Consider the following 55,301-nt stretch of genomic DNA (forward strand, 5'->3'; position numbering starts at 1 on the left):
GCCGACCACCCCGAGCGGACAAGTCGCGGCCAAGGCACGAAGCCAGTCAGTCGGAGGGTCACACCCGAGGCGGTCGACCACAGCCCAGCACCATCAGGCTGCGCTGTCGATCCTCACAGTCAGTCGGCGAGGAAGGAGAGCAGGTCGGCGCGGGTGAGGACCCCCACCGGCTTGCCGTCCTCGACGACGAGCACCGCGTCCGAGCCCTCGAGCTCGTGGCGGGCCGTGGACACCGGCTCGCCGGCGCCGACGAGGGGCAGCCCGGGTCCCATGTGCGACTCGACCGAGTCGGCGAGGTGGGCGGCACCGGTGAACAGGGCCTCGAGCAGCTCGCGCTCGGACACCGACCCCGCGACCTCGCCGGACACGACCGGGGGCTCGGCCTTGACGACCGGCATCTGCGAGACGCCGTACTCGCGCAGGATCTCGATGGCGTCGCGCAGCGTCTCGTTCGGGTGCGTGTGCACGAGGGCCGGGATGTCGCCGGCCTTGGCGTGCAGGACGTCGCCGACCGTGCGCTCGCCCTGGGTCTTCATGAAGCCGTACGAGGCCATCCAGTCGTCGTTGAAGATCTTCGAGAGGTAGCCGCGGCCGGAGTCCGGGAGCAGCACGACGACCACGGCGTCGTCCGGCAGGTCCTTGGCCACGCGCAGCGCCGCGACGACCGCCATCCCGCAGGAGCCGCCGACGAGCAGGCCCTCCTCGCGGGCGAGGCGGCGGGTCATCTCGAAGGAGTCGGCGTCGGAGACGGCCTCGACGCGGTCGACCTGGTCGGGGTCGTAGGCGCTGGGCCAGAAGTCCTCACCGACACCCTCGACCAGGTAGGGCCGGCCGGAGCCGCCGCTGTAGACCGAGCCCTCGGGATCGGCCGCGACGACCTGGACGCGGCCGCCCTCGCGGTCGGCCGAGACCTCGCGCAGGTACCGGCCGGCGCCGCTGATGGTGCCGCCCGTGCCGGCCCCGGTGACGAAGTGGGTGATGCGGCCGTCGGTGTCGCGCCAGATCTCCGGGCCCGTCGACTCGTAGTGCGAGAGAGGGCCGTTGGGGTTGGAGTACTGGTCGGGCTTCCAGGCCTTCGGGGTCTCGCGGACCAGCCGGTCGGAGGTCTCGTAGTAGGAGTCCGGGTGGTCCGGGGCGACGGCGGTCGGGCAGACGACGACCTCGGCACCGTACGCGCGCAGCACGTTGCGCTTGTCCTCGGAGACCTTGTCCGGGCAGACGAAGATGCACGAGTAGCCCTTGCGCTGGGCCACGAGCGCGAGCCCGACGCCGGTGTTGCCGGAGGTCGGCTCGACGATGACGCCGCCGGGCTGCAGCTCGCCGGAGGCCTCGGCGGCCTCGACCATCTTCAGCGCGATGCGGTCCTTCACCGACCCGCCCGGGTTGAGGTACTCCACCTTGGCGAGGACGGTGGCCCCGATGCCCTCGGTGACGGAGTTGAGCTTGACGAGGGGGGTGTCCCCCACGAGGTCGGCGATGTGCTCGGCGTACTTCACGCGCGCCATCCTGTCACGCGTGGCGGGCGGTGAAGCGCGCGCCGTCGACGACGACCCGCTCGACCGTGCCGCGGCCGAGCACCGTGCCGTCGGCGGCCGTGGCCTCGACGTCGAGGGCCAGCCGGCGCCCGTCGACCGCCGCGAGAGCGGCGCGCACCGTGACCTCGGACCCGACCGCGCTCGGGGCCAGGTGGTCGAGGACGACCCGCGTCCCGACGCTCGTCGCGCCCTCGTCCAGGGCGCCGGCGAGCGCTGCGACGGTGGCCGCCTCGGCCCAGGCGAGCAGCCGCGGCGTGCCGAGGACCGGCAGGTCGCCGGAGCCGAGCGCCGCGGCCGTGTCGGCGTCGGACACCGTGCGGATGACCTCGGCCGAACGTCCCGGGTGCAGGTCCATCCGGCCAGCGTAAGGCGGTGGCGTGCCGATCCCGGGTCCAGCGTCGGCGGGCGGCGTTACCGTGGACGTCCGACTCGTGGGAGGAGGACCCACCGCCGATGGGACGTGCCCGCCGTGCCCGCAGGATCGCCGCCACCGCCGCGTACGGCGGCGGCGGGCTCGCTGCTGCCGGAGCCGCGCTCGGGGCCCTGGGGTACGGGGTCATCAAGGCCGAGGCCGCCCTCGCGCGGCGGGTCATCGGCACCCCCTTCGACGACTCCCCGGACGACAACGGCCTCTACGGCGCCGGGCGGGGCGAGCCGTGGGAGGTCGTCGTCATCGGGGACTCGTCGGCCGCGGGCATGGGCGCCGACCACCCGCAGGAGACGGTCGGTGCCATCGTCGCGAACGGGGTGGCCGCCCTCACCGGCCGGGCCGTGCGGGTCACCAACCGGGCCGTCGTCGGCGCCGAGTCCAGCGACCTCGAGCGCCAGCTGGCCAACGCCCTCGAGGACGTCATGCGCCCCGACGTCGTCCTCGTGATGATCGGCGCCAACGACGTCACGCACCGGATCGAGCGCACGGCGTCCGTGCGCCACCTCGAGCAGACCGTCCGCCGCATCCGCGCCCTCGGCAGCGAGGTCGTCGTCGGCACCTGCCCCGACCTCGGCACCATCGAGCCCATCCGCCAGCCGCTGCGCTCCCTCATGAAGCGCTGGTCGCGCGACCTCGCCGCGGCCCAGACCGTCGCCGTCGTCGAGGCCGGGGGCCGCACGGTGTCGCTCGGCGACCTGCTCGGGCCGGAGTTCGCCGCGTCACCGCGCGAGATGTTCAGCCGCGACCAGTTCCACCCCTCGGCCGCGGGCTACGCGCGGGCCGCGGCCGCGCTGCTCCCGAGCGTCTGCGCCGCGCTGCGGGTGTGGGGCGCCGACACCCACGACCGCCCGCCGGAGCCCCGGCGCGGCGAGGGCGTGGGCCCGGTCGCCGTCGCCGCCGGCCAGGCCGTGCGGGAGGCGGGCACCGAGGTCGCGCCCACAGAGATCGCCGGGTCCGACCGCGGCCCGCGCGGACGGTGGGCCGTGCTGCTGCGACGTCGCCCGGGACCCGTCGCCCCGGCGCAGGGTCCGTCCACCGACGTCACGACACCGCGCACCGACGACACCGCCCCCAGCGGGTCGCCGGGCTGACGCGCGCACCGGCCGACGCGCAGCCGCGCGCGTCAGGCCTCGGGGACGACCGCGTCGACCTCGACCTCGACCTTCCACCGCTCGTCGAGCAGGCCCGCGACGACGACCATCGTGCTCGCGGGCCGGATGTCGCCGAAGATCTCGCCGTGCACCGCCGACACCGCGTCGACGACGTCGACGTCGGTGATGTAGTGCCGGGTGCGGATGACGTGCTCCGGCCCGCCGCCGAGCTCGGCGAGCGCGCCGAGCGCGATCTCCCAGCAGCGTCGGGTCTGCTCGCCGGGGTCCTTGGGGACCTGCCCGCCGGGTCCGATCGGTGCCGTGCCGGAGACGGCGACGTGCTGGCCGACGCGGACGGCGCGGGCGAACCCGACCGTTCCCTCGTACGGCGACCCTGACGATGCCCGGCTGCGCGTGGTGTCCATGGGCTCATCCTGTCCCTCCCGGCGCGCGCGCACGACCCCTGCGCGGCGTGGTCCCTGCCACCGGCGGCGAGACCGATCCCACAGGCCCCACGAGGTTCCCTCCGCCGCGCGGAGCGCCTAGGCTGGCAGGTCCGTGGTGAGCGCTTGCTTACCACGCGCGTCGCCGCTTCGCGGCACGCGCGTCGACCACCCTCAGGAGGACCCGTGACCGAGGCCGTCATCGTCGCCACCGCCCGCACCCCCATCGGCCGGGCCTTCAAGGGGTCGCTGCGCGAGATGCGGCCCGACGACCTGTCGGTGCAGGTCGTCCGCGGGCTCCTCGAGCAGCTGCCGGGGCTCGACCCGACGACCGTCGACGACCTGTACTGGGGCTGCGCGGACCCCAGCGGCAAGGCCGGCAACAACATGGCCCGCGTCATCGCCGTGCTCGCCGGGCTCGACGGCCTTCCCGCCGCGACCGTCAACCGGTTCTGCGCCAGCTCGACGCAGACGATGCGGATGGCCTTCCACGCCATCAAGGCCGGCGAGGGCGACACCTTCGTCGTCGGCGGCGTCGAGTCGGTGTCGACGAACGCGGCCTTCCGGGGCGCCGGCGAGTCCGACCCCGACGCCCTCAACCCGGTCTTCGCCGGGGCGATGGAGCGCTCGGCCGCGATGGCCGCCTCGAACGAGACCTGGTCCGACCCGCGCGAGGGCGGCTCGCTGCCCGACGTCTACCTCGCGATGGGGCAGACCGCCGAGAACGTCGCGACGCTGCGCGGCGTCTCCCGCGAGCGCCAGGACGAGTGGGGCGTCACGAGCCAGAACCGGGCCGAGAAGGCCATCGCGAACGGGTTCTTCGAGCGCGAGATCCTCCCCGTCACGCTCGCCGACGGCACCGTCGTCACGCGCGACGACGGCCCGCGGGCCGGCGTGACCCTCGAGGCGGTGCAGGGCCTGCAGCCGGTGTTCCGCGAGGGCGGCACCGTGACGGCGGGCAACTGCTGCCCCCTCAACGACGGCGCGTCGGGCGTCGTCGTCATGAGCGACACCCGGGCCCGCGAGCTCGGCCTGACGCCGCTCGCGCGCATCGTCTCGACCGGGGTGTCCGGTCTGTCGCCGGAGATCATGGGCCTCGGTCCGGTCGAGGCCTCCCGGCAGGCGCTGAAGCGGGCCGGGCTGTCGATCGGCGACATCGACCTCTACGAGATCAACGAGGCCTTCGCGGCGCAGGTGCTGCCGAGCGCCGACGACCTCGGGATGGACCCCGAGAAGCTCAACGTCAACGGCGGCGCCATCGCGCTGGGGCACCCGTTCGGGTCCACCGGGACGCGGATCATGACCACGCTGCTCAACGGGCTCGAGGAGCGCGACGGCACCTTCGGCCTCGAGACGATGTGCGTCGGCGGCGGCCAGGGCATGGCGATCGTCGTCGAGCGCCTCTCCTGACCCGCTCTTCACTCGACTTCTTGCGAGTTCGGCCGCCCGACACCCCGTAGCCGCGGCGTGTCACCGGTGGAACTCGCAAGGAGTGATCAAGGCAGGGCGCGGCGCAGGGCGGTCAGCCGCTCGCTGAGGTCCGCCCCGTCGATGGCGTCGGCGGCACACGCGTCCCAGACGACGACGGCCAGCTGGTCGACGAGCACGGCGGAGCCGAGGTCGGGTACCGGCGTCCCCGGCGCGGTGGTGGCGGCGACGGCCTCGACGAGCTCGCGCACGAGCGGCCCCGCGAGGTTCGCCCGGTCGACGGAGAGCTCGGACCACCGGCGGCGGATGCGGTCGAGCTCGACCCGCGCCGCCTCGGGGACCGGGTCGACAGACGACGGCGCCGGGGCGGGAGGTCCCACCCCGGCGCCGGCCGGTCGAGCGTCGGTCACTCGCGCATCCGGGCGAAGAGGCGCAGGAACTCGATGTACAGCCAGACGACCGTGACGATGACGCCGTGCGCCAGCAGCCACGAGTACTTCTGCGGCGCACCGGTGCGGATGGCGTACTCGATGGAGTCGAAGTCCAGCGCGAGGCTGAAGGCGGCGAGGCCGACCGCGAAGAGCGAGATGCCGATCCCGAGGTTGGTCGTGCCGCCGATGCCGAACGGGGAGTCCGTGAACACGGCGACCCCGAAGTTGACGACCGCGAAGATCGCGTAGCCGAAGATCGCCATCGTCATGATCCGGCGGAACTTGGCCGTGACCTTGATGAGGCCGAAGCGGTAGGCGAGGAACATCCCGACGAACGTCGAGACCGTCGCGAGGACCGCGGTGGGGACCACGCCCTCCCAGCCCGGCACGCTGTTGAAGAACTGGGAGACGGCGCCGACGAACAGGCCCTCGACGACCGCGTAGCCGACGATGAGCGGCACGCTGAGCGTCTTCTTGAAGGCGATGACCAGGCCGAGGACGAGGGTGGCGATCATGCCGCCGACCCAGACCATGAGGCCGAGGGACTGGTTGGTGGCGGCGATCCCCCAGCCCACGGCGCCGAAGCCGAGGACGAGCGCGAAGAGGGCGAGGGTCTTCATGACGACGTCGTCCATCGTCACGGCGCGGTCGGTGCCCGGGCGCAGCGCGGACGGCGCGGAGTACATCTCCTGGAGCTGCTCGGCGCTCATCTCGGCCGGCGGGGCCGTGGGGGCGGGGCCGCCGCCGAAGCCGGCGTAGCCACCGCGGGCGTCCTTCTCGAGTCGGTTGAAGGCCGGGTTGTTGGCCATCGATCCTCCGTGCTGTTCGTGGCGGTGGTGGTCACCGTCGTTCGTATCAGCGTAGACGTTCGGGCATCTTCCTGAGTTCCCGCTGAGAGGCCCTGGGGTCGACCGTCGCCGCGCCCCGGCATGCGGGCTACGGCGCAGTACCTGTCGCGATCACGACGAGTACTGCGGCGTAGCTGGGGTCTTCACCGGCGGGGGCTGGCGCCCCCGACGGGAACCGTCGGCCTCACTCCGTTCGGCCTCCTCCCGACTCCCCTCGGGTGCGCTGGCGCGCCCCCGACGGGACACCACCGCTCTCACTCCGTTCGAGCGTCTCCCTGACTCCCGGCGGGGGCTGGCGCCCCCGACGGGAGTCGAACCCGCACCTGTGGCGCTTTTAAGGCGCCTGCCTCTGCCGGTTGGGCCACGGGGGCGCGCCCACGGTAGCGCGCCCCCGCGCCGGTGCCGCTCAGCCCGTGGGGCTCGGCGTCGGGGCCGGCGTCGTGCTCGGTGCGGGCGACGCAGCATCCGTCGAAGCCGGCGTCGCGCCCGGCAACGGGGACAGGGTCAGGGGTGGCGTCCAGCCCGCCCCGGAGCCCGACCACGGGTCGCGGTCCCCGATCGCGAGCGGGAAGACGTCCGTCGCGACGTCCACCGACCCGTCGGGCCTGGTGGGCAGACCCTCGGGACCCGTGTCCAGCATCGTGGGGTTCGTGTACACGCCGCGGCCGTCCTGGGTGAGCACCCGCGCGCCCTCGACCCGGTGGCCCTGCGCGTCGTAGACGTAGAGGTTGCCGACCTCCGCCCCGTCGAGCACCAGCCCGGGTGCCGGATACGCGTCGGACGGGGCCGGGCCGTCGCCGGCTCCTCGCTCCAGGTACCAGAGCGTCGCCGGCAGGAGCAGGACGACCGCGAGTACGTTGCCTGCGACCACGACGGCGCGCAGCCCTCGAGGCGTCGACGCGTGTGCCATCCACCGCCTGAGCACGAACGAGGCAGCAGCGCCGAGCGCGGGCAGCAGCACGCTGTGACCGGTTCCGAGCACCATCGCGACCGCCCACCCGGCCACGAGTCCGCGGAGGACCCACCAGACCGGCTGGAGGTCACGCAGCCACGGCCAGCGGTCCACCGCGCCGGTCCCAGCGCTCCAGAACGCCGCCGACACCTCGGCGAGCCATCCCGGCGACGGCGGCGCCTCCACCGGTGCCGTCCGAAGGGGAAGTCCTGCGGCAGAACGCAGCTCGGCCGCGTACTCCTCGGGCTCCCCGAGCAGGTCCCCGAGCCGGATGTCCCCCTCGGCCGCCCGCTCGGCGAGGTCGGCCTCCATCCCGAAGGTCAGCTCCTCGACGTCGTCGGCCGGCAGGTCGGCGAGCCAGGCGCGCACCGCCCCGATGTAGGCGCGGACGTCCTCGGTGCGCTGCTCGCTCGTCACGGCGCTCACGACGCCACCCCCGCCCCGGTGAGCAGACCGTCCATCGTGGCGACGAATCCGCCCCACGTCTTCGCCTGGGTCTCGAGCACGTGCCGTCCCTCCGGGTTGATGCCGTAGTACTTGCGATGCGGCCCCTCGTCCGAGGGCACGACGTACGACGTCAGCGCTCCCGCCGCGTAGAGCCGGCGCAGCGTGCCGTAGACCGAGGCGTCGCCGACCTCCTCGAGCCCGGCGTCGCGCAGCCGCCGCACGATGTCGTAGCCGTAGCCGTCCTCGCCCGCGACGACCGCGAGCACCGCGAGGTCGAGGACCCCCTTGACCAGCTGGGTGCCGTCCATCGCCACCTCCCTTTCCTGTGGACCGCACAGTACTACGCAGTCCGCAGTACCGCGCAGACGACGACACCGGCGTGTCGTCGTGTGGGTCAGCGCGCCACCGAGAGGGCGATGCCGTCGAGGATGTCGTGCTCGCTCGTGACGACGCGGACTCCGTCGGAGCGCACCGCGACCCGTCCCAGGACCTCGTGCCACACCAGGGCGCCGGCCCCGATGACGTCGACGCGGCCGGGGTGCATGTACGGCAGCGCCGCCCGCTCGGTCCGCGACATCGCGAGCAGCTCGCGGCACGCGGCCCGGTGGGCGTCGAGCGGCACCTCGGCCAGGTGGATGGCGTCGCGGTCGTAGCGCCCGAGGCCGAGGGCGTGCGCGGTGACCGTGGTGATCGAGCCCGCGAGCCCGACGACGGCCCCGAGACCGGACAGGTCGACGAGCTCCTCCGCGGCGTCCAGCGCAGCGGCCACGTCGGCGCGGGCGGCGACGACCTCGTCGTCGGTGGGCGGGTCACCGGCGAGGTGCCGTTCGGTCATCCGGACGCAGCCCACGTCGACCGACCGTCCGACCTCGACGTCGTCGGTGCCGCGGACCAGCTCGGTGGACCCGCCGCCGAGGTCGACGACGAGGTACGGGCCCGGGACGCCGAGCCGGCGCAGGTCGCCCGTGGCCCCGGTGAAGGACAGCCGCGCCTCGACGTCACCGGCGACCACCTCGGGCGCCACGTCGAGGTCGCCGAAGGCCGCGACGACACCGGTGACGAACTCGTCGGCGTTGCGGGCGTCACGGGAGGCCGAGGTCGCGACGAACCGGACGGCCCCGGCGCCGAGCTCGCGGCACCGCGCCGCGTACTCGCGGCTCATGGCCAACGTCCGCTCCATCGCCTCCGGGGCGATGACGCCCGTGCGGTCGATGCCCTGGCCGAGCCGGACGACCTCGGTGCGTCGCTCGACGTCGGTGAGCAGGCCGTCGTCCCCGACGTCGGCCACGAGCAGGCGGATGGAGTTCGTGCCGCAGTCGACAGCCCCGACCCGACGCGTCACGAGCCCTCTCCCGCAAGCGTTTCGGAACAGGGAGCGCGCTCCCACCACGGCTCGAGCAGGGCCAGCGCCTCGTCGCCGAGCGGGTTGACCCCCGGCCCGGCCCCGAGCGAGTGGGCGGCGAGCACGTGCAGGCACTTGACCCGCGTCGGCATCCCGCCGGCGGAGATCCCGGCGACCTCGGGGACGTCACCGAGCTCGGCCCGCCGCGCGAGGTAGTCGTCGTGGGCGCGCTCGTAGGCGGCGCGCAGCTCGGGGTCGGCCTCGAGCCGGTCGGTCATCTCCTTCATGACCCCCTGACTCTCGAGCGTCGAGAGCGCACCGGTGAGGCGGGGGCAGGTGGCGTAGAACGAGGTCGGGAAGGGCGTGCCGTCGGGGAGGCGCGGCTCGGTGCGCACGACGTCGGGTTCGCCGCACGGGCAGCGGTGCGCGACCTCGGCGACGCCGCGCACCGGTCGGCCGAGCTGGCGGGTGACGGCGTCGAGGTCCTCCGGCGCGACGGGCGGGAGGTCGGCGGCAGGGCTCACCGCTGCGCCCCGGGTGCGTCGGCGGTCCGCACCGACTGCCACACCGTCGAGTACCAGGGAAGGGTCGAGACGGGTTCTCCCGCACCGGGACCGACGACCGCGGGGGTGTCGGCCGACTCCGGCTGAGGGTCGAGGACGGTGTACGACCGCTCCCCCGGCCGGACGAACTTCAGCCGCTGGCGGGCCTGCTGCTCGACGTAGGCGGGGTCGTTCCAGCGCTCGCGCTCGGCCCGCAGCTCGGCGACGTCGGCCTCCTGCGCGGCGACCTTGTCACGCAACGCCGCGATCTGACCGCGCTGGTGCACCCACGCCGCCACCGACGACGCGAGGAGGACGACGATGAACACCCCGATGGCCGCGAGCACGACGCCGCGGCGGAGCATCCGGTTCGAGGCCGCGCCCCCGACCCGTCCGCGCCACCCCGACGGCGAGCGGCGGACGACCTTGGCCGTGGTCGTCGACGTCGTCGAGGGGCGCGGGGCCGCGGAGGCCGAGCGGGTGGTGGCGGGCCGGGTCGACCCCCGACCCGACGCCCGCGCCGACGACGCCTTGGCCGAGCCCTTCGCCGACCCCGAGGCCGACGACGGACGTGCCGCGGACCCGCGTCGCGGAGGTCGCGACGCGGGTCCGGTGCTGCGGCTCGAGGCCATCGGCTGCTCCCCCGGGTGCCTGCGGCTCAGGCCCGACCGGCGGTGAAGCGGGGGAACGCGCCGGCGCCGGCGTACTCGGCGGCGTCGTCGAGCTCCTCCTCGATGCGGAGCAGCTGGTTGTACTTGGCGACGCGCTCGGAGCGGGCCGGCGCGCCGGTCTTGATCTGGCCGCAGTTCGTCGCGACGGCGAGGTCGGCGATCGTGACGTCCTCGGTCTCGCCGGAGCGGTGGCTCATCATGCAGCGGTAGCCGTTGCGGTGCGCGAGGTCGACGGCGTCGAGCGTCTCGGTGAGCGAGCCGATCTGGTTGACCTTCACCAGGAGTGCGTTCGCCGTACCGGTCTCGATTCCGCGGGCGAGGCGCTCGGGGTTGGTGACGAAGAGGTCGTCGCCGACGAGCTGCACCTGGGTGCCGAGGCGGTCGGTCATCGCCTTCCAGCCGTCCCAGTCGGACTCGTCGAGCGGGTCCTCGATGGAGACGAGGGGGTAGGAGGCGACGAGGTCGGCGTAGTAGTCGATCATCTCGGCCGAGGTCTTGGCCCCGCCCTCGAAGGCGTAGGAACCGTCCTCGTGGAACTCGGACGCGGCGACGTCGAGGGCCAGTGCGATCTGCTCGCCCGCGGTGTAGCCGGCCCGGCCGATGGCCTCGACGATGAGGTCGAGCGCGGCGCGGTTGGACTCGAGGTTCGGCGCGAAGCCGCCCTCGTCGCCGAGCCCGGTGGCCAGGCCCTTCTCCTTGAGGACGGCCTTGAGCTCGTGGTAGACCTCGGCGCCCCAGCGCAGGGCCTCGCGGAAGGACTCGGCGCCGATCGGCGCGATCATGAACTCCTGGATGTCGACGTTGGAGTCGGCGTGGCTGCCGCCGTTGAGGATGTTCATCATCGGCACGGGCAGGACGTGGGCGTTCGGGCCGCCGACGTAGCGGAAGAGCGGCAGGTCGGCCGAGTCGGCCGCGGCGCGGGCGACGGCGAGGCTGACGCCGAGGATGGCGTTGGCGCCGACCTTCTCCTTGTTGGCGCTGCCGTCGATGGCGAGCATCTCGGCGTCGACGAGGCGCTGCTCGCTGGCCTCGAAGCCGAGGAGCTTGGGGCCGAGCTCGTCGATGACCGCGTCGACGGCCTTCTCGACGCCCTTGCCGAGGTAGCGGCTCTTGTCGCCGTCCCGGCGCTCGACGGCCTCGAACGCGCCGGTGGACGCGCCGCTGGGGACCGCCGCGCGGGCGACCGTGCCGTCGTCGAGGGCGACCTCGACCTCGACCGTGGGGTTGCCGCGCGAGTCGAGGATCTCGCGCGCGCCTACTGCCTCGATGCTGGCCACATCGGCTCCTGTGGAGTGGGTGGGAAAGGGTTCGTCCCCGAGCGTAGCCCCGGGGGGCGGGCCCGCCCGCGACCGACCCGCTCCCCGGACGCCCCGACTCGGGACCGGGGCTCGCGAGCCGCCTTCCGCCGGTCGAGCCGCCTGCAGGGGGCTCGTCCGGCGCGACCCGGCTCGTCGGGGCCGCGACCTGTGGAGAACCCGACGGCGATGCCCCGCTCTCGCGTCACAGTGGGCCGATGACCGACCTCGACCGGCTGCTCTCCGAGCACGGGCTCCTCACGACCGCCGAGGCGCGGAGCCGGGGACTCGGCGAGCACGAGCTGCGCCGGGCGGTCGGGAACGGCCTGCTGCGGCGGGTACGCCGCGGTGTGTTCGCCGCTCCGTCCGCCTGGGACCCCGCCCCGCCGTGGGAGCGCTTCCGGCTCACCGTCGTCGGCGTCCTCCTCGGGCACCCCGGGTGGGCCGCGTCGCACCACGCCGCCCTCGCGGTCCACGGGCTGCCACTCGTCGGGGTCGACCTCGGCCGGGTCGACGTCGTGGCCGACGTCGGGACGAGCAAGCGCCGGGACGGCGTCCACGTGCACCGAAGGACGGTCCCGTCGGTCGAGGTCGGCGGGCTCCGGGTGGTGCCGGTGGCCGAGGCCTGCGTCGCCACGGCCGCGGCCGGAGGGCTGGAGCCCGGCCTCGTCGCGATGGACGCCGCCCTGCACTCCGGACGCTGCGACCGCGCGGACCTGGGTCGAGCGGTCGCGGCGCACGGCGCACGGACGGGGGCCGAGCGCGCTCGTCGGGCGGTGGAGCTGGCCGACCCGGCCGCCGAGAGCCCCGGAGAGACGCGCACCCGGATGGTCGTCGCGTCCCTCGGCGTCCCGGTCCGCAGCCAGGTCGAGGTCCACGACGCGCTGGGTTTCGTCGGGCGGGTCGACCTCCTCGTCGGCGGTCGGGTGGTCGTCGAGTTCGACGGGCTGACGAAGTACGCCGGCGCGGACGGTCCCCACGCCCTGGCGCGCGAGAAGCGCCGCGAGGAGCGGCTGCGCGACGCCGGCTACCGGGTCGTCCGCGTCACCTGGGCCGACCTCGAGCGGCCCGCGCAGCTCCTCGCGCGCGTGCGCGCAGCGCTCGCCGCGGCGGCCGCCTGACCCGGACGAGCCGCCTTCCGCCGGTCGAGCCGCCTGCAGGGGGCTCGTCCGGCGCGACCCGGCTCGTCGCCGGGCTGCGGCTCAGGCGAGGGCGGCGAGGGCGACGGCGATCGCCGACCCGACCCGCGCGTTGTTCCGCACCAGCGCGAGGTTGGTCTCGAGCGAGCGCCCGTCGGACAGCTCGACGATCCGGCCGAGGAGGTAGGGCGTGATGTCCTTGCCGACGACCCCGAGCCGGTCGGCGTCGGCGAGCGCCGCCGCGATGACGCCGTCGATGTCCTCGCGCGCCATCTCGTGCTCGGCCGGCACGGGGTTGGCGATCGAGATGCCGCTGCCGAGGCCGAGGTCGAGCTGGGCGCGGACGAGGCGCGCGGCCTCCTCGGGCGTGTCGACGCGCATCGGCACCGACAGACCGGAGGAGCGCGAGAAGAACGAGGGGAACTCGTCGGTGCCGTAGCCGACGACCGGGACCTCGAGGGTCTCGAGCGCCTCGAGGGTCCGGCCGATGTCGAGGATCGACTTCACGCCCGCGCTGACGACCGCCACCGGGGTGCGCGACAGCTCGGTGAGGTCGGCCGAGACGTCCATCGTGTCGTGACCGCCCTGGTGCACCCCGCCGAGCCCGCCGGTGACGAAGACCTGGACGCCGGCGAGCGCCGCGATGCGCATCGTGCTCGCGACGGTCGTCGCGCCGTGCACGCCGGTGGCGACGACGTGGGCGATGTCGCGGACGCTCACCTTGCGGATGCCCTGGTCGGCACCGAACATCTCGAGCTCGTCGTCGGAGAGCCCCACGGTCGGCCGCCCCGAGAGGATGGCGACGGTCGCCGGGACCGCGCCGCCGTCACGGACGATCTGCTCGACCTCGCGGGCCATGCCGACGTTGGCGGGGTAGGGCATCCCGTGGCTGATGATCGTCGACTCGAGCGCGACGACGGGCCGGCCGTCGGCGAGCGCGTCGCGCACCTCGGGGGCGACCGACAGCATCGGGTGCGGGGTGGTGGTCATCGGGACAGCTCCTCGGTTCGGGGCTCGGTGGTGGTCAGGTGGGCCGCGACGAGGGCCGCGGTGAGGTCGGGGCGGACGGTGTCCGGTGAGGCGCAGGTGAGCGCGGCGAGCACCTGCCCCGCGCGGGCGGCCTCGACGACGTCGTCGCCGCGCAGGACGGCGTGCACGTAGCCGGCGGTCATCGCGTCGCCGGCTCCCGTGACGTCGGCGACCTCGACGGCCGGGGCCGCGACGAGGACCACCCGGCGCGGCTCACCCTCGACCGCCACGGACAGCAGGCTGCCACGCGTGCCGCGCCGGACCCAGACGCGCTCGACGCCGCGCGCGTGGAGCAGGCCCGCGGCCCGGACGACGTCCTCGACGGTGTCCTCGACGGCCTCGCCGACGAGGGCTCCCAGCTCGTCGACGTTCGGCGTCACGGTGTGCAGCGGGACGGTGCCGTCGAGGGCCGGTGCGGCCTCGGTGGCCTTGGCGACGCTCACCGGCTCGAGGACGGCGGGCACCCCGGCCGTCGCGGCCGTCGTGAGCAGCCAGCGGACGACGTCGACGTGGAGGTTGCAGTCGACGACGAGGACGCGCGTGCCGGCCAGCAGGGTCGGGACGACGTCGAGGTCGCCGACCGCGAGCTCGTCGGTGGCCCGCATGTCGGCGACGGCCACGAGCAGGTCGCCCCCGTCGTCGAGGACGGCGGTGTACGAGCCGGTCGGGTGCACCGAGGTGACGACGTGCCGGCAGTCGATGCCGGCCGCCTCGCTGCGGGCGAGGACGGTGCGTCCCGGCAGGTCGTCGCCGACGGCCGCGACGAGGGTCGTCGGGCTGCCGAGCCGGGCGAGGTTCTCGGCGATGTTGCGCCCGACGCCGCCGACGGTGGCCGTCGAGGTCCCCGGGTTGCTCGTGCCGAGCCGGGGCGGCACGCGGGTGCGGACTTTCGCGTCGAGGACGGCTCCCCCGACGACGAGCACCGCCCCGTCCTCCGGACGCAGCAGGTAGCCGCGCCCGAGCACGACGCCCTTGCGGGTGAGGTTGCTCAGGTGGACGGACACGGCGGCGCGCGTCGAGCCGAGGCGCTCGGCGAGCGCGGCGGCATCGAGGAGCGGGTCGACGCGCAGCAGCGCGACGATCTCGCGCTCGCGGTCCGTGAGGCTCATACTTGCAATCCTAAGGCATCTTCAGATCTCCAAAGAAGCGGTCGGCGGAATCGCGGCAGCACACGCGGCTCCATCGGAGCGGCACGGTCGCCAGACTGGAGGCCCGTCGAGCCCCGGAGACCCCATGCCCCCGCCCGTGCGCACCCTCCTCGCCGTCCTCGCCCTCGTGGCGGGCCTCGCTGGCCCGGCCTTCCCGCAGGGCACCGCCGCCGCGGCCGCGACGACCCACCGCGTCGCGACGTTCAACATGTGCGGCTACGGCAGCACCGGGGGATGCGGAGGCACGACGACGCAGCGCGTCGAGTGGATGGCCCAGCGCGTCGTGTCCGACCGCATCGGACTGCTCACGGTCAACGAGGTGTGCGAGCCGGTCGTCGAGGCGCTCCGCCGGCGCCTCGGCGCGCTCGGGGTCACCGTCCACACCGCCTACCAGCAGACCTTCCCGGCCCGGCGAGGCCGCTGTGCCGGGGCGTCGAGCGGCAACGCCGTCGTGTCGCGCACGTCGCTGTCGTCGGTGCGCCGGGTGACCTTCGCCGCCCAGGCCTCGGGTGCCGTCGAGCGGCGCGGCGTCCTCTGCGCGCAGACCGTGCTCGGCGGGGCGACGGAGGTGTGCACGGCGCACCTCCTGCCGGGCGCCGCCGGTGCGGCGGTGCGCCGCCAGCAGGTGCTCGAGGCGCTGCGGGCCGCGTCGGCGCCGGGCCGGCCGCTCGTCCTCGCGGGCGACCTCAACGAGGTGCCGCCCGCCACGATGCTCGACCCGCTCTACGCGTCCCGGTACGGAGCGGGCTCGCGCGGCACCCTCGTCGAGCCCGCCTCGACCCGTTCGGGGGCGCCGTGCCGGTGCGGTGCCGGCACGCGGGGCACGGCCAAGCTCGACTACGTCTTCGGGAGCGGAGCGACCTTCGCGCCCGGCACGACGGCCGTCCGCGACTCGCCGTGGTCGGACCACCACCTGCTGCTGGCCGACCTCATCCGGTCGTAGCGGAGCCACCTCCGGCGAGGGCGCGCAGGGTCGCACGCACGCGCTCGTCGGCGGCCGACAGCTGCTCCCGGGCGTCGGCGAGCTCGCGGAGCACCGCCGGGTCGGGGTCCACCCCTCGGCGTCGGGCCCGGGCCAGCACCTTGGTCGCCGCGAGCTCGGCCGGCAGCGAGGCCGGGATGCCGTGGAGCAGGTCGTCGGCGTAGGACCCCGCCTTCTCCTCGGCCTTGATCCGCTCCCACTCCTGCTCCACCTCCTCCGGGGTGCTGGCGTCACCGTCGGCGAAGACGTGCGGGTGGCGGCGGACGAGCTTGTCGACGAGCAGCCCCGCGACGGTGTCGACGTCGAAGCCCTCGTCGGCCTCCTCGGCGACGCGGGCGTGGAAGACGACCTGGAGGAGGACGTCGCCGAGCTCCTCGGCGAGCAGCCGCGGGTCGCCGCCGTCGATGGCCTCGAGCACCTCGTGGGCCTCCTCGACGAGGTAGGGCGCGAGCGAGGCGTGGGTCTGCTCGGCGTCCCAGGGGCAGCCGCCGGGCGAGCGGAGCCGGTCCATCGCCGCGACGACGTCGAGGAGCCGGCCGCCCTGGACGTCCCACGACCCGACGACGAGCTCGACGTCCGGGGGCTCCTCGAGGCGCGAGACCTCGGACGCGACGGCGTCGGAGAGCCCGGGGTCGGCGTCCGCGGACCCGAGCCAGACGACCCCGACCGACCGGGCGAGGTCGACGAGCGTGCGGGCCAGCGCGGCGGGCGGGACGTCGCCGACGCACTCGACCTCGACGCCTGCCTCGGTGAGCGCCTCGACGAGCGGCTCGTCGGCGCTGCGGGCGAGCAGCCGGTCGGCCCCGGTGACCGCGGTCCACGCCGCGTGCGACAGCAGCCCCGGCGCGACCCGCGGCGAGGTGACGACGAGGCCGAGCCGGCCGCCGGTCACTTCGTGGTGGAGGACTCGAGCCAGTCGGGCCGGCTCGGGGTCAGCTCGGTCTTCGACGGGTCGAAGGTGCCGTAGCGCGGGTTGACGACGACCTTGACGCCGGCCATCGCCTCGGCCGGGAGGGTCTGCCCGGCCTGCTGGAGGACCTGGCGCGCGTACTGGCCGCGGAGCAGCTCGATGGCCTCGTCGGACGGGTCGGCGGTCGCCGGGAAGTTGGCCCGCGCCACCGAGGCGGACTGCGGGGCACCCTGCTTGGCGACGTAGTCGATGACGTAGGGCGCCTCGATGAGCCGGTAGAGCACGTCGGACGCGGTGAGGTTGGCGTCCGGGAAGGCCTTGTTGATCTCGGTGCGCGCGGTGTTCACCTGCGACTCGGTGATGACGCGGCCGTCGACGGTGGCCGCGCGGCCGGCCTCGGTCGTGCCGCAGCCCGCGGTGACGAGGGCGGCGCCCAGGGCGAGCGCCGCGGCGGCGCGGCGAACCGGGAGGGTCACGAGCAGTCCTTTCATCGGGTCACCCCCGGGCGGGGGCGGTCGCGGCACGGGCGGCCTCTCCGACATTGTCCATGACGACGGAGCGGACCACCGCCGCGGCCCACTCGAGGATGTCACGGTCGCGCAGCGGGCGGCCACCCACCGGGGCGGTCTTCGGCGCCGGGACGAGCATCGACCCGGTGGCGGCCTTGAGGATGGACTTCGGGAACAGCCGGTTCAGCCGCAGCTGCTGGCTCTCGCGCAGCTCGACCGGCCCGAACCGCACGTGCTGGCCCTGGACGGAGATGTCGGCGATGCCGGCCGCCCGGGCGACCGTGCGCAGCCGGGCCACCTCGAGGAGGTTGCGCACCGGCTCGGGCACCGCGCCGTAGCGGTCGACCAGCTCGCCCTCGATCTCGGCGAGCTGCTGCTCGTCGACGACGGCCGCGAGCTTCTTGTACATCTCGAGGCGCAGCCGCTCGTGCGGGACGTAGTCGTGCGGCAGGTGGGCGTCGACGGGGAGCTCGATCTTGATCTCGGCCGGCGCCTCCTCGCCCTCTCCCCTAAACGACGCGACGGCCTCGCCGACGAGCCGGACGTAGAGGTCGAAGCCGACGCCGGCGATGTGCCCGGACTGCTCGCCGCCGAGCAGGTTGCCGGCGCCGCGGATCTCGAGGTCCTTCATCGCGACCTGCATGCCGGCCCCGAGGTCGGTGTTGCTCGCGATGGTCTGGAGCCGGTCGAGGGCGGTCTCGGTGAGCGGCGTCTCGGGGGGGTAGAGGAAGTACGAGTACGCCCGCTCGCGACCCCGCCCGACGCGGCCGCGCAGCTGGTGCAGCTGGGAGAGCCCGAGCCGGTCGGCGCGCTCGACGAGGAGGGTGTTGGCGTTCGAGATGTCGAGGCCGGTCTCGACGATGGTCGTGCAGACGAGGACGTCGAAACGCTTCTCCCAGAAGTCGACCACGACCTGCTCGAGCTTGTGCTCGCCCATCTTGCCGTGCGCGGTGGCGACGCGGGCCTCGGGCACGAGCTCGCGGATGCGGGCCGCCGCCTTCTCGATGGTCGACACCTTGTTGTGGACGAGGAAGACCTGGCCCTCGCGCAGCAGCTCGCGGCGGATGGCCGCCGTGACGGTCTTCTCGTCGTAGGCGCCGACGTAGGTGAGGACGGGATGCCGCTCCTCCGGAGGCGTTGCGAGAGTTGACATCTCGCGGATACCGGTGACCGCCATCTCGAGGGTGCGCGGGATGGGCGTGGCCGACATCGCGAGGACGTCGACGGAGGTGCGCATCGCCTTGAGCTGCTCCTTGTGCTCGACCCCGAAGCGCTGCTCCTCGTCGACGACGACGAGCCCGAGGTCCTTGAACCGCACCTCCTTCGAGAGCAGCCGGTGGGTGCCGATGACGAGGTCGACCGACCCGTCGGCGAGCCCGGCGAGGACGGCCCTGGCCTCGGTGTCGGTCTGGAAGCGGGAGAGCGCCTTGACGACGACCGGGAAGCCGGCGTACCGCTCGGAGAAGGTGTTGAGGTGCTGCTGGACGAGCAGCGTCGTGGGGCAGAGCACCGCGACCTGCTTGCCGTCCTGGACCGCCTTGAACGCCGCGCGCACCGCGATCTCGGTCTTGCCGTAGCCGACGTCGCCGCAGACGAGCCGGTCCATCGGGACCTCTCGCTCCATGTCGGCCTTGACCTCGTCGATGGTGCTCAGCTGGTCGGGGGTCTCGACGTGGGCGAAGGCGTCCTCGAGCTCGCGCTGCCACGGGGTGTCGGGCCCGAAGGCGTGGCCGCGGGTGGCCATCCGTGCGGAGTAGAGCCGGATCAGCTCGGCGGCGATCTGCTTGACGTACCGGCGGGCCCGGCCCTTGGTCTGCTGCCAGTCGGAGCCGCCCATCTTGTTGAGGGTGGGCTGCTCGCCGCCGACGTACCGGGTGACCTGGTCGAGCTGGTCGGTGGGGACGTAGAGCCGGTCTCCCGGCTGGCCGCGCTTGGACGCGGCGTACTCGAGGACGAGGTACTCGCGGGTGGCCCCCTGGACCGTGCGCTGCATCATCTCGACGAACTTGCCGACGCCGTGCTGTTCGTGGACGACGAAGTCGCCGGGGCGCAGCTGGAGCGGGTCGACCTGGTTGCGCCGGCGCGAGGGCATCCGGCGCATGTCCTTCGTGGAGGTTCCCGACCCCGCCGCCGCGCCGGTGAGGTCGGACTCGGTGACGACGGCGAGCCGCTCCCCCGGCACGAGGAAGCCGTTGCCGGCCGCGCCGGTGGTGACGGTGACGACGCCGGGCTCGGGGTCGGCATCGACCGGCACGAGCCGGCTCGGCACCTCGTGCTCGGCGAGGACCTCGGCGACCCGCTTGGCCAGCCCGGGTCCCTCGGTGGCGACGAGGACCGTCCAGTCGTCGGCGACGAGCCGGCGCAGCTCCTCGACCGCGTCCTCGGTGCTGCCCCGGAAGGTCGGCGAGACGACGAGCCCGAGGTCGAGGGTGTCGTCCTCGCCGTCGCCGGCGAACGGGGTGAGGTCGAGCCAGCGCACCCCGAGGGCGCGGGCCTGCTCGCGCAGCTCGGCGATGGTGCGGAACGACGCGGTGCCGAGGACCGACTCGAGGTCGATGGGCACGGCGCTGCCACCGGCGGCGTTGGCCCAGCCGGCCTGGAGGAACTCCTCGCTCGTCGAGACGAGGTCGTGGGCGCGGGTGCGGATGCGCTCGGGATCGCAGGCGACGAGGACGGCGTCGGTGGGGAGCACCTCGAGGAGGGTCTCCATGCCGTCGACGAGCGCCGGTGCGAGCGACTCCATCCCCTCGACGGCGATGCCGTGGGCGAGCTTGTCGAGGATGTCGGCGACGCCGGGCAGCTGGTCGGCGAGACCCGCGGCGCGCTCGCGCACCGACGGGGTGAGCAGCAGCTCGCGGCAGGGTGGCGCCCAGAGGCCGTGCTCGGCCACCTCGAGGGAGCGCTGGTCGGCGACCTTGAACCAGCGGATCTCCTCGACGGTGTCGCCCCAGAACTCGACGCGCAGCGGGTGCTCCTCGGTGGGCGGGAAGACGTCGAGGATGCCGCCGCGCACCGCGAACTCGCCCCGGCGCTCGACGAGGTCGACGCGCGAGTAGGCGGCCGCAGCGAGGTCCTCGACGGCCTGCTCGAGGGGCGCGTCCTGGCCGGCGGTGAGCGCGACCGGGCGCAGGTCGCCCAGGCCCCGGGCGATCGGCTGGAGCACGGCACGCACGGGGGCGACGACGACGGCCGGCGACCCGTGCGCGGGGTCGTCCGCGTCGGGATGGGTGAGCCGGCGCAGCACGGAGAGCCGCTGGCCGACGGTGTCGCTGCGGGGGCTCAGCCGCTCGTGCGGCAGGGTCTCCCAGGACGGGAAGTGCGCGACCGCGTCGGCGCCGAGGCCGGCCGCGAGGGCGGCGTGGAGGTCCTCGGCCTCGCGACCGGTCGCGGTGACGGCGAGCAGCGGCGCGCCGGAGGGGCGAGGGGCGAGCGCGGCGACGACGGCGGCCCGGGCCCCGGGCGGTGCGCTCGCCTCGACCTCGGCCGCGGGCACGGCGAGGGAGTCGGAGAGACGGGTGAGACCGGGGAGGGCGGCGACGCGGGCGCGCAGCGGAGAGAGCGAGGGCATGTCCCTCTCAGGTTACTGGCGGCCACCGACACGTGGTGACGCGCACGGCACCTCGTCAGGCGGCAGCCGGCTCCCGGGCCGAGCGCTCGTCGGCCCCCGAGGAGGAGGTCCCGCCGTGGTCGAGGAGGAGCATGGCTCCCGTCATCGTCGCGAGGAGCAGCAGCCCGAAGACGAAGCCGCCGATGACGTCGGTGAGCCAGTGCTCCTGGTTGTACATCCGCGCGTAGGCCTGGACGGTCTCGAGGAGCGCGACGAGCGCGGCGCCCGCGGCCCACCAGCGGCGGCTGCGCGTCTCGGTCCAGCGCAGCGCGAGGACGACGACGAGTCCGTAGACGACGATGACGCGCGCGCAGCCACCGGACGGGTACGAGCCCAGCGTGGTCGGCGGGTGCCCCCGGTCGACGACGAGCTTGAGCAGCTCCTGGACGTTCTTCTCGAGGAGGTAGCCGACGGGGAGGACGAGGAGCGGCACCCACCAGCGGCGACGGCGCCACAGCACCGCGAGGAGCACGGCGGCGACCACGGTGATCGTCTGGGTCTGCTTGAGGCCGCCGACGTTGGTGAGCACGAGCCAGATGGAGTCCCAGGTCGCGTTGCGGCCGGCGGCGAACCAGTCGAACACCGGGTGGTCGACGTAGGGCTCGATGGCCTGGAAGAACTCGCCGAGCACCCAGAGGACGAAGGTCATCGCCCCGCCGCCGAGGAGGACGGCCGCGGCGAAGGCCCCGACCCGGCCGAGCTGGTCGACGAGCGAGTCGCCGACGACCCTGGCCCGCACGAGGCCGGAGGCCACCCAGCGGGGCGCCACGAGCCGGTCCGCGCGGACCACGAGGAGGGCGCCGGCCGCCACGACGAGCACGAGCGCGACGACGCCGATGAGCATGGTCCCTGTCACCGTCCCATCATCGGGCAGAACCCTCCCTGGAAGCAGCCGTTTCCGGGATGTTCCCGCTGGTCAGGACAGGTCCGGAGGGGGCGCGGGGCGGCATGCCTGAGAAGGCGCTCAGCGCAAGCGCGAAACGTGTGACGTTCGTCACACTGTGAGCACAAGCCTGTCGATTCGATTCCTCCGGCGCGCGAAATCCCCGTAACGTCCCTCGGCATCCGCGCACCACCCCCCTGCACATGGCGCTAGCGCGGTCGCGGTTCACCCCCCTGCGCGCCGGCTGCTGCCCTCCTGGCAACCGGTGCTGACCGCGGCGTCACAGGAGCGATCCACCATGCCCACCTCTGTCCGCCAGACCCCCGGGTCCCCCCGCCACGCCCGCCCGGGCCGCCGCCGGGGAGTCACCGCTCTCGCTGCCGGAACCACTCTCGCGACCGTCGCGGTCTTCGCGCCGTTCAGCGCCTCGGACGAGCCGTCCGAGGCGGCGCTCGCCCGCACGGCCCAGACGGCGGCCACCGCCCAGGCCGGCACCGCGACCGCCGAGCGCACCGCCACCGCCGTCCGGACGGAGGCGGCGAACAAGGCCGCCTCCGCCGCGCGCACCTCTCGCACCAGCGGCGGCACCGCGGCGATCGCGCCGGTGAAGTCGGTCGTCACCCCGGCCAAGCCGGCCCTCGGCTCGAGCGTGCTGTTCTTCGGCGGCGCCGGCGACGTCACCGCCCTCACGAAGGCCGCCGGCCAGACCGTCGCGACCCACTCCTACGGCAACCTCCAGGGCAGCGTCCCGACCGGCCGCATGGTCACGGTCAACGCCCAGGGCATCCCGTGGACCTCGGTCAGCTCGGCCGCCCCCGGCAGCGCCCTGCACAACGACATGATCCGCTGGGCCAAGACGATCAAGGCCCGCGGCGGCACGATCCTCATGTCCTTCGGCCACGAGCCCGAGGTCTCGGCGAAGATCAAGCAGGGCACGGCCACGCAGTACCGGGCCGCCTACCGCAAGGTCGTCGACGTCTTCCGCTCCCAGGGCGTCACCAACGTCCAGTGGGTCTACCAGGCCACCGCGTGGTCCTTCCGGGTCAAGAGCACCGACCGGATCGCCGCGGCGAACTGGTACCCGGGCGACGACTACATCGACGTCGTCGGCGGCGACGCCTACAACTGGTACACCTGCGGTGAGGGGCAGAACAAGGACGTGCCCCTCTCGACCATCGGGAGTGGCGTGCTCGCCTTCGCCAAGGCGCACGGCAAGAAGGCCTCGCTGCCCGAGTTCGCCGCGCACTCGGCGTCCAACAGGGGGGCCTGGCTCTCCGCCGGCTACAACTGGATGAAGGCGAACAAGGACTACTTCGTCGCCGCGTTCTACTTCAACCGGCCGCCGACCAACGCCTCGAACGCCGACTGCGTCTGGACGCTCAAGACCTCCACGGAGCTCTCCACGTACAAGGCCATCGCGGCCGACGCGTGGACCACCCAGTGAGTCGAGCCTGACACCCGGACGGGGTGGGACCGTGACGGTCCCACCCCGTCCGCGCGTCGTCAGGAGGTGAAGGAGACGTCCCAGCAGCCCTTGGCCGCGCCGGACGTCGCCGTGATCCGCCAGGTCCCTGCCGCCGGCACGCTCAGCTGCACGAGGTGGTACTTCCACTGCTCGGCGGTCTGGGTGGTGGCGCTCTTGACGGTCTTGGCCTCGGACCCGTCGCGCTGGGCCACGGTGACCGAGAGGGCGGCCTTCTCGTCGGAGACGTCCACGGGGATGACGTAGAGCGGGAACGCCGCCGACGGGGAGGCCTTGAAGGCGGCGCGGGCGTCGGCGAAGTTGCCGGCGGCCATCGGCCCCGACCGCACGTCGCGCTGCGTGCCGACCTCGACGCAGCCGGTCTTGCTCGACCCGGGGAGGCGGGCCAGCACGCTGTCCTGGCGCCCGGGGGCGTCGGTCGCGAGGGTCGGCGGCGCGGTGGCCGGCGACGGGATCTCGCTCGGGGTCGTGGGCGCCGAGCTCGTGGCGGACGGACCGGCGCTGCCGCCGGAGGACGCCGAGGCGGAGGGCGTCGCGTCGTCGGACCCCTCCCCGGTGCACGCGCCGAGGGCGAGGACGGCGCACGCGGCGGACGCGGCCCACCGCACCCCTCGCGTGCCGGGACGGCTCCGTCGGACGGACCCACGACTCATGCTCGACCTCCGGACCCCGGCCGGCCGGGTGGCCGGCTCCCTGCGACAGAACCCTGCCTCCACTGTAGGTGCTCCCCCGGACGGGCACCCCGGGATTCGCCACATCCCGGGCGATGTCCCACGCCGACGGACGCGGACTGGGAGACTGGGGCCCGACGTGCTGCCCGAGCAGGAGGAGTCCGGCGTGGTCGAGGGGTCCAGGTTCGTCTTCGTCGGCGGCCTCCACCGCAGCGGGACCACCCCGCTCGCGCGGCTCCTCGCGCGGCATCCCGAGGTCGCCGGCATCTCCGGCAGCGGCGTGAGCGAGGACGAGGGCGTCCACCTCCAGGACGTCTACCCGCCGATCCGCGCCCACGGCGGCATGGGCCGGTTCGCGCACGACCCCCGGGCCCACCTCACCGAGGACTCGCCGCTCGTCTCCGACGAGAACGCGCAGCGCCTCGTCGAGTCCTGGTCCCCCTACTGGGACACCTCGCGGCGGCTCCTCCTCGAGAAGTCGCCCGGCAACCTCGTGATGGGCCGCTTCCTCCAGGCCCTCTTCCCGGGCAGCGCCCTCGTCGTCGTCGTCCGTCACCCGGTCGTCGCCTCGCTCGCGCTCGAGAAGTGGAACCCGTGGCCGGTCGCGCGCAACGGGCGCCGCCACACCAGCCTCCCCGACCTCGTCGGCCACTGGGTCCGGGCCCACGAGCTCCTCCTCGAGGACGCCCCGCACCACCGGCGGCTGCTCGTCCTGCGCTACGAGGACCTCGTCGCCGACCCCTCTGCCCGCCTCGGCGAGGTGGCCGACCACCTCGGCCTCGGGAGCCCGCTGCCCGCCGACGGCATCCGCGCCGGGGCGAGCGACCGGTACACCGAGACGTGGGAGGCGATGCGCACCGGCTCGCCGCTCGCCCGGCGGCGCCGCCGTCAGGTCGAGGAGCGGTGGGGTGAGGCCGTCTCCCGGTGGGGGTACTCCCTCGAGGACCTCACCGCGGTCGGTCCGCGCGAGGCCCTGCCGACCGCCGCGCCCTGAGCGTCCCCGCCGACCATCCCCTCGGGGACGCGGCGCCCCCGGACAGCCGGACGGGGCCGGCGCCCGAGGGCGCCGACCCCGTCCGGGTCGATCCGGTGCTCAGCCCACCGGGTGGAGGACCACCGTCCACATGGCGGTCTTGTCACTGGTCGCGTTGCTCGTCGCCGTGACCCCGCCGACCTGACCGGCCGCGACCGGGCCACCGGAGTCGGCGGCCAGGACGCTGAACCGGTAGGTGCCGGAGGCGTCGGTCTGCTCGAGCCGCGAGCTCACGGACCCGGGAAGGGTCCAGTTGCTCGTGGCCGAGGACTTGTCGGACCAGTAGGACACGACCCAGTCGCCCGTCTGGGCGGTACCCGTCGGGGTCGTGTGGGTGGCCGTGGCCGAGTCACCCGACCGGGTCGCGGTGACACCCGTCGCCGCGACGTTGCGGTAGACCGCCACCGAGAGGTTGCCGAGCCGGAAGCCGGACGGGTCGTCGACCCGGACGGACTTGCCCGCGTCGCCCGCCTCGGCCTGCTTGCGCCACAGCGTGGAGCGGATCGTGCCGTTGACGAAGCTGTCGACCTGGGTCCACCCCGTGACTCCCGACGGCCCGGTCCACGTGACCGTGGAGGGGGTCGTCAGCCAGAGGAGCATCGTGTCGCCGACCTGGGTGGTCGCCGGCACCGTGGCCGCCTTGAACTTCGCCGACCCGGCCGCCGAGCTCGCCGCTCCGACGAACGAGAGCGGGTTGGTCGGGGTCGGCACGGTCACCGTGACGGACTTGGTGGTCGTCCCGGTGCCGCCACGGTTGTCGGTGACCGTGAGGCCGACCGAGTAGGTGCCGCTCTCGGCGTACTCGTGCGTCGGCGAGGCCGTGGTCGCGGTCCCTCCGTCACCGAAGGTCCACGCGTACGACGCGATGGTGCCGTCCGGGTCGGAGGACCCGGTGCCGTCGAACGAGCACGAGCCGTCGGTGCACGACGAGGTGAACGACGCGGTGGGCGGGACGTTCGCCGGCTGGGCCGCGACGGTGACGCTGCGCGTCGTCGTCCCGGTGGCACCGTCGTCGTCGGTCACCGTGAGGGTCACCGTGTAGGTCCCGGCGGCGGTGTAGGTGTGCGACGGGTTCTGCGCCGTCGACGTCCCTCCGTCCCCGAAGGACCACGAGTAGCCGGCGATCGTGCCGTCCGTGTCCGTCCCGCTGCCCGCGAAGTCACAGGCGAGGAACGTGCACGAGGGCGTCCCGATGGCGGCCGTCGGCGGCTCGTTGGCGGGCGGGCCGCCGTAGAGGAACATCGACCGGTTGCGCCAGTCGATCCCGTCGACGCCCGAGCCGCTGACCTTCGTCGGCGAGCCCGAGACGGACGAGCCGTCGAAGGCGACCGAGTAGAGGGCACCGTCGGCCTTGCGGACGTAGTACAGCTTGCCGCCGCTGACGAACATCCCGTTGGCGTCGGCGAAGTTGACGCTCGAGGAGACCGTGCGGATGCGCTCGTCCATGATCCCGCTGTCCGGCGAGAACCACCGGGCGAGCAGGCGGGAGTCGTTGTTCAGCGTGTAGTACATCCAGCCGGCCGAGTACGTCATGCCGGACACGCTGTTCATCTGCCCGTAGAGCGAGGGCACCGCGCCGTTGTAGGTGCCGCCGAGGTTGTTGTCGACGTCCTTCCACTTCGGGTCGTTGTACGGGTTGACCTGCACGTCGGTGCCGAAGGTCGTGCCGTTGAACGTCCTGCGGTGCAGGAACCCGTCGGTCGAGCCGTAGAAGACGGTCGACCCGACCATGAACGCGCCACGCGTCGAGGCCCAGGACACGCCGCCCGTGGACTCCGCGCGGGGCGAGCCGCTCGTGCCGGTCGAGGTGAGCGGCACGGAGACGAGCCCGTCGGTCGGGGGCGTCGGGGTGACGTCCGTGCGGACGATCTCGATGCCGTTGACCAGCGGGTTCTCGACGACGTGGGAGAAGTCGATGTTCACGGTGCCGTCCGAGACCTTCGAGAAGGCCCGCATGGTGCCGCGCTGGTCACCGACGCTCGCGACGATGTCGAAGTTGTTCAGCACCGTCGACCCGTCGAGGGCCACGTTGAACACCCGGCTGCCCGAGGCGCTCGTGCACGTGCACCGGTTGGCGAAGTACAGGCGCACCTGGATCGGCGTGCCCGCGGCGACCGGGAAGGCCCACTGCATGGCCGGGCTGTCGTTCGGCGACCAGCGCTCGCTGTCGAAGATGGCGCCCGGCGTGGAGGCCGGCACGGTGCCGTCGACGGTGCGGTTGCTGTCCCAGCCGGCCGCGTTGCTGTTGCTGTTGCGGTAGCTGCTCGCGCCGCTGTCGTCGATCCAGTCCGGACCGGAGTCCGAGGACGGGACGGTCCCGCCGCCGGCGTTCACCCGGTACAGCACGTTGGTCGTGCCGCCCGTGGAGCCGCCGAGGTAGACGCGCCCGGGCAGCGACCCGATCGCGGTGGTGTGGAGCTGGGCGCCCCGGTACGGGAAGAACGCGATGCGCGGACGCCGGTACTCGCGGTTGCCCACCCAGATCGAGTTCGAGCCCACGTAGAGGCCCTCGGGGGTGGCGAGCAGCGCGTAGACCGCGACACCCGCGGGGTTGCGACCCGGGTTCCACGACAGCGGGCGACCGCTGATCGGGTCGAGGGCCACGATGCCCGGCCGCGGGACGGCACCCGGGCCGGCGTAGTCGACACCGGTGGGGTTGTTGGCCCAGCGCTGGTGTCCGCCGACGAAGACCGCGTTCGTCGTGATCGCGTTCTCCCAGTTGGTGTCACCACCGGACTCGGAGACCCACGTCGGCTGCGCGTCCGTGGAGAGGGTGTCGGTCTCGAACCGGCTGGCGGCGTCGCAGAGCGTGCCGCGCACGCCACCACCGGTGCCGCTGACGACGAAGAACGAGTTGTCCGGCGAGAAGGAGACGTCACGCACCCAGCTGTCGAAGGCCCAGTTGAAGCACTGGTCGCTCAGCCGGTTCGTGTTCCAGGCGGTGCGCACCGAGGCCGTGGCCCCGAGGTCGATCTGGACGATCTGGTCGCGCAGGAGGCCGTCGGCGTACTTGAAGTTGCCGACCGCCACCATCCGCGAGCCGTCGGCCGTGATGTCGAGGGCCGCGACGCCCATCCAGCCCTGGGCACCGGAGCCGGTGTCGTTGTGGTGGCCGGACATCTGGACGTTCATGTACGGGTCGAGCGCGCCGTTGGAGAGGGCGAGCGTGGCGAGCTCGGCGTGGTCCTTGCCGCCGACCTTCGTGAAGGTGCCGCCGATGTAGACCCGGTTGCCCCGCACGACGATGTCGTTGACGTACCCGAAGTTGTTGGTCGGGGGGTTCCACGAGGCGACGGCCTGACCGGTGGTCAGGTCGAGGAGGGCGATGTCGCGGCGGGTGGCGCCGCCGGCGCTCGTGAAGTCGCCGCCGACGAACACCGTGGTGGCCGTGGGGCCGGGGTGCACGGCGTAGACCGGGCCGTTGACGTTGAAGTTGACCGAGGACAGCGCACCCGTGGCCTGGTTGAACGAGGCGACGTTGGGACGGCTGACACCCCCGACCGTCGTGAACGTGCCCCCGAGGACCATCGTCGACCCGACCTTGGCGATCGAGCGGACGTCACCGTCGTCGACCGAGGGCGTGGCCGTGGACGGCACCTCGTCGACCATCGACGAGGCGGTGGGCGGAGGGGCTGCGGGCACGGTCGCCGATGCAGCGGGCGCGGACACCACGAGTCCGGCCAGCACCAGCGACGCGATGCCCACGAAGGCCCCCAGCGGGTTACCTTTCATGGAGTTCTCCCTGCACTGCTCCACGCGCAGCGGCGCGCCGCTGAAAGGCCCCCTGCAGACCTCGCGCCCTCAGATGGTGACACGCCGTCGGCCGGGACGGAAGCAGAATGCGTCAATTCGGTCACGACGAGATCGCGAACGCGTTGCGGAGGGGTCCGCGGTGCCGCGTCGGGGGGCCGCTCGCCTACGCTCGTGCAGGTCAGACGAGGTGGAGGAGGTGGCACGACGATGCGGAGGGCGCTCGCGGTCGTCGTGGCCCTGCTCGCCGTCGCGGCGCTCGGTGGGTGCCGGCTGCCGTGGCAGTGCCCCCTCACCGACGACGCCCGGCCGTCCTGCGGAGGGGTGGTGCTGGGCGTCACCACCGCGCAGCCGTCGACCGAGATGCTCTCCGCCGCAGAGGACTTCGTCGGCCGGCCCTACGACATGGTCTACCGCTTCCACGAGATCGACGATGCCTTCCCGACCGACGAGGAGCGCGGCATCGTCGCGAGCGGGCGGCTCCTGCACCTCTCGGTCGACACCCGGGTCGAGGACTCCCGTGACGGCCTGTCCTGGGCCGCGGTCGCTGCTGGGCGCCACGACGCCGAGCTCTCGGCGCAGGGGCGCGCGATCGCCGACCTGCACTCGCCCGTCCTCGTCACCTACGAGCACGAGATGGACCAGGCGTCCAAGTCGGCTCTGGGGACGCCCGAGGAGTTCGTCGCCGCCTGGCGCCACGTGCACGACGTCTACACGCGGGCGGGGGCCACGAACGTCGTGTGGGTCTGGGTGGCCTCCGGGACGACGCCGACGCTCGAGCGGGCCAGCGTCATGTGGCCGGGCAACGACGTCGTCGACTGGATCAGCTGGGACGTCTACAACGCCGCCGGATGCCGCGCCGACCGCACCTCGGCGGAGCGCCACGTCTCCTTCGAGGAGTCGTTCTCGGTCTTCCACGACTGGCTCGAGCGCGAGGGCCCCGGGCTCGGCATCGACGTCACGAAACCGAAGATGCTCAGCGAGACCGGGAGCGTCGTCTACCCGGACGACCCCTCGCTCACGGCGCAGTGGTACTCGGAGATGCCGGACGTGCTGCGCCGGCACCCGGACGTCGTCGCCGTCGGCCTCTGGGACCACGTCGGCATCCAGAGCTGCGACTACCGCTTCACCGGCGTCGCGTCGCTCGAGGGGGCGATGCGGGGGCTGGCCCGATCGGACGTGTTCGCCGAGCTCGACGTCTCGTTCTGACGGCGCTCAGCGCCCCTGACGGCCGTCAGCGTCGCCGTCGCGAGCGCAGTGCCGCACCCAGCTCCTCGAGGCCGAGCCGCCGCCGGAGCACGGCGCACCCGCCGACGTAGGCCAGACCACCGACGACGAGGCCGACGGCGAGGGCCGACACGTCGTCGCCCAGCGTGAGCCGGGCGACGGCCAGGGGGACACCGGCCGCGACGAGTCCGAGCACCGCCGCCGTGACGGTCGAGGCGCCGAACGGGTGCAGGCGCAGGGCGGAGGTGACCTGGGCGAGGGCGAGCAGGTTGCGCAGGACGATGGCTGCCGCCCAGCCGATCGCCGCACCGATGATGCCGTGCCGCGGGATGAGCACGAGGTCGAGCCCGACCTGCACGCCGAGCCCGATGAGCGTGTTGACGAGGGTCCACGTGGTGCGCCCCGACATCGCGAGGACGACCTCGACCATGCCGAGGAGCGAGGAGAGCATCAGCGCGACCGCGAGGATGACGACGACCGCCCCGCCGGCGTCGTAGCCCCCGCCGAAGACGTCGACGACCGTGGTCGAGAAGGCGGCCAGCGCGAGGTAGAGCGGCCAGGTCATGAGGACGAGCCACGCGGTCGAGGAGCGGTACAGCACACCGACACTGCGAGTGTCGTCGACCGCGAGGTGCTCCGCGAAGCGCGGCTGCGCGGCGAGCGTGACGGCCTGGCTGCCCATCTGGCCGGCGACGACGAAGCGCGTGGCGGCCGCGTAGACGGCGGCCGGCACGGCGCCCGCGAGCGCCCCGACGAGGACGATGTCGAGGCGCTGCATCGCCATCTGCGCGACGGTCATGATGGCCCGGGGCCAGGTGAAGGACCAGAACTCGCGGTGGCGGCGTCCGGTCGGTGGGGCGTCGCGCAGGGACCGCGCGAGCAGGCGCCTGGCCCACAGCGTCCCCGCGACGGCGGTGACGAGGTAGCCGGCCGCCCACCCGGCGACGGCGGCCGCCGGGCCGAGGGTGAGGCTCGCGAGGCCGACGAGCAGCAGCTGGGCGGCCGGGCGCACGACGAGGGTGAGCAGGGCGGTCGGGCGCATCGTGCCGAGCCCGCGGGTGGCCGACACGGCGAGGTTCTCGACCGAGGCCGCGAGGAGGAAGGGGGCGAGGACGCGCACGGCCGTCGCGGTGGCCGTCGGCTCGTCGGGGCTGACGAGGCGGCCCACGGCTGGGGCCGCCACGACGAGGGCGGCGGAGATCACGGCCGTCCACCCGAGGACCGGCAGGCTCGCGGCCCGCAGGTGCGAGCGGGCGTCCCCCGGACGGTCGAGGGCCCGGGCGCGCGACAGGAAGTACACGAGACCGGTGTTCGTGCCGAGCTGCGCGACGGCGACGACGACGAGGAAGCCCGACGTCGTCGAGAAGAAGACACCGGCCTGGGCCTGCGGGAGGGCCCGCGTGACGACGACCGTCAGGGCGAACCCGATGACGGCGCTGAGGACCGCACCCGCGACGTTCGCCGCTCCTCCGCGGGCGACGCCTGCCATGCCGCCGCGCCCACCGGCGGGGGGCGTCGCGGCGGGCAGGGTCGGCGCGGTCGGCCCGCCGACGGGGATCCCGTCGTCCGCGGACGTCACCGCCGGACCCCGGCGACGAGCTCGGCGAGCGCCGGCTCGAGCCACTCGTCGAGCCGGGAGAGCCGCGTCCGGTGGTCCCCGGTCTCGAGGAAGCCGACCGCGAGCAGGACGACGTAGAGGAGGACGACGAGGGTCGGGTCGGCCGGCCCCCAGGGCCCGAGGAGCGCCGGGGCCTGCTCGGCGAGCTCGCGGACCGCGGCGCGCGGGTGCCGCCCCTCGACGACCACCGCGTCCTGGAGCCGGTGGTGCAGGAGGTCGAGCCCGACGGGCACGGGTGCGGCGAACCCCTCCCAGTCCCAGACGGCGAGGCGGTCGCCAGCGGCCGCCATGTTCCACGACGCGAAGTCGCCGTGCCAGGGCCCCCACTCGACCGGTGTCCCCGCGGCCCGCGACCCGACCTCGTCGAGCGCCGCGACCAGCGCCGTCGCCGACGTCGAGGGCGCCAGTGCCGCCACCCGGTCGACGAGGTCCCGCCACGCGCCGTCCGACCCGACCACCCCCTGCTGCCGGGGACCGATGTCGCTCAGCTCGAGGGCCGCGCGCGACACCATCGCCGGGGTGACCCCGCCCGGGCCGCCCACGGGCGCCTGGACGAGGACGGAGAGCCCGTGCCAGGGGCGGTGCGCGAGCACCTCCGGGACGACGAGCCGGCGCAGGCCGCTGCCGGCGAGCACGTGCAGGACCTCCGCCTCGTGGTCGACGAGCCCGCGTGTCGTGTCGTCGACACCGACCTTGACGTAGGCCAGCGTCGACCCGTCGTGCCCGAGGACGCGCAGGACCGGCTTCTGGAGGGCCCGGACCCGCCCGACGGACATGGCGAGGGCCACGGGCCGGCCCAGCACCTCCTCGACGAGACCGGCGAGCGCCGGGCCGTCGCCCTCGACGACGAGGTGCGGCAGGAGCGCCAGCCCGCCGGCGCGCGCCGCCAGCCCGAGGAGGCTCCCGGCGGCGCCGCGCGCCCCGGAGCCACCCAGCCCGGACACCGTCGCGACGGCGGCCGCGCGCGGACGGCTGGGCACGAGCAGCCGCGGGTCGGCGGAGCCGGGCACGAGCGACCACGCGCGGGCATGTCCCCGTCGCGGCCGGCGCCGCACGGTGACCTCGGCCCCGGGGTGCATGAGGGCCATGACGTCACGGACGTAGCCGAGACCGGGCCGCTCGGCCCGGGGGCCGGCCGCCGTCGGGGGCTGCGGTCCGCGACCCGTCACGCGCCGCCCTTCGCCACCCGCTTGTCCTCGGCCTCCTCGACCGGCGCGGCCTCGACCGCCCGCGTGACGACGACCGGCTGCTCCTGCTCGTGGCGGGAGTACTGGACGGTGACGAGCCCGAGCACCGAGATGCCGAGGTGGCCGACGCGGCGCATGGTCCGCCGCACGTCGTCACGCAGCGAGCGGCGGTCGGCGGCGACGAGGACGACGCCGGTGGACGCCAGGGCCAGCTCGGTGGACTCGGACAGGCTGATGACCGGCGAGGCGACGACGACGTACTCGTGGCGCTCGCCGAGCTCGTCGAGCACCCCGCGCAGCCGGCTGCTCGCCAGCTGCTCGCGCATCGACGCGTCGACGGTGCCGCCGGTCACGACGTGGTAGCCGCCACGGGCCCGGGACACCGGCACCCGCTTGAGTCCGCCCTCGTGGATCGCGTCGGCGAGGCCGCGGTGGTTGCGCACCCCGGTCAGCTCGCGGATCGAGCCCTCGGTGAGCGTCGCGTCGACGAGGCACACCGAGTGCCCGCTGACCGAGATGCTCGCCGCGAGGTTGACGGCGACCCGGTGCGCGGCCCGCTCGAGGTGCTCGTCGAGGCCGGCGACGACGACGACCGCCGGGGCGGGCGCCTTGGCGTACAGCGAGGCGCGCACCCCGCGGTAGGCGTCGGCCATCGGCCCGCCGTCCTTGGTGAGGATGCCGCTGTGACCGTGGGCGATCCCCGCCGGCACGACCCCCATGACGGGCAGCGACTCGACGTCGCCGTCGGCCGCCGAGCGGATGTGGTCGTCGGTGCGCTCGCGCCAGATGGCGAGGCCGATGCCGAGCACGAGGCCGATGAGGACCGCGACGACGATGAGGAGGACGACCGGGAGGCCGTCGGCGGTCGTCGCGAGGGTCGCCGGCGTGACGACGCCACCCGGGGCGATGGGCGTGGCCTCGAGGGACCCGATCTGGTCCTGGAGGGTCGCGAGGCGGTTCGTGTAGAGCTGCACCTGGGCGACGGCCTCCGCGGACGGGTCCGACCCGCCGGCCGACGCCGCAGCCTTCTTCAGCCCCGCCGACGCGCTGTCGGACTGCTGCTTGAGCAGGTCGAGCTGGCCGGTGACGTTGCTCTGGGCCTGGTTCCGCCGGTACTCGAGCAGCGCGTCGGCGTAGGCGGACGCGTAGCGCTGCGCCTCTCGCGCCGACCCGGCGGTGTACTCGATCCGGACGATCTGGGTGTTCGGCGGGACCGACACCTCGACCTCGGAGGCGGCGGCCTCGACGCGCTCGTGCACCGTGACGCCGACGATGTCGGCGACGGGTGGCGACTTCACGAGGCCGGCCTCGGTCTGCATCGCGACGTTGATCTGGTCACCGCTGCGGGCGGAGTCCGTCGTCAGCGCGTTGCCGGGCGTCGGGTTGAGGAGCACGTCGGTCGTCGACGTGTAGGAGACGGGCAGCCGGAGGACGACGAGCGCCCCGAGCAGACCGACGACGAAGACCGTCAGCGCGATCGTGCGCCACCGGTTCCTCATCGCGTCGGCCAGCAGGCCGACCCTCACTTCTTCGGTAGGAAGGGACTCCACTGGAAGTCCTTTCTGTGTGTGGTGATGACGGACCGGAGGCGCGTGCCCCAGCCCGGCCGTGGGCGTCTGATGAGGACGAGGCCGACGACGTCGAGGTCGTCGCGGCGCAGGCCGGCGACCCGACGCCGCACCCGTCCGAGTCGGGTGGTGGACGTGGCGACGACGACGACCGCACGCTCGGCGCCGAGGCGGCGCACGGCGTCGGTGCGACCGTCGTCGTGGGAGCGGTCGTCGAGGAGCTCGGCGACGAGGAGGGACTGCTCGTCACGGCCCGCCGCGACGACGGCCGCGGGCGAGTGCAGCCGGACGACGTCGACGGCCGAGCGCCAGGCGAGCTCGTGGTCGGCGTAGGTGCGCCCGTCGGGGGTGACGGCGCGGGCCGGCAGGGTCGCGATGACGGGCACCTCGGCCGACCCCGCGACGTCGCGGACCCGCGCCAGCGGCGCCCCCACCACGCCGCGGACGCGGGCCAGCGCCAGCCCCACGAGGAGGCCGAGGAACAGGCCGGTGCCCATCGCGACGACGAGGGCGTCGTGGCTGACGGTCACCGCGGCCGGACGGACGACCTGCCCGGCGTCGAGCGGCATGACGGCGGCCCGGGCGCCCCGCCCGGCCGCCCGTCCCGCGGCATCGAGGAGCGCGGTGCGCTGGTTCTCGAGCGTCTCGAGGCCGACGCCGGTCCCGCTGTCGCGCAACCGGTCGAGGGACTCGTCGACCGTGGCGACCGCGGCGATGCCGGAGGTGTACTGGGCGTCGAACTGGGCGACGGCGTCCTTGCGCTCGGCGTCGAGGAGCTCGGTGCGCAGCCGGATCACGGTCTCGCCGGCGGCGTCGACGGCGGCGAGGGCCGCGCCGGGCTGGCTGCCCGCGTAGCGCAGGTTGAGGATGCGCGAGTTGGGGTCGGCCGAGACGTAGACGTCGTCCGGGTCGATCGGGTGCTCGGCAGCCGCGGCCATCGCGGAGGTGACCTGCCGGTCGCGGGCCAGCTGGGCGAGGGTGTCGAGGGTCGCCTCGCGCCCGACGTCGGCGAGCTCGGACTCCTCGGGCACGAAGATGCTCACCGTCGCCACCGACTGGGGACCCTGCGACACCTGGTAGGCCGCACCGGCCCCGACGCCGGCCACCGCGCAGACGAGGAGCAGGAGGGCGTGCCGGCGGGTCAGCCCGATGAAGCCGCCGAGGCTGTACTCGTCGGACGGGTCGGTGTGCCCGGCCGCGGCGCGTCGGTCGTCGTCCTCGCGCCACAGCAGCCCGACCGCGATGAGGGCCGCGACGCTCGAGATCCCGATCGAGTCGTAGAAGGGCAGGGTGACGACCTGCGCGACGAGGACGCAGACGCCGACCGTGGCGGCCGGTGAGGGCAGCCGGAGGCCGCGCAGGAGCCAGGCCCCGAGGAACCCGAGGTAGAACACCAGCCCGAGGACCCCCTGCGAGTACAGGACCAGCCAGAGCTGCCCCTGCGTGCCGAGGGCCGGTGGGGTGCACAGGGGACAGCTCGGTGAGCTGCCGCCGGCGATGGAGTAGAAGGCGCTCACCGCGTCGCGGGTGGAGCCGAACCCGATGACCGGGGAGCCCTCGAGGACGCTCTGCACGGTGAGGGTCGCGAGCGAGGCCCGGCCGTCGTTGCTCACGGGGTTCGCGATGCGCGACTGCACGAGGTCGCCGAGCGGGCTGAAGGCCACCGCACCGGCGAGGAGCAGGACCGACGCGCCGAGCGCGACGACCGAGCGCATCCGCCCGTGGGCCGCGGAGCGCAGCGCCACGACGACGGCCATCGCGACGACCGCGATCCACATGCCGCGGTTGAGCGAGAGGATGGCGGGCACCGTGGCCAGCCCGAGGAGCGGCAGGGCGAGCCGGCGACGCCAGCCGGCGTCGGGCCCGAGCCAGGCGTGGAGGAAGAAGGGCAGGAAGCAGGCGAAGTTCAGGCCCCAGATGTTCGCGTAGCTGAACGGCGCGCTCGGCCGGGGGTGGCTGGCGACGGCCTGGGCGTAGTCCTGGGAGACCTCGGGGTGGATGAGGAACTCGATGAACTCGACGTGGGTGAGCGAGCCCGGGAGGACCACCTCGAGGACCGAGGGGAACACGAGGTGGGGCATGAGGATGCCCAGCCACCCGCCCGCGACGACGGTGAGGAACATCGCCGCACCGGCGCGGGTGATGCGGCTCGTCGTGAGGTGCTCGCGCATGTTGCCGATGTAGACGAGCGCGACCGTCGCGGAGGCGTACCAGCCGAAGCGGTAGGCCCACGAGATGTAGCGGCCCATCGAGGTGTCGGGGACGGCGTGCGGCGCCGCCACCTGGAGGACGAGGACGCCCGCGATCACCCACAGGAGGAACAGCAGCCAGGTACCGGTGCTGCGGGGGACGCGGATGCGCCGGAGCCGGGCGAGCTCGAGGACCATGACGACGGCAGCGAGGTGACCGATGAAGCTGCTGATGCCGAGGACCCACCACAGGGGGAAGCCGACGAGCATCCACGTGAGCGGCCAGCCCGGGCGCAGCAGGCGGCGCCGGCGCACGGCGGGAGCCGCCGGCGTCGCGAGCGTCGACGGGCGGAGAGGTCGCAGCGGGACGACCGTCACGGGCGAGATCCTCCGCCCCATGAGGAGGTCCACGTCGGCAGGATCCCACGAAGCAGGTCCCCGCGTCCGGCGGTCCGGACTACAGTGGCGCAGCCACGAGGGGCCCGCGACGGGCGGGTCCGGGGCGAGGTCGAGGAGGCGTCGGGATGGGTCCGTCGGGTGCGGGGGGCGACGGCGGCACGCCGTGGCCGGACGTCGGTGTCGTGCTCGCGACCCACAACCGCCCGCAGCTGATGCGCGAGGCCCTGGCCTCGATCCTCGGCCAGGACTACCCCGGCCGGATCCGCGTGCAGCTCGTCTACGACCGGAGCGAGCCCGAGACCGAGCTCGAGCAGGACACCCCGGGACGTGAGGTCGCCGTCATGGTGAACACCCGCACGCCGGGTCTGGCCGGCGCACGGAACACCGGTGTCCTCGCCCTCGACACCGAGCTCGTGGCCTTCTGCGACGACGACGACGTGTGGCTCGACGGCAAGCTCGCGCAGCAGGTCGAACGCCTGCTCGCCTCTCCCGGAGCCGAGTTCGTGACCACCGCGATGCGCGTCGACTTCGGCGACCGCAGCACCGTACGGCTGGCCGAGCGCGACGTCATCACGGTGCGCGAGATGGCCCGCTCGCGGATGGCGATGCTCCACTCGTCGTCGTTCGTCTTCCGCCGCGAGGCGATGCTCGAGCGCTTCGGGCTGGTCGACGAGACCCTCCCGCGGAGCATGGCCGAGGACTGGGACCTCCTCCTGCGCGCGGCGCGCAGCGCTCCGATCGTGCACGTCGACTCGCCGCTCGTCGGCATCCGCTGGGGCGCCAGCTCGTACTTCAACGACGCCTGGCGGGACAAGAACGAGGCCCACGCGTGGCTGCTCGCCAACCACCCCGAGATCGAGGCCGACACCATCGGCGCCGGCCTGCAGTACGGCAAGCTCGCCTTCGGCCACGCCGTGCTCGGGGAGCGCCGTGAGGCCCTGCGCTGGACGTGGCGCTGCGCGCGCCGCAACCCGCGCGAGCGTCGCTGGGTGCTCGCCCTGCTCGTCCTCGCGGGCGTGTCGGGTGAGTGGATCCAGCGCGAGCTGAACCGTCGCGGCCACGGCGTCTGATCCGACCCCGGGCCACGTGGGGCCTGGGGTCACGAGCAGCCACCCTGCCCGGTGCCGGCCTCGTCGACGAGGTGGCGCACCTCGGCGGTGACGTCCTCGATCTCGGCGACCTCGCGCGCGTCGAGGCGCCCGCGCCAGGCCGTGGCGGCGTCGGCGGGCGCGCGGTCGAAGTTGTGCAGCCGCTCGGCCGACACCTCGCCGGAGCCCTCGCGACCGACCTCGGCCTCGGCCGCCGGGCCCCACGTGAGCCCGAGGGCGTCGTGGAGGCGGCGGCAGGCCGCGACGTCGGTGGCGAGCGCCTCGTGCGCGACGACGAGCGTGCCGGACGAGCGCCGCAGGTCGGCGACGGCCATCGCGTAGAGAGCCGACCAGAACCAGCCCATGGCCACCGCCCCCGCGGCGTCCGTGGACGCTGGCAGGGCGGGGACGGCGGGGTCCGTGGGGTCGCGGCGCGCCTCGTAGCGGCGCACGATCGGCTCGATCTCGTCGAGGTCGGGGAGCCAGCCCATCCGCCGGTAGCTGACGAGCATGGCGCCGGGGTGGCGGTGGAGCAGGACCGGCCGGGCACCGGTGACCGCCTGCACGGCCGGCACCGAGAGCATCGCGAAGGGGTCCTTGACGACGAGGGTGCTCCACGGAAGCGGTGCGGCCCAACGGCGCACGCCGTACCGGCTGTAGACGAACGGCGTCGTCGCGGTGAACGCGCGCCGGAGCGCCCTCGACTGCGCGGACGTCGGCTCCTCGAGCCGGGTCCAGCCGTCGATGCTGCCCGCGAGGGCGTACTGGCGGCCGCGGGTGTTCATCGGCTCGCGACCGGCGAGGGCACCGCCGGGCGCCAGGGCGAGCAGCCGCGCGAGCCACGTCGTCCCGGACCGCGGCATGCCGGTGACGAGCACCGGCGTGCGGCGGTGCGGCACGAGGCTCACCGTGGTCTCCTCCCGGGTCTGCGTGGACATCGTGCCCCCGTCACGCCCGCAGGAGGAAGGGGCGGGGCTCGGCGCTGGCGCGGACGGACCCGCCGGCGGCCGCGAGGAGGTCCTCGACGGTCAGCTCGTCGACGTCGCGCCCGATGGCGATGCCGCGCTCGTCGAGGTGGCGGCTGATGAGCACCTGGTGGTCGTCGACGTGCTCGCCGCGCACCGACCGGCGCGGGAGGAGCACCGGCACGCGGCCGGCGTCGAGCGCGACGAGCGAGGACCCCACACCGGCGTGCGCGACGACGAGGTCGGCCTCGGCGACCGCCTCGCGCAGCTCGCGGGCGGGGACGAGACCCCGTCCGTCGATGCCGAGGTCGGAGACGTCGGTGGACCCCGTCTGCCAGAGCACCTCGACGTCGGGGGCGCACACCTGCGGGAGCAGCGCGTCGAGCCGCTCGACGGCCCGGCGGAACCCGTAGGTGCGCATCGTGCCGAGGGTGACGACGACCCGGCTCGGCGCCTTCGTGACGGCGGGTGCACCGGAGCGCTCGAAGCCGTCGAAGAGCGAGCCGCTGTAGCCCCACTTGCCCGACGAGCGCTCGGGGTACTGGCTGTAGAGGTGGACGCCCGGGAAGCGGCTCAGCGCCCTGCCGGTGACGCTCGGGCCCTCGGCCCGCGCGGCGCTCTCGATGTAGTGGCACGGCAGGCCCATGGCCCGGGCGGCCCCGAAGAACGGCAGCGCGATGCCGGACCCGGTGGAGACCACCGCGCTGTAACCGCCCGCACGCAGGATGTCGACCGCCGTGAGGGTGCCGCGCACGGCGGCCCGGTAGCCGCGGGGGCCGATGTAGCCCACGTGGTGCACCCGCTCGCCCTCGAGGAGGGACCGGGACTGGTCGTCGTCGAAGGTCGCCCACTCGCAGTGCTCGGCCGCGGCGCCGAGGCGGCCGCGGAGGCGGACCAGCTCCTCGAGGTGGCCACCCGTGGACGCGACGAGCAGGACCGGACCGGTGCGGCGCGCGGCCTCGAGCCGCCGGCGGAGCGCGACGGAGGTCATCGGCGCCACCCCGGCGTCCGGCCGAGGAGGCGGGCCAGCTCCTCGTCGTGCGGGAGGAAGTGCTCGTCGAGGCGCCGCCGCAGGTGCTCGGGCATCGGCTTGCTCGGCCGCGCGTTGTGCTGCTCGAAGCGCTCGGGCTGCCACGGCGCGAGCCCGAGGAAGTCGGTGACCTGGCGGTACTCCCCCGCCGGGTCGGCGAAGAAGGACTCGCTGTCGAGGACGTGCAGCCGGTCGCGGGGGACGAGGTCGAGGACCCGGCGCAGCTGCTCGGCGTACTGGCCACGGCGCGTGTAGGCCTGGTGCCGGTGCGGGTGGCTCTCGTACGTGACGTCGGCGGCCATCTTCTCGAGCTCGCCGTCGAGCCGCTCGTCCTCGAGGTCGAGGGCCCGCTCGAAGTCGGTCTCGGTCTCGAAGCCGCGGGCCAGCTCGTGTTTGTAGGCCGAGAAGGCGCGCTCCGCGGGGTCGCGGAGCATCGCGACGAGCCGGACGCCCGGGACGTCGCGCACGAGGCGCTCGACGGCGCTCGGGTGGAACATGTAGTACGTGCACGCCTCGAAGGCCTGCGGCGCGCCGAGGCCCCCGGTGCGCAGCCGGGCCACCCGCTCGACGGGGAAGTGCCCGCGGTACCAGTCGAGGTCGCGGTCGTAGTGGAGGCTGAAGTAGTCGATGCCCTTCTCGACACCCGGCCGGAACACCTGGGGGTGCTCGGTGAGGTGCTTGAAGATCGTCGTCGTCCCGCAGCGCTGGCCGCCGATGACGACGAACGAGGGCAGCATCCGCAGGCCGGTGGTCGCCTGCCCCAGCCGCGCGTAGGACGTGCGGGCGAGACCGTGCAGCGGGACCGGGATCCGTTCGCGCAGAGCCATGCTCATCGGACCCACCCGTCGGTGGCGTGCGGTCGGTCGGTGGTGCTCATGGGTCCCCCGGAGTGGGTGTCGTTCGTGGTGGACGCCGCGACGCTGCGGCGGTGGGTGCGCGGCATCAGTACGCCCCGCGGCCGCGGACGACCGCCTGGACGGTGCGCAGGAGGATCTGGCCGTCGAGGGCCAGCGACCAGTTGTCGACGTACCAGAGGTCGAGGCGGACCGAGTCCATCCACGACAGGTCGCTGCGGCCGGAGACCTGCCAGAGGCCGGTCATGCCCGGACGGACCCGGAGCCGGCGCACGGCGTCGCTCTCGTACCGGTCGACCTCGGCCGCCAGCGGCGGCCGCGGCCCGACGAGCGACATCTCGCCGCGCACGACGTTGACCAGCTGCGGGAGCTCGTCGAGCGAGAAGCGACGCAGGACCTCGCCGATGCGCGTGATCCGCGGGTCGCGGCGCATCTTGAAGAGGACGTCGTTGCCCTCGCTCTGCTCGGCGAGCGCGGCGAGGCGCGCCTCGGCGTCGACGACCATCGTGCGGAACTTGTACATCGAGAAGACGTGGCCGCCCTCGCCGACGCGGTCCTGCCGGAAGAACGCCGGCCCGGGCGAGTCGCGGCGCACGAGGAGCGCGACGGTGAGCAGCACCGGGCTGAGGAGGAGCAGCGCCGTGGCGCCGAGCACCCGGTCGGCGAGCAGCTTGGTGGCGTAGCGCCACCCGCTCTGGACGGGCCGCTCGACGTGGAGCATGGGGAGGCCGGCCGCGCGTCGCATCGTGAGCCGCGGACCCGCGACCTCGACGACGCCGGGGGCGACGAGGAGGTCGACGTCGCGCTGCTCGAGCGCCCAGCCGAGCCGCCGGAGGGCGTGCCCGGAGATCGTCGGGCTGCTGGCGACCGCGACCGCGGCGACGCCCAGCCGGTCGACGACGTCGAGCGTCGCGGCCTCGGTGCCGAGCACCGGGAAGTCGGTGCCGTTGTCGGTGGCGAGCACGGGGTCGTGGAGGTCGCTGACGCAGATGGCCGCGACCTGCATGCCGGTGGTGGCCGGGTCGTCCTCGATGCGGTGCGCAACGTCGAGGGCCGCGCGGGCGTCGCCGACGACGAGGGTGGGCCGCAGGTGCCTTCCGGCGAGGCGCTGGCGGGCCAGGCGGCGACGGACGGCGTAGCGGCCGAGGAGCGTGGTGAGCGTCATCGCCGGGACGGAGAGGAGCAGCACCCCCCGCGAGAACTCGAGCTGGAGGGCGAACGAGGCGAAGCCGACCGCCGCGACGAGGCCGACCGCGGAGCGCGTGACCGCGCGGTACTCCTCGCTGCCGGCGCCGACGAAGCGGCTGGCGTACGCGCCGTTGCGGGCGAGCAGCCCGATCCACGCGAACGCGGCGACGAGGAGGGTCAGCCGGACGGTGTCGGTGGAGCCCCACAGCCCGAGCCGGTCGCCGAAGAGGGCGTCGCGGCCGGCGAGGCCGACGAGCGCGCCGAACACGGCGGCCATCGCGTCGACGGCGATGACGGAGCGCCGGTGCGCCTTCTCCCACGTGGAGAGGCCGCTCTTGACCGGAGCGTGGCCGTAGCTGGCCAGATCAATGTGGGCCGCGCCACGTGGAGTGACCCACGGGCGCGCGCCAGTACCCTGAGCGATGCTCATCGAACGATCGACCCCTGCAATCGATGTGTGTTCGAAGAGTGACGATGACGTCGGACCCCTGCAATCCGGCCGGCATCTCCGTCGATCTTCACGTCACCCCGGGCCCTGCACCCGGTGTAGCGCTGTGCGTGAGTCTAGGGCCATCGGCCGGGTCGGGTAACCCTTTTGGAGAATTTCGCCCGGGACGGGGTGCGCGGAGGGTGGTCGGGGTGGTAGACGCCCGTCGCGCGGGGGCGTCAGCGGGGGGCGTGCACCCGCTGCTGGGCCTCGAGCAGACCGAGCGTCACGAGCTGCTCGACGGCGTCGGCCGCCTCGTCGAGGAGGAAGGGCAGCTCCTTGCGCTCGGTCGGGGAGAAGTCGCGCAGCACGAAGTCGGCGGGGTCCATCCGGCCCGGCGGACGGCCGATGCCGACCCGCACCCGGTGGTAGTCCTTCGTTCCGAGCGACGACGAGATCGACCGCAGCCCGTTGTGACCGCCCTCTCCCCCACCGCGTTTGAGGCGCACCGTGCCGGCCTCGAGGTCGAGCTCGTCGTGGACGACGACGAGCCGCTCGGCCGGGACGGAGAAGAAGGAGAGCAGCGCCTTGGTCGGACCGCCGGACTCGTTCATGTAGCAGGACGGCACGGCGACGACCGCCGCCGGCCCGGGGACCCCACTCGGTCCGGTGCCGATGCGCACCTGCGCCGCGTGCGCCCGCGCCTTGTGCGTCCGGAGGGCGCTCCCCGCGCGGCGGGCGAGCTCGTCGACGACCATCGCCCCGACGTTGTGCCGGTTGCCGGCGTACTGGGGCCCGGGGTTGCCGAGGCCGACGACGAGCCAGGGTCCCGAGTCGCTCACGGCGACGATCATGCCATCCGCCGGGAACGCCGACGAGGCCCGGTCCGTGCGGACCGGGCCCCGTCGGGGTGATGGTGCTGCGGGAGGCTCAGGCCTCGTCGGAGGCCTGCTCGTCGGACCCGCCCTCGGCGCTGTCCGCGCCCTCGGCGGACTCGCCCTCGGCGGCGTCCTCGTCGGACTCCTCGCGCTCGATGCCGGCCTCGGCCTCGGCCTCCTCGAGCTCGGCCTCGAGCTCCTCGGCGGTGACCTGCTGGGTGACGTTGACGACGAGGGCCTCGGCGTCGGTGACGAGCGTCGCGCCCGACGGGAGCGAGACCTCGCCGGCGTGGACCTGGTGCCCGGCCTCGGCGCCCTCGACCGAGACGGTGACGTGCTCGGGGATGTTGGTCGCCTCGACCTCGAGCTCGAGGGTGCCCATGACCGTGGTGACGACGGTCTCCGGACCGGCCTCGCCCTCGACGTGGACGGTGACCTCGACCGTGACCTTCTCGCCCTTGCGGACGACGACGAGGTCGACGTGCTCGATGACCGGCTTGATCGGGTCGCGCTGCACGTCCTTCGCGAGGGCGAGGTGCTCCTTGCCGTCGATGACGAGGGTGAGGAGGGCGTTGGTGTGCTTGAGGGCGAGCATCGCCTCGTGGCCCGGGAGGGTGATGTGCACCGGGTCGGTGCCGTGGCCGTACATGACGGCGGGGATCTTGTGGTCGCGGCGGATCTTGCGGGCCGCGCCCTTGCCGAACTGGGTGCGCTGCTCGACGACGAGCTTGGTGGTGTCGGACACGGGGCTCTCCTGGGGTGGGTCGTGGGACGAGACGGACGTCGGTCCTCGACGCGGGACGTGGCACCGAACCGGCGCGCGAACGGCCCGCGGACCCGGTGGGGCCAGCGCGCCGCCAGCGTCGATCACGGATGGTCGCGGGCCCTGCGGCCGCCGGACTCCTTCGTCCGGTGCGACGTCCCTCGCCGAGGCAACCCGGAGAGTCTAGGCGACGGGTGACGGAAGGTCGAAATCGGCGCCGTCGCGCTCGCCGTCCTCCGCCCGGGCGCGTTCCCCCAACCGCACCGCGGCGACGCCGGCGAGGATGACGACCCCGCCGACCAGCTGCCACGGACCCGGCAGCTCGCCGAGCACCAGCCAGGCGAAGAGCACGGCGAAGAGGACCTCGGTGAGCCCGACGAACGAGGCGAGGGTCGAGCCGAGGTGGCGCGCGCCGAGCACCCCGAGGACGTAGGCGACGGCCGCCGCGACGACGACGAGCTCGGCGAGGGCCAGCCAGGCGGGGGTCGCGTGCCCGGCGACGTCGACGCGGGAGTCGCCGGCCACCATCGGCAGGACTCCCGTGGCGCCGAGCACCCCGAGGACGACGGCCCCGGACCCGAGCCCGAGCGCGGCGAAGGTGAACGACGGCAGCGTGGTCTCGCGCGCGGCGAGGACGTAGTGGCCGGCGAGCCCGGTGGCCGCGAGCAGCCCCCAGGCAACCCCCACGAGGTCCGGCGTGCGCTGGCCGGTGACGTCGAGGACGAGGGCCAGCCCGACGAGCGCCAGGACGATGCCCACGCCGGTGAGCCGGTGCGGCGCCCTGCGGGTGAGCACCCACACGGCGAGGACGACGAGGACGATGCCGAGGTACTCGATGAGGAGGGCGACCCCGACGGCCAGCCGCTCGACGGCCTGGAAGTACCCGAGCTGGGCCGCGGCGACGGCGAGGCAGCCGTAGAGCCCGACGAGCGGCAGCTCGCGGACCACGGCCCGCATCTGGTGACGCACCTGCCAGAGCCCGATGGGGAGCAGGAGGGCCGCCGCACCGGCGATGCGGAGCAGGACGACCGCTCCCGGCGACCAGCCCGCCTCGATGAGCGACTTCGCGAACGGGCCCGAGGTGCCGAAGGCCGCGCTCGAGAGGACGAGCGCGACCAGACCGACCCCGACGCGCCTGCGCACCGCCTCGACCACGACGACCTCCGGGTTTGCTGCGGCCCTCGTAAGGACCGACGTATGCTGACGGTCATGACGCTAGGGCCTCGACCTGTCAGGAGTCAAGATGGTTTTCACTGCTGACACAGACCTGACGCTCACGCATGCGGCGGCCGTCGCGAACACCGGCCCCGGGCTCGGTGACGAGGACCGCGAGGAGCTGCCCGACGTCGCGGCCCTCGGCGCGTGGTTCGACCGGTGGGAGTGGACCGGGCGGCGCCCGTCGTCCCGGGCCGAGCTCGAGGCCGTGCACGCGCTGCGCCCCCGGCTGCGCCGGCTGTGGTCGCTGCGCGAGGACGCGCTCGTCGACGAGGTCAACGCCCTCCTCGCCGAGGGCGGGGCGCTCCCCCGCCTGGTGCGCCACGGGGACATCGGCTGGCACGTGCACGCGACGTCGGACGAGGCACCCATCGCCCAGCGCATCGCCGTCGAGGTCGGGATGGCGCTCGTCGACGTCATCCGGGCCGGCGAGGTCGACCGGCTGCGCACGTGCGCCGGCGAGGACTGCGAGGACGTGCTCGTCGACCTCTCGCGCAACCGGTCGCGGAAGTTCTGCGACGGGACGTGCGGCACCCGGGCGAACGTCGCCGCCTACCGCGCCCGCAAGGCGGCCGCGGACTCCTGACCGTCCGTCGCAGGTTCTCGGCCCGCCGTCGAGAGGTTGTGGTCAAGCACTTGACCGATAGCCGGGCGTGCGGTCAAATGGTCAAGTACTTGACCACTGAAGGGACCACGCCATGACCACCACCACTGCCCGCCGTGCCACCGCCGTCGTCCTCGGGGCCCTCGCCGGCGGGCTCGTCCGCCTCCTGGCCCAGCTCGTGCACGGCGACGTGCTCGTCCCGGTCGGCGACGCCACGCAGCCGGTCTCGCTCTGGCAGGTCCTCGCCGCCGCCCTCGTCGCGGGCCTCGTCGGATGGGCCCTGCTCGCCACGGGTGAGCGCTGGGTCCCCGCACTCGCGGCCCACTGGGTCGCCGTGGCGGCGCTGGCCACGGCCGCCTCGCTCGCCGGACCGCTCGGCATGCCGGGCATCGCGGCCGCCGACCGGCTGTGGCTGGCCGTGACGCACGTCGCCGTCGCCGTCGTCACCGTCCCCCTCATCGCCCGCACCCGGGCGCCCCGCGCCACCCGGCGGCCGGTCGCCGCGCCCGCTCCCGGCGCCGCTGCCCGATGATGGGGGCATGACCCGACGACCCGCCGGCCTGCCGCTCGCGGCCCTCCTCGGCCGGACCCAGGCGCGCTTCGTCGCCGAGTGCGAGCAGCGGGTGGCCGCCGCGGGTTTCCCGGACCTGCGGGTGGCCCACGGCGCCAACGTGCTGCGCCACCTCGACCGGGACCGCGGGTCGAGCAGCGCCGACCTCGTGCGGCTGTCCGGCATCACGAAGCAGGCGGTGAGCCAGCAGGTCTCGTACCTCGTCGGGCACGGTTACCTCAGGGTCGAGCCCGACGCCGACGACGCGCGGACCCGTCGTCTCACGCTGACCGCGCGCGGCGAGGAGGGACGGGCCGTGCTCCACGCGACGTTCGGTGCGGTCGAGCGCGAGTGGCGCCGCCGCTACGGAGCGCCGGTGCTGGACGCCCTGCGCGACGCCCTCGAGCACGTCGCGGCGACCGACGGCCGGCCCTGACGGGTCAGGCGCGGCCGCCGAAGAGGCTCGTCACCGAGCCGTCCTCGAAGACCTCCTTGACCGCCGCGCTGATGAGCGGGGCGATCGAGAGGGTGGTCAGGCCCTCGAACTCCTTCTCCGGCGCGATCGGGAGGGTGTTCGTGACGATCACCTCGCGTGCCGAGCAGGCCTCGAGCCGCTCGACGGCGGGCTCGGAGAGGATGGCGTGCGTCGCGGCGATGACGACGTCCTTGGCGCCGTCGGCCTTGAGGGCGTCGGCGGCCTTGGTGATGGTGCCCCCGGTGTCGATCATGTCGTCGACGAGCACGCAGACCCGGCCGCGCACGTCGCCGACGACGCGGTTGGCGACCATCTCGTTCGGCCGGTTGATGTCGCGGGTCTTGTGGATGAAGGCCAGCGGTGCGCCGCCGAGCCGCTTGGACCACTGCTCGGCGACCTTGATGCGGCCCGCGTCCGGGGAGACGACGGCGAGGTCCTCGTCGCCGTACTTGCGCGCGACGTACTCGGAGAGCACGGGGATGGCCATGAGGTGGTCGACCGGGCCGTCGAAGAAGCCCTGGATCTGGTCCGTGTGCAGGTCGACGCAGATGAGCCGGTCGGCCCCGGCGGTGCGGAACATGTCGGCGACGAGCCGCGCGGAGATCGGCTCGCGCCCGCGGTGCTTCTTGTCCTGGCGCGCGTAGCCGTAGAACGGCATGACGACGGTGATCCGCTTGGCGCTGGCCCGCTTCAGCGCGTCGACCATGAGCAGGTGCTCCATGATCGCCTCGTTGATCGGGTTCGTGTGGCTCTGGATGACGAAGGCGTCCGAGCCGCGCACCGACTCCTCGAAGCGCACGTAGATCTCGCCGTTGGCGAAGTCGTACGCGCTCGTCGGCACGAGCTCGGTGCCGAGCTGGGCCGCGACCTCCTGCGCCAGACCGGGATTCGCCCGGCCCGAGAACACCATGAGCTGCTTCTTCGGCCGCTTGCGGATGTTGGCCGAGGGCGGCCGGTTGTCCTTGCTCACGGGGTGGGGTCCTCCGGGGTCGTCTCGGTGTCGGTGCTCTGCTGGGCGGCGCGGGCCCGCGCGGCGGCCTCCGCGGTGCGGGTGCCGGCGCGGGCGCGCTCGACCCATCCGTCGACGTTGCGCTGGCGCCCCCGGGCCACCGCGATCTGTCCGGGAGCGACGTCCTGGGTCAGGGCGCTGCCGGCCGCGACGTACGCGCCGTCGGCGACGTCGACCGGGCTGACGACGACCGTGTGCGACCCGACGAAGCTGTGCGCGCCGACCGTGGAGTGGTGCTTCGCGACGCCGTCGTAGTTGGCGAAGATCGTGCCGGCGCCGATGTTGGCGCCCTCGCCGATCGTCACATCGCCCGCGTAGGTGAGGTGCGGGACCTTGGCGCCCTCGCCGATGTCGGCGTTCTTCGTCTCGACGAACCCACCGATCTTGCCGCGGGCTCCGAGCCGGGTGCCGGGGCGCAGGTACGAGTACGGCCCGACCGTCGCGCCGGGCCCGACGACCGCGAGGTTCGCGACGGCCCGAGTCACCTGCGCGTCGTCGCCGACCTCGGTGTCGGTGAGCGTGACCTCGGGGCCGATGCTCGCGCCCTCGCCGATGCTCGTCGCCCCGAGCAGCTGGGTGCCGGGGAGCACGGTGGTGTCGCGGCCGATGGTGACGTCGACGTCGACCCACGTCGTGGCGGGGTCGACGATCGTCACCCCGGCGCGCATGTGCCGCTCGCAGACCCGGCGGTTCAGCTCGCGGCCGAGCGCGGCCAGCTGCACGCGGTCGTTGACGCCCTCGGTCTGCCAGGCGTCGTCGACGACGTGCGCGCTGACGTCGCGGCCGGACTCCCGGGCGATCTGGACGACGTCGGTGAGGTACTTCTCGCCCTGCGCGTTGTCGGTGCCGACCCGGGCCAGCGCCTCGCGCAGCAGGGCCGCGTCGAAGGCGTAGATGCCGGAGTTGATCTCGGTGAGGGCGCGCTCCTCCTCGGAGGCGTCCTTCTGCTCGACGATGCGGGCCACGTGCCCGTCGGCGTCTCGCACGACGCGGCCGTACCCGGTCGGGTCGGCGAGGTGGGCCGTGACGACCGAGACGGCGCTGCCGGAGGCGGTGTGCGCCTCGGTGAGCGCGACGAGGGTCTCGCCGCTGAGCAGCGGGACGTCGCCGTAGGTGACGAGGACGGTGCCCTCGAGCCCGGCGGGCAGGGCGTCGAGCCCGCACTCGACGGCTCGGCCGGTGCCCTTGACCTCGTCCTGGTCGGCGATGACGAGGCCGGAGTCGAAGGCGGCGCAGAACTCGACGACCCGGTCGCGCTCGTGCCGCACGACGACGGAGACGTGCTCGGCCTGCGTGGCACGGGCGGCCCGCACCGCGTGGCCGAGGAGGGTCGTCCCGCCGATGCGGTGCAGGACCTTCGGGGTCGAGGACTTCATCCGCGTCCCCTCGCCGGCGGCGAGGACGATGACGGCGGCCGGTCGGGTCGCGTTCACGCGCTGTGCTCCAGGTGGGGTCGGTGCCACGGGCCGGGCGCCATGCTACCGCCGGGTCGGCGGCCCCTCCCCCGCCAGGTGGGACGGCGCGGTCGGCGGACACGGCATGCTGGACCGATGACGAGGAGGTCGGCCGAGGGAGCGGTGTACGTCGTGTCGGGTCCGCCGGGGTCCGGCAAGTCGACGGTCGCGGCGCTGCTCGCGGAGGACGGCGACTCCAGCGCCCTCGTCGACGGCGATGCCTTCTTCGGGTTCCTGCGCAGGGGGTTCGTCGAGCCGTGGCGGCCGGCGGCCCACGAGCAGAACGCCGCGGTGCTCGAGGCGTCGGCCGCGGCGACCGGACGCCTCGCGCGGGACGGGCGCACGGTGGTGCACGACGGCGTCGTCGGGCCGTGGTTCCTCGAGCGCTTCGCGGCCGCCTGCGCCGTCGCGGACCTGCACTACGTCGTGCTCCTGCCCCCGCTGGCCGTCCTGCTCGACCGGGTGACCACGCGCCGCGACCACCCGTTCGACGACGTGGAGGCCGCGCGGCACATGCACGCGGCGTTCGTGGCGGCCGCGCCCGACCCGCGCCACGTCATCGCGGGAGAGGACGGGCCGGGGGCGACGGCGGACGCCGTCCGGCGGGCCGCGGCGGCCGGGCGCCTCCGCGTCACCTGATCCCGGTCAGCCCCTGGGGGTGCCGAGGCCGGGGCGGCCGGCGCTGCCCGCGGCGCGCACGGCGGCCCAGCCGGCCCGCTCGAGCGGGGTCCGCGGCTCGCCGGAGATGCGCGGTGGCATGACGACGACCGGGCAGCTCGCCGCGTAGACCAGGCGGTGGGCGAAGAGCGGTGCCGAGGCGATCGAGCGCGGCGCGTCGACGACGAGGAGGTCGGCGTCGCGGGCCGCGTCGAGGAGCGCCCGGCGGCGGTCGCCGCGGACGACCCGCAGCTCGACCCCGTGGTCCGGGCCGAGGACCGCGGCGACGTCGGAGACCAGCCGGCTCATCGCCTCGTGCTCGGTGTCGGTGCTCGAGGGCACGCGGGCGGCGGTGGTGCCGGACGGCGTGGCCTGCGGGCCCGTGGTGCGCCAGGCCCGCACCGCGACGACCCGGCCGCCGCGCTGCGCGGCCTGCTCGTGGGCCCAGCGCAGCGCGGTCGGGGACGCCGACCCCGGGCTGACGCCGACGACGACGGTGTAGGGGTGCTCGTCCATCGCGGCGACCTCCTCAGACCGGGAGCTTGACGGTCTCGTTGCCGTCCTCGTCGTAGCTCGTGAGCGGTGGCGCGATCTCCTCGAGGCTCTTGTTCTCGGCGTCGACGCCCCACACCGCCGCAACGGCGGCGCCGATGAGCATGATCGCCGTCGCGATGAGGTAGCCCCAGAACATCGGCGTGCGGTCCTTGCCGTCGCCGATGAGCCAGCCGTAGAACACCGGACCGATCGAGCCGAAGACCTGCGCGATCGCGAAGAAGTACGAGATGGCCTGGCCACGCACCTCGAGCGGGAAGATCTCGGAGACGGTCAGGTAGCCGGCCGACGCGCCCGCCGAGGCGAAGAAGAACGCGACGCACCAGAACGCCGTGTGCACACCGGCCCCGATCGCGTTCTGCTGGAACAGCCACGCCGAGATGGCCAGCACGACACCGGCGAAGGCGTAGCAGCCGGTGATCATCCGGCGCCGCCCGACGGTGTCGAAGAGCGGTCCGAGCAGCAGCGGCCCGAGGAGGTTGCCGATGGCGAACGGGAAGAAGTACAACGCGGCCTGCGACGGCGTCTTGTCGTAGAAGTTCTGCAGCACGAGCGCGTAGGTGAAGAAGATCGCGTTGTAGAGGAAGCTCTGCGTGATCATCAGGGTGGCGCCGAGCACCGTGCGGGTCGGGTACATCCTGAAGAAGACGTACGAGAGCTGCTTGGGGGTCAGCCCCTCGCGGGCCTTGATCCACATCGCGTCGTCGTCGCCGTGGTGGGGCAGCTCCTTGCCCGCGGCGCGCACCTCGTCCTCGAGCGCCGAGACGACGCGCTCGGCCTCCTCGCCCTTGCCGTGGGTGACCATCCAGCGCGGGCTCTCGGGGATGTGCCGGCGCAGGTAGATGATGCCGAGGCCGAGGATCGGGCCGATGAAGAAGGCGATGCGCCAGCCGACGTCCTGCCCGAAGCGCTCGGTGTCGAGGAGGATCGTCGAGGCGAAGGCGCCGATGGCCGCGCCGGCCCAGTAGGTGCCGTTGATGGCGAGGTCGACCCGCCCGCGGAACCGTCCGGGGATCAGCTCGTCGACGGCCGAGTTGACCGCCGAGTACTCGCCGCCGATGCCCATGCCGGAGATGAACCGGAAGATCAGGAACATCAGCATGTTCGGGGCGAGGCCGGCGGCCGCCGCGGCGACGAGGTAGAGCGCGAGGGTGAGGGTGAAGAGCCGCTTGCGGCCCCAGGAGTCGGTGAGCCGGCCGAAGACGATCGCGCCGAAGACCTGGCCGACGAGGTAGACGGTGCCGGCGAGCCCGACGTCGGCCGCGCTCATGTCGAGGGTCTTCTCGAAGCCGCCGGCCGCGACGATCTGCGCCTCGAGGCCGTCGAGGATCCAGGCCGTCCCGAGCCCGAAGATCACCAGCCAATGGAACTTCACCCACGGCATGTCGTGCATGCGCGCCGGGATGAGGCTCTTGACCGGCTTCTCCTCCGTCTGCGTCGTCTCGGTCGTCGTCACGTCGCGGTCCCTCCTGGCAGGTGTTCCCCGGGCGGCCCCGTCACGGGACCACCTGCGAACGTAGACCCGTCGCGGACACCGTGGAGGTTCCGGTGCACGTGGGTGTCGAGCGGGTCACGCCCCGACCGGCGGGAGCACGCCGAACCCCCGCCGGACGGTGCCGACGGGGGTGCTGCCGCGAGGCGGTCGGGTCAGGGGCGGCGGGTGACGCGCACCGACTCGCCGTCGGTCTTCGGGCGCTCGGGCCGGCCCACGCGGGCCTTCGCGACGGCGTCGACGGCGATGCCCGCGACGAACACGCCGAAGGCCGCCCACCGGCCCCACACGGGCAGGTACGGCGACATCGTGCCGAGGCAGAGAACGAGGGCCATGAGGGCCACCCCGAGGTAGAGGAGGGACCAGAAGGTCCAGCGCAACGTGGCGGTGATGAGCTCCATCGACATGTCCCCTGCTCCTCGCTCCTGCCGGCGTGTAGCAGACATGGTGCACACACGTCACCCCTCGAGGGAAGATCCGGGCCGAACGTTCGACCCGCATCGGTCGAATGGTCGATGCGCGCACGCCTCACCAGCCCCACTGGTGCAGTTTCGCCCCATCAGCCCCACGGCCGCAGCGCACCGCCGGCTCTGGTCGAGTTCGCCGCCTCTGGTCCGGTCCACCCAGTTCTGGTCCGGTTCGCCCGGGTGGCGGTGACTTCTCGCCACCCGGCGGATCGGACCAGAGCCCACGCGCACGGGGCGCGAGGCGGCCGTCCGACGCGGCTCGACTACCCTCGTCGCAGCCGTTCGCGCGAGCGGCGGTCCCCGGTTGGTCTGCTGGTAGGGCCCGCCTGACTTTGAATCAGGACAAGCGACGTAGGTTCGATTCCTACCCGGGGAGCTGGCGCAGCGAAGCAAGCCGGCGCCCCGGGGGAGGAATCCGGGGAGCGGCACCGCGGGCCCGACGAAGGAGGGTACGCGGGGAGGCGGGTCCTACCCGGGGAGCGGAGACGCGGCGCCTACCCGTGGAGCGGGCGAGGCACCGCGCCGGTCGGCCGACGCGGCACAATGTCCCGGTGAGCGACGAACCGGGGGCCAAGAAGTCACGCGCGTCGCGGTCGCGGATGACCGGCCGCGAGCGCCGCGAGCAGCTGATCGGCATCGGGCGCAAGCACTTCGCCGACCGCGGCTTCGAGGGCGCGACCATCGAGGAGATCGCGGCGTCGGCCGGGGTGTCCAAGCCGGTCGTCTACGAGCACTTCGGCGGCAAGGAGGGCCTCTACGCCGTCGTCGTCGACCGCGAGATCGAGGCGCTCCTCAGCGGCGTCACCTCCGCGCTCGACTCCGGTGGCACGTCCCGCCAGATCATCGAGCGGGCCGCCCTCGCCCTGCTCGACTACGTCGAGAACAGCGCCGACGGGTTCCGGATCCTCGTGCGGGACAGCCCCGCCGGTCAGGCCACCGGCTCGTTCGCCAGCCTGATGAGCGACGTCGCGAGCCAGGTCGAGCACATCCTCGCGGCGCAGTTCAAGGCCCACAAGCTCGACCCCAAGGCCGCCCCGATGTACGCGCAGATGCTCGTCGGGATGATCGCGCTCACCGGCCAGTGGTGGCTCGACAACCGCAAGTTCAAGAAGCACGAGGTCGCCGCGCACGTGGTCAACCTCGCGTGGAACGGGCTGACCGGTCTCGAGGCCAAGCCGACCCTCACCCCCGACGAGGCCTGAGCCGCAGGCGGATCCGGCGTCAGGCGTCCTTGCGGGCCACGGCGAAGACCCGGCGGAACGGGAAGAGCACGCCGGCCGAGGTACGGGGGTAGGCCTCGAGCAGCGCGGCGCCGTAGGGCTCGAGGAAGGCGGCGCGCTCGTCGTCGTCCTCGAGCAGGTCGAGCACCGGCCGCAGCCCCGTGGCGGTGACCCAGGTGAGCACCGGGTTCTCGTCCTCGGCCTCGGGGTCGAGGACGTGGACGTAGGTCGTCTCCCAGGCGTCGACCGTGCAGCCGAGCCGGGTGAGGAGGCGGAGGTACGTGGCCGGCTCACCGACCGACGGGACGTCGAGGGCCGCGGTCAGCTCGCCGGCCCGGGCGTGCTCCTCGGCCGTCTCCCGCATGAGCCGGTGGCTCGGGGCGTCGAAGTTGCCCGGCACCTGGAGCGCGAACCAGCCTCCGGGAGAGAGGGACTCGACCCACGCATGGACGAGGTCGAGGTGGCCGGGCACCCATTGGAGGGTCGAGTTCGTGACGACGACGTCGGGGGCGTCGCCGAGCGAGGTGGGGTCCCACTCGCGCAGGTCGGCCTGCACCCACTCGACCCGACCGTCGGCGTCGAGCTCCGTGGCGGCCTCGAGCATCGACTCGGCGGAGTCGATACCGACGACCCGCGCCTCCGGCCACAGCGCCGCGAGGGAGAGGGTGGCCGGGCCGTGGCCGCAACCGAGGTCGACGACGAGGCGGGGCGCATCGGCGCCCACCTGGGACACGAGGTCGGCGAGCGGGCGCGAGCGCTGGCTCGCGAACCGGCCGTAGGCCGCGGGGTCCCAGCTGGGGGTCGTCCTCATCCCGTCCTCCTCGACGTCGTGCCGACACCGTCCCGCACGAGGTTTCTCGATGTCAAGAAACTTGACGAGGAGTAGCATCGGGCGCATGGCCGCTGACGACGTCGACCGTATCGTCTCCGCGTGGCGGCGCGAGCGTCCCGACCTCGACGTCACGCCGCTCGAGGTGCTCTCCCGCGTGTCGCGGCTCGCCCGGCGGCTCGACCTCGCCCGCGGCCGGGCCTTCGCCGGCACCGGCCTCGAGAGCTGGGAGTTCGACGTCCTGTCGGCCCTGCGCCGCACCGGGTCGCCGCACGAGCTGAGCCCCGGCCAGCTGGTCGCCGAAACGCTCGTGACGAGCGGCACGATGACCAACCGGGTCGACCGGCTCGCCGCCCGCGGCTTCGTCGAGCGCCACCCGGACCCGGGCGACCGCCGCGGTGTCCTCGTCCGGCTCACCGCCGAGGGTGTCCGGGTCGTCGACGCGGCCCTGACCCGGCTGCTCGCCGACGAGCGCGAGCTGCTCGCCGAGCTCGCCCCCTCCGAGCGCGACGATCTCGCCGGCCTGCTCCGCCGGCTGCTCCGCCCGTTCGAGTCCGGCACCGCCTGACGGTCCGCCGCGCGGTCAGCCGGCCAGGGCCGCACGGACCCAGGCGAGCACGCGCCCGCCCTCGGCGGTGACGACCGCGTCGTCGCCGAGGCCGTCGGTGACGACGTCCCAGCCGTGCCGCGACCCCTCGAGCCGCCAGCGGTCCTTGACCCGCGCCGGGGAGGCGGCGACCGCGTCGTCGAGCAGGTCGCCGTCGATGCCGGTGTCGCCGTCGCTGGAGACGACGAGC

Annotated in this window: 52 protein-coding genes and 2 tRNA genes (1 of these 54 running past the window's edge); 16 read left to right on the forward strand and 38 right to left on the reverse strand. The window is 73.9% G+C overall.

The window, feature by feature from the left end; genetic code table 11:
- Window positions 1-119: 119 nt before the first annotated feature.
- On the reverse strand, window positions 120-1,496 hold the full coding sequence (locus tag JQN70_RS16755; protein ID WP_204132525.1) for a cystathionine beta-synthase: 1,377 nt from the start codon (window positions 1,494-1,496) through the stop codon (window positions 120-122).
- A 13-nt stretch (window positions 1,497-1,509) separates the two neighbouring features.
- Complete coding sequence (locus tag JQN70_RS16760; protein ID WP_204132526.1) at window positions 1,510-1,890, reverse strand: thioesterase family protein; 381 nt, start codon at window positions 1,888-1,890, stop codon at window positions 1,510-1,512.
- Between the two features lie 98 nt (window positions 1,891-1,988).
- Here JQN70_RS16760 and JQN70_RS16765 point away from each other — a divergent pair, with 98 nt between their 5' ends.
- Complete coding sequence (locus tag JQN70_RS16765) at window positions 1,989-3,056, forward strand: SGNH/GDSL hydrolase family protein (protein WP_204132527.1); 1,068 nt, start codon at window positions 1,989-1,991, stop codon at window positions 3,054-3,056.
- Window positions 3,057-3,088: 32 nt separating this feature from the next.
- Here JQN70_RS16765 and JQN70_RS16770 read toward each other — a convergent pair whose 3' ends face one another.
- A complete protein-coding gene (locus tag JQN70_RS16770; RefSeq protein WP_204132528.1) occupies window positions 3,089-3,481 on the reverse strand; it encodes a RidA family protein in 393 nt (130 codons plus the stop codon).
- 204 nt (window positions 3,482-3,685) lie between these two features.
- On the opposite strand from JQN70_RS16770, the gene JQN70_RS16775 reads away from it, so the two are divergent.
- Entirely contained in the window at window positions 3,686-4,909 is a 1,224-nt protein-coding gene (locus tag JQN70_RS16775) for an acetyl-CoA C-acetyltransferase (protein WP_204132529.1), read from the forward strand.
- Between the two features lie 86 nt (window positions 4,910-4,995).
- On the opposite strand, the gene JQN70_RS16780 is transcribed toward JQN70_RS16775, so the two are convergent.
- The 8 genes from JQN70_RS16780 to JQN70_RS16815 form a co-directional block, all read right to left on the reverse strand.
- On the reverse strand, window positions 4,996-5,337 hold the full coding sequence (locus tag JQN70_RS16780) for a hypothetical protein (RefSeq protein ID WP_204132530.1): 342 nt from the start codon (window positions 5,335-5,337) through the stop codon (window positions 4,996-4,998).
- Complete coding sequence (locus JQN70_RS16785) at window positions 5,334-6,167, reverse strand: Bax inhibitor-1/YccA family protein (RefSeq protein WP_204132531.1); 834 nt, start codon at window positions 6,165-6,167, stop codon at window positions 5,334-5,336. The genes JQN70_RS16780 and JQN70_RS16785 overlap by 4 nt, the downstream gene beginning before the upstream one ends.
- Window positions 6,168-6,499: 332 nt before the next feature.
- Window positions 6,500-6,577 (reverse strand) — tRNA-Leu (locus tag JQN70_RS16790).
- A gap of 35 nt (window positions 6,578-6,612) precedes the next feature.
- A complete protein-coding gene (locus JQN70_RS16795) occupies window positions 6,613-7,584 on the reverse strand; it encodes a hypothetical protein (protein ID WP_204132532.1) in 972 nt (323 codons plus the stop codon).
- A complete protein-coding gene (locus tag JQN70_RS16800; RefSeq protein ID WP_204132533.1) occupies window positions 7,581-7,913 on the reverse strand; it encodes a PadR family transcriptional regulator in 333 nt (110 codons plus the stop codon). The genes JQN70_RS16795 and JQN70_RS16800 overlap by 4 nt, the downstream gene beginning before the upstream one ends.
- A gap of 86 nt (window positions 7,914-7,999) precedes the next feature.
- Window positions 8,000-8,947 (reverse strand): Ppx/GppA phosphatase family protein, encoded by a 948-nt coding sequence (locus JQN70_RS16805; RefSeq protein ID WP_307836046.1) that lies wholly within the window; start codon window positions 8,945-8,947, stop codon window positions 8,000-8,002.
- On the reverse strand, window positions 8,944-9,471 hold the full coding sequence (locus JQN70_RS16810; protein ID WP_204132534.1) for a DUF501 domain-containing protein: 528 nt from the start codon (window positions 9,469-9,471) through the stop codon (window positions 8,944-8,946). Before JQN70_RS16810 ends, JQN70_RS16805 begins: the two co-directional genes overlap by 4 nt.
- Window positions 9,468-9,836 carry an FtsB family cell division protein gene (locus JQN70_RS16815; RefSeq protein WP_204132535.1) on the reverse strand — a complete coding sequence of 123 codons (369 nt, stop codon included), beginning with the start codon at window positions 9,834-9,836 and terminating at the stop codon, window positions 9,468-9,470. The genes JQN70_RS16810 and JQN70_RS16815 overlap by 4 nt, the downstream gene beginning before the upstream one ends.
- On the opposite strand from JQN70_RS16815, the gene JQN70_RS16820 reads away from it, so the two are divergent.
- Window positions 9,811-10,167, forward strand: a complete 357-nt coding sequence (locus JQN70_RS16820; protein WP_204132536.1) for a hypothetical protein — start codon at window positions 9,811-9,813, stop codon at window positions 10,165-10,167. The genes JQN70_RS16815 and JQN70_RS16820 overlap by 26 nt on opposite strands.
- Here JQN70_RS16820 and eno read toward each other — a convergent pair.
- Window positions 10,148-11,437 carry a phosphopyruvate hydratase gene (eno, locus tag JQN70_RS16825; RefSeq protein ID WP_204132537.1) on the reverse strand — a complete coding sequence of 430 codons (1,290 nt, stop codon included), beginning with the start codon at window positions 11,435-11,437 and terminating at the stop codon, window positions 10,148-10,150. The two genes, JQN70_RS16820 and eno, sit on opposite strands and share 20 nt — an antisense overlap.
- Before the next feature lie 236 nt (window positions 11,438-11,673).
- Here eno and JQN70_RS16830 point away from each other — a divergent pair, with 236 nt between their 5' ends.
- The gene (locus JQN70_RS16830; RefSeq protein WP_204132538.1) at window positions 11,674-12,576 is read left to right on the forward strand and encodes a type IV toxin-antitoxin system AbiEi family antitoxin domain-containing protein; all 903 of its coding nucleotides are present in this window, start codon (window positions 11,674-11,676) and stop codon (window positions 12,574-12,576) included.
- A gap of 81 nt (window positions 12,577-12,657) precedes the next feature.
- Here JQN70_RS16830 and JQN70_RS16835 read toward each other — a convergent pair whose 3' ends face one another.
- Window positions 12,658-13,584, reverse strand: coding sequence for a pseudouridine-5'-phosphate glycosidase (locus tag JQN70_RS16835; RefSeq protein ID WP_204132539.1), 927 nt, complete (start codon window positions 13,582-13,584; stop codon window positions 12,658-12,660).
- Window positions 13,581-14,732, reverse strand: coding sequence for a carbohydrate kinase (locus tag JQN70_RS16840; RefSeq protein ID WP_204132540.1), 1,152 nt, complete (start codon window positions 14,730-14,732; stop codon window positions 13,581-13,583). Before JQN70_RS16840 ends, JQN70_RS16835 begins: the two co-directional genes overlap by 4 nt.
- A 124-nt stretch (window positions 14,733-14,856) precedes the next feature.
- On the opposite strand from JQN70_RS16840, the gene JQN70_RS16845 reads away from it, so the two are divergent.
- Window positions 14,857-15,714, forward strand: coding sequence for an endonuclease/exonuclease/phosphatase family protein (locus JQN70_RS16845; RefSeq protein ID WP_204132541.1), 858 nt, complete (start codon window positions 14,857-14,859; stop codon window positions 15,712-15,714).
- Here JQN70_RS16845 and JQN70_RS16850 read toward each other — a convergent pair.
- From JQN70_RS16850 to JQN70_RS16865, 4 genes are read right to left on the reverse strand one after another with little or no spacing between them, the layout of a single operon-like run.
- The gene (locus JQN70_RS16850; protein ID WP_204132542.1) at window positions 15,701-16,645 is read right to left on the reverse strand and encodes a MazG family protein; all 945 of its coding nucleotides are present in this window, start codon (window positions 16,643-16,645) and stop codon (window positions 15,701-15,703) included. The genes JQN70_RS16845 and JQN70_RS16850 overlap by 14 nt on opposite strands.
- Entirely contained in the window at window positions 16,642-17,154 is a 513-nt protein-coding gene (locus JQN70_RS16855) for a hypothetical protein (protein WP_204132543.1), read from the reverse strand. The genes JQN70_RS16850 and JQN70_RS16855 overlap by 4 nt, the downstream gene beginning before the upstream one ends.
- Window positions 17,155-17,158: 4 nt before the next feature.
- Window positions 17,159-20,740, reverse strand: coding sequence for a transcription-repair coupling factor (gene mfd, locus JQN70_RS16860; RefSeq protein ID WP_204132544.1), 3,582 nt, complete (start codon window positions 20,738-20,740; stop codon window positions 17,159-17,161).
- Between the two features lie 55 nt (window positions 20,741-20,795).
- Window positions 20,796-21,635, reverse strand: coding sequence for a phosphatase PAP2 family protein (locus JQN70_RS16865; RefSeq protein WP_204132545.1), 840 nt, complete (start codon window positions 21,633-21,635; stop codon window positions 20,796-20,798).
- Window positions 21,636-21,960: 325 nt separating this feature from the next.
- On the opposite strand from JQN70_RS16865, the gene JQN70_RS16870 reads away from it, so the two are divergent.
- Entirely contained in the window at window positions 21,961-23,106 is a 1,146-nt protein-coding gene (locus JQN70_RS16870; RefSeq protein ID WP_204132546.1) for a glycosyl hydrolase, read from the forward strand.
- 59 nt (window positions 23,107-23,165) lie between these two features.
- Here JQN70_RS16870 and JQN70_RS16875 read toward each other — a convergent pair whose 3' ends face one another.
- Complete coding sequence (locus JQN70_RS16875; RefSeq protein ID WP_204132547.1) at window positions 23,166-23,753, reverse strand: hypothetical protein; 588 nt, start codon at window positions 23,751-23,753, stop codon at window positions 23,166-23,168.
- A gap of 202 nt (window positions 23,754-23,955) precedes the next feature.
- On the opposite strand from JQN70_RS16875, the gene JQN70_RS16880 reads away from it, so the two are divergent.
- Window positions 23,956-24,810 carry a sulfotransferase family protein gene (locus tag JQN70_RS16880; RefSeq protein WP_204132548.1) on the forward strand — a complete coding sequence of 285 codons (855 nt, stop codon included), beginning with the start codon at window positions 23,956-23,958 and terminating at the stop codon, window positions 24,808-24,810.
- 99 nt (window positions 24,811-24,909) lie between these two features.
- Here JQN70_RS16880 and JQN70_RS20315 read toward each other — a convergent pair whose 3' ends face one another.
- Window positions 24,910-28,581, reverse strand: a complete 3,672-nt coding sequence (locus JQN70_RS20315) for a PKD domain-containing protein (protein WP_239111764.1) — start codon at window positions 28,579-28,581, stop codon at window positions 24,910-24,912.
- 228 nt (window positions 28,582-28,809) lie between these two features.
- On the opposite strand from JQN70_RS20315, the gene JQN70_RS16890 reads away from it, so the two are divergent.
- On the forward strand, window positions 28,810-29,808 hold the full coding sequence (locus JQN70_RS16890) for a glycoside hydrolase family 26 protein (protein WP_204132549.1): 999 nt from the start codon (window positions 28,810-28,812) through the stop codon (window positions 29,806-29,808).
- A gap of 25 nt (window positions 29,809-29,833) precedes the next feature.
- Here the strand turns inward: JQN70_RS16890 and JQN70_RS16895 are convergent, their stop codons facing one another.
- The 4 genes from JQN70_RS16895 to JQN70_RS16910 form a co-directional block, all read right to left on the reverse strand.
- Complete coding sequence (locus JQN70_RS16895) at window positions 29,834-31,315, reverse strand: oligosaccharide flippase family protein (RefSeq protein ID WP_204132550.1); 1,482 nt, start codon at window positions 31,313-31,315, stop codon at window positions 29,834-29,836.
- Window positions 31,316-31,401: 86 nt separating this feature from the next.
- The gene (locus JQN70_RS16900; protein ID WP_204132551.1) at window positions 31,402-32,613 is read right to left on the reverse strand and encodes a hypothetical protein; all 1,212 of its coding nucleotides are present in this window, start codon (window positions 32,611-32,613) and stop codon (window positions 31,402-31,404) included.
- Window positions 32,610-34,157, reverse strand: a complete 1,548-nt coding sequence (locus tag JQN70_RS16905) for a hypothetical protein (protein ID WP_204132552.1) — start codon at window positions 34,155-34,157, stop codon at window positions 32,610-32,612. Before JQN70_RS16905 ends, JQN70_RS16900 begins: the two co-directional genes overlap by 4 nt.
- Window positions 34,154-36,766, reverse strand: coding sequence for a hypothetical protein (locus JQN70_RS16910; RefSeq protein WP_204132553.1), 2,613 nt, complete (start codon window positions 36,764-36,766; stop codon window positions 34,154-34,156). The genes JQN70_RS16905 and JQN70_RS16910 overlap by 4 nt, the downstream gene beginning before the upstream one ends.
- A gap of 146 nt (window positions 36,767-36,912) precedes the next feature.
- Here JQN70_RS16910 and JQN70_RS16915 point away from each other — a divergent pair, with 146 nt between their 5' ends.
- Window positions 36,913-37,857: a glycosyltransferase family 2 protein gene (locus JQN70_RS16915; protein WP_204132554.1), complete on the forward strand. Its 945-nt coding sequence runs from the start codon at window positions 36,913-36,915 to the stop codon at window positions 37,855-37,857.
- 29 nt (window positions 37,858-37,886) lie between these two features.
- Here the strand turns inward: JQN70_RS16915 and JQN70_RS16920 are convergent, their stop codons facing one another.
- The 7 genes from JQN70_RS16920 to JQN70_RS16950 all read right to left on the reverse strand — a co-directional run bounded on the left by JQN70_RS16920 (window position 37,887) and on the right by JQN70_RS16950 (window position 45,123).
- Window positions 37,887-38,813 (reverse strand): sulfotransferase, encoded by a 927-nt coding sequence (locus tag JQN70_RS16920; RefSeq protein WP_204132555.1) that lies wholly within the window; start codon window positions 38,811-38,813, stop codon window positions 37,887-37,889.
- A gap of 10 nt (window positions 38,814-38,823) precedes the next feature.
- Window positions 38,824-39,831 (reverse strand): glycosyltransferase, encoded by a 1,008-nt coding sequence (locus tag JQN70_RS16925; RefSeq protein ID WP_204132556.1) that lies wholly within the window; start codon window positions 39,829-39,831, stop codon window positions 38,824-38,826.
- Window positions 39,828-40,703 (reverse strand): sulfotransferase, encoded by an 876-nt coding sequence (locus tag JQN70_RS16930; RefSeq protein WP_204132557.1) that lies wholly within the window; start codon window positions 40,701-40,703, stop codon window positions 39,828-39,830. The genes JQN70_RS16925 and JQN70_RS16930 overlap by 4 nt, the downstream gene beginning before the upstream one ends.
- A 109-nt stretch (window positions 40,704-40,812) precedes the next feature.
- Window positions 40,813-42,342 (reverse strand): sugar transferase, encoded by a 1,530-nt coding sequence (locus JQN70_RS16935; RefSeq protein ID WP_204132558.1) that lies wholly within the window; start codon window positions 42,340-42,342, stop codon window positions 40,813-40,815.
- A gap of 236 nt (window positions 42,343-42,578) precedes the next feature.
- Window positions 42,579-43,193, reverse strand: coding sequence for an aminoacyl-tRNA hydrolase (gene pth, locus JQN70_RS16940; RefSeq protein ID WP_204132559.1), 615 nt, complete (start codon window positions 43,191-43,193; stop codon window positions 42,579-42,581).
- A 76-nt stretch (window positions 43,194-43,269) separates the two neighbouring features.
- On the reverse strand, window positions 43,270-43,962 hold the full coding sequence (locus JQN70_RS16945) for a 50S ribosomal protein L25/general stress protein Ctc (RefSeq protein ID WP_204132560.1): 693 nt from the start codon (window positions 43,960-43,962) through the stop codon (window positions 43,270-43,272).
- A gap of 201 nt (window positions 43,963-44,163) precedes the next feature.
- On the reverse strand, window positions 44,164-45,123 hold the full coding sequence (locus JQN70_RS16950; protein ID WP_204132561.1) for an EamA family transporter: 960 nt from the start codon (window positions 45,121-45,123) through the stop codon (window positions 44,164-44,166).
- 100 nt (window positions 45,124-45,223) lie between these two features.
- On the opposite strand from JQN70_RS16950, the gene JQN70_RS16955 reads away from it, so the two are divergent.
- From JQN70_RS16955 to JQN70_RS16965, 3 genes are all read left to right on the forward strand, one after another.
- Window positions 45,224-45,781 (forward strand): CGNR zinc finger domain-containing protein, encoded by a 558-nt coding sequence (locus JQN70_RS16955; RefSeq protein ID WP_204132562.1) that lies wholly within the window; start codon window positions 45,224-45,226, stop codon window positions 45,779-45,781.
- A 112-nt stretch (window positions 45,782-45,893) separates the two neighbouring features.
- Window positions 45,894-46,331, forward strand: a complete 438-nt coding sequence (locus tag JQN70_RS16960) for a DUF6069 family protein (protein ID WP_204132563.1) — start codon at window positions 45,894-45,896, stop codon at window positions 46,329-46,331.
- 7 nt (window positions 46,332-46,338) lie between these two features.
- Window positions 46,339-46,785 carry a MarR family winged helix-turn-helix transcriptional regulator gene (locus tag JQN70_RS16965; RefSeq protein WP_204132564.1) on the forward strand — a complete coding sequence of 149 codons (447 nt, stop codon included), beginning with the start codon at window positions 46,339-46,341 and terminating at the stop codon, window positions 46,783-46,785.
- A 4-nt stretch (window positions 46,786-46,789) separates the two neighbouring features.
- On the opposite strand, the gene JQN70_RS16970 is transcribed toward JQN70_RS16965, so the two are convergent.
- Together JQN70_RS16970 and glmU are read right to left on the reverse strand one after the other, a co-directional pair.
- Complete coding sequence (locus JQN70_RS16970) at window positions 46,790-47,794, reverse strand: ribose-phosphate diphosphokinase (RefSeq protein ID WP_307836048.1); 1,005 nt, start codon at window positions 47,792-47,794, stop codon at window positions 46,790-46,792.
- Entirely contained in the window at window positions 47,791-49,266 is a 1,476-nt protein-coding gene (gene glmU, locus JQN70_RS16975; RefSeq protein WP_204132566.1) for a bifunctional UDP-N-acetylglucosamine diphosphorylase/glucosamine-1-phosphate N-acetyltransferase GlmU, read from the reverse strand. Before glmU ends, JQN70_RS16970 begins: the two co-directional genes overlap by 4 nt.
- Window positions 49,267-49,383: 117 nt before the next feature.
- Here glmU and JQN70_RS16980 point away from each other — a divergent pair, with 117 nt between their 5' ends.
- A complete protein-coding gene (locus JQN70_RS16980; protein WP_204132567.1) occupies window positions 49,384-49,926 on the forward strand; it encodes an AAA family ATPase in 543 nt (180 codons plus the stop codon).
- A gap of 6 nt (window positions 49,927-49,932) precedes the next feature.
- On the opposite strand, the gene JQN70_RS16985 is transcribed toward JQN70_RS16980, so the two are convergent.
- The 3 genes from JQN70_RS16985 to JQN70_RS16995 form a co-directional block, all read right to left on the reverse strand.
- Complete coding sequence (locus JQN70_RS16985) at window positions 49,933-50,460, reverse strand: universal stress protein (RefSeq protein ID WP_204132568.1); 528 nt, start codon at window positions 50,458-50,460, stop codon at window positions 49,933-49,935.
- A 13-nt stretch (window positions 50,461-50,473) separates the two neighbouring features.
- Window positions 50,474-51,952 (reverse strand): MFS transporter, encoded by a 1,479-nt coding sequence (locus JQN70_RS16990; protein WP_307836049.1) that lies wholly within the window; start codon window positions 51,950-51,952, stop codon window positions 50,474-50,476.
- Between the two features lie 191 nt (window positions 51,953-52,143).
- On the reverse strand, window positions 52,144-52,395 hold the full coding sequence (locus JQN70_RS16995; RefSeq protein WP_204132569.1) for a hypothetical protein: 252 nt from the start codon (window positions 52,393-52,395) through the stop codon (window positions 52,144-52,146).
- A gap of 357 nt (window positions 52,396-52,752) precedes the next feature.
- Here JQN70_RS16995 and JQN70_RS17000 point away from each other — a divergent pair.
- Together JQN70_RS17000 and JQN70_RS17005 are read left to right on the forward strand one after the other, a co-directional pair.
- A tRNA-Gln gene (locus JQN70_RS17000) sits at window positions 52,753-52,831 on the forward strand.
- Between the two features lie 223 nt (window positions 52,832-53,054).
- The gene (locus JQN70_RS17005; RefSeq protein ID WP_204132642.1) at window positions 53,055-53,657 is read left to right on the forward strand and encodes a TetR/AcrR family transcriptional regulator; all 603 of its coding nucleotides are present in this window, start codon (window positions 53,055-53,057) and stop codon (window positions 53,655-53,657) included.
- A 19-nt stretch (window positions 53,658-53,676) separates the two neighbouring features.
- On the opposite strand, the gene JQN70_RS17010 is transcribed toward JQN70_RS17005, so the two are convergent.
- Window positions 53,677-54,486, reverse strand: coding sequence for a methyltransferase domain-containing protein (locus JQN70_RS17010; protein WP_204132570.1), 810 nt, complete (start codon window positions 54,484-54,486; stop codon window positions 53,677-53,679).
- Between the two features lie 85 nt (window positions 54,487-54,571).
- Here JQN70_RS17010 and JQN70_RS17015 point away from each other — a divergent pair, with 85 nt between their 5' ends.
- The gene (locus tag JQN70_RS17015) at window positions 54,572-55,072 is read left to right on the forward strand and encodes a MarR family winged helix-turn-helix transcriptional regulator (protein ID WP_204132571.1); all 501 of its coding nucleotides are present in this window, start codon (window positions 54,572-54,574) and stop codon (window positions 55,070-55,072) included.
- A 15-nt stretch (window positions 55,073-55,087) separates the two neighbouring features.
- Here the strand turns inward: JQN70_RS17015 and JQN70_RS17020 are convergent, their stop codons facing one another.
- Window positions 55,088-55,301 carry the end of a dienelactone hydrolase family protein gene (locus JQN70_RS17020; RefSeq protein WP_204132572.1) on the reverse strand. The gene runs 596 nt beyond the window's last position, so only the last 214 of its 810 coding nucleotides appear in the window; its start codon lies beyond the right edge, outside the window — the gene reads right to left on this strand; its stop codon occupies window positions 55,088-55,090.

The organism is Phycicoccus sonneratiae, assembly GCF_016887965.1.
Classification (GTDB): Bacteria; Actinomycetota; Actinomycetes; order Actinomycetales; family Dermatophilaceae; genus Phycicoccus; species Phycicoccus sonneratiae.

What these genes read in the sequence shown, in the direction of transcription:
- JQN70_RS20315 (WP_239111764.1), bottom strand. Translation starts at nt 28,581, where the DNA reads ATGAAAGGTAACCCGCTGGGGGCCTTCGTGGGCATCGCGTCGCTGGTG.
- JQN70_RS16965 (WP_204132564.1), top strand. Translation starts at nt 46,339, where the DNA reads ATGACCCGACGACCCGCCGGCCTGCCGCTCGCGGCCCTCCTCGGCCGG.
- JQN70_RS16895 (WP_204132550.1), bottom strand. Translation starts at nt 31,315, where the DNA reads ATGGCAGGCGTCGCCCGCGGAGGAGCGGCGAACGTCGCGGGTGCGGTC.
- JQN70_RS16835 (WP_204132539.1), bottom strand. Translation starts at nt 13,584, where the DNA reads ATGACCACCACCCCGCACCCGATGCTGTCGGTCGCCCCCGAGGTGCGC.
- JQN70_RS16840 (WP_204132540.1), bottom strand. Translation starts at nt 14,732, where the DNA reads ATGAGCCTCACGGACCGCGAGCGCGAGATCGTCGCGCTGCTGCGCGTC.
- JQN70_RS16800 (WP_204132533.1), bottom strand. Translation starts at nt 7,913, where the DNA reads ATGGACGGCACCCAGCTGGTCAAGGGGGTCCTCGACCTCGCGGTGCTC.
- JQN70_RS16955 (WP_204132562.1), top strand. Translation starts at nt 45,224, where the DNA reads ATGGTTTTCACTGCTGACACAGACCTGACGCTCACGCATGCGGCGGCC.
- JQN70_RS16870 (WP_204132546.1), top strand. Translation starts at nt 21,961, where the DNA reads ATGCCCACCTCTGTCCGCCAGACCCCCGGGTCCCCCCGCCACGCCCGC.
- JQN70_RS16915 (WP_204132554.1), top strand. Translation starts at nt 36,913, where the DNA reads ATGGGTCCGTCGGGTGCGGGGGGCGACGGCGGCACGCCGTGGCCGGAC.
- JQN70_RS16985 (WP_204132568.1), bottom strand. Translation starts at nt 50,460, where the DNA reads ATGGACGAGCACCCCTACACCGTCGTCGTCGGCGTCAGCCCGGGGTCG.
- JQN70_RS16995 (WP_204132569.1), bottom strand. Translation starts at nt 52,395, where the DNA reads ATGTCGATGGAGCTCATCACCGCCACGTTGCGCTGGACCTTCTGGTCC.
- JQN70_RS16770 (WP_204132528.1), bottom strand. Translation starts at nt 3,481, where the DNA reads ATGGACACCACGCGCAGCCGGGCATCGTCAGGGTCGCCGTACGAGGGA.
- JQN70_RS16935 (WP_204132558.1), bottom strand. Translation starts at nt 42,342, where the DNA reads ATGAGCATCGCTCAGGGTACTGGCGCGCGCCCGTGGGTCACTCCACGT.
- JQN70_RS16845 (WP_204132541.1), top strand. Translation starts at nt 14,857, where the DNA reads ATGCCCCCGCCCGTGCGCACCCTCCTCGCCGTCCTCGCCCTCGTGGCG.
- JQN70_RS16925 (WP_204132556.1), bottom strand. Translation starts at nt 39,831, where the DNA reads ATGACCTCCGTCGCGCTCCGCCGGCGGCTCGAGGCCGCGCGCCGCACC.
- JQN70_RS16980 (WP_204132567.1), top strand. Translation starts at nt 49,384, where the DNA reads ATGACGAGGAGGTCGGCCGAGGGAGCGGTGTACGTCGTGTCGGGTCCG.
- JQN70_RS16960 (WP_204132563.1), top strand. Translation starts at nt 45,894, where the DNA reads ATGACCACCACCACTGCCCGCCGTGCCACCGCCGTCGTCCTCGGGGCC.
- JQN70_RS16785 (WP_204132531.1), bottom strand. Translation starts at nt 6,167, where the DNA reads ATGGCCAACAACCCGGCCTTCAACCGACTCGAGAAGGACGCCCGCGGT.
- JQN70_RS17005 (WP_204132642.1), top strand. Translation starts at nt 53,055, where the DNA reads ATGACCGGCCGCGAGCGCCGCGAGCAGCTGATCGGCATCGGGCGCAAG.
- JQN70_RS16920 (WP_204132555.1), bottom strand. Translation starts at nt 38,813, where the DNA reads ATGTCCACGCAGACCCGGGAGGAGACCACGGTGAGCCTCGTGCCGCAC.
- JQN70_RS17010 (WP_204132570.1), bottom strand. Translation starts at nt 54,486, where the DNA reads ATGAGGACGACCCCCAGCTGGGACCCCGCGGCCTACGGCCGGTTCGCG.
- JQN70_RS16830 (WP_204132538.1), top strand. Translation starts at nt 11,674, where the DNA reads ATGACCGACCTCGACCGGCTGCTCTCCGAGCACGGGCTCCTCACGACC.
- mfd (WP_204132544.1), bottom strand. Translation starts at nt 20,740, where the DNA reads ATGCCCTCGCTCTCTCCGCTGCGCGCCCGCGTCGCCGCCCTCCCCGGT.
- JQN70_RS16760 (WP_204132526.1), bottom strand. Translation starts at nt 1,890, where the DNA reads ATGGACCTGCACCCGGGACGTTCGGCCGAGGTCATCCGCACGGTGTCC.
- JQN70_RS16855 (WP_204132543.1), bottom strand. Translation starts at nt 17,154, where the DNA reads ATGAAAGGACTGCTCGTGACCCTCCCGGTTCGCCGCGCCGCCGCGGCG.
- JQN70_RS16820 (WP_204132536.1), top strand. Translation starts at nt 9,811, where the DNA reads ATGAACACCCCGATGGCCGCGAGCACGACGCCGCGGCGGAGCATCCGG.
- pth (WP_204132559.1), bottom strand. Translation starts at nt 43,193, where the DNA reads ATGATCGTCGCCGTGAGCGACTCGGGACCCTGGCTCGTCGTCGGCCTC.
- JQN70_RS16890 (WP_204132549.1), top strand. Translation starts at nt 28,810, where the DNA reads ATGCGGAGGGCGCTCGCGGTCGTCGTGGCCCTGCTCGCCGTCGCGGCG.
- JQN70_RS16765 (WP_204132527.1), top strand. Translation starts at nt 1,989, where the DNA reads ATGGGACGTGCCCGCCGTGCCCGCAGGATCGCCGCCACCGCCGCGTAC.
- JQN70_RS17015 (WP_204132571.1), top strand. Translation starts at nt 54,572, where the DNA reads ATGGCCGCTGACGACGTCGACCGTATCGTCTCCGCGTGGCGGCGCGAG.
- JQN70_RS16930 (WP_204132557.1), bottom strand. Translation starts at nt 40,703, where the DNA reads ATGAGCATGGCTCTGCGCGAACGGATCCCGGTCCCGCTGCACGGTCTC.